This is a genomic window from Inquilinus sp. CAU 1745 (assembly GCF_039839375.1).
In the GTDB taxonomy this organism is placed as follows: domain Bacteria; phylum Pseudomonadota; class Alphaproteobacteria; order DSM-16000; family Inquilinaceae; genus JBDOQU01.
Genome location: NZ_JBDOQU010000007.1, coordinates 110,096 through 167,766, shown reverse-complemented (window position 1 = coordinate 167,766; position 57,671 = coordinate 110,096). Strand labels below are relative to the sequence as shown.

Annotated in this window: 48 protein-coding genes (1 of these 48 cut by a window edge); 34 read left to right on the top strand and 14 right to left on the bottom strand. The window is 66.1% G+C overall.

The window, feature by feature from the left end:
* The 4 genes in view from AAFN89_RS10870 to AAFN89_RS10855 are tightly spaced (at most 42 nt apart) and all read left to right on the top strand, a layout consistent with a single transcriptional unit that may run on beyond the window.
* Positions 1–1,460, top strand: the 3' portion of a protein-coding gene (locus tag AAFN89_RS10870; protein WP_347538933.1) for an NADP-dependent malic enzyme. The gene continues 877 nt to the left of window position 1, outside the view; the window shows 1,460 of its 2,337 coding nt (coding positions 878–2,337); its start codon lies beyond the left edge, outside the window; it ends in the stop codon at positions 1,458–1,460.
* Entirely contained in the window at positions 1,457–2,869 is a 1,413-nt protein-coding gene (mgtE, locus tag AAFN89_RS10865) for a magnesium transporter (RefSeq protein ID WP_347538931.1), read from the top strand. The genes AAFN89_RS10870 and mgtE overlap by 4 nt, the downstream gene beginning before the upstream one ends.
* A complete protein-coding gene (locus AAFN89_RS10860; protein ID WP_347538929.1) occupies positions 2,854–3,324 on the top strand; it encodes a PaaI family thioesterase in 471 nt (156 codons plus the stop codon). Before mgtE ends, AAFN89_RS10860 begins: the two co-directional genes overlap by 16 nt.
* 42 nt (positions 3,325–3,366) lie before the next feature.
* Complete coding sequence (locus AAFN89_RS10855) at positions 3,367–4,542, top strand: isovaleryl-CoA dehydrogenase (protein ID WP_347538927.1); 1,176 nt, start codon at positions 3,367–3,369, stop codon at positions 4,540–4,542.
* A 7-nt stretch (positions 4,543–4,549) separates the two neighbouring features.
* On the opposite strand, the gene AAFN89_RS10850 is transcribed toward AAFN89_RS10855, so the two are convergent.
* The 5 genes from AAFN89_RS10850 to AAFN89_RS10830 form a co-directional block, all read right to left on the bottom strand.
* On the bottom strand, positions 4,550–5,062 hold the full coding sequence (locus AAFN89_RS10850) for a gamma-glutamylcyclotransferase family protein (RefSeq protein ID WP_347538925.1): 513 nt from the start codon (positions 5,060–5,062) through the stop codon (positions 4,550–4,552).
* Positions 5,063–5,124: 62 nt separating this feature from the next.
* Entirely contained in the window at positions 5,125–5,904 is a 780-nt protein-coding gene (hyi, locus tag AAFN89_RS10845) for a hydroxypyruvate isomerase (RefSeq protein ID WP_347538923.1), read from the bottom strand.
* A gap of 8 nt (positions 5,905–5,912) precedes the next feature.
* The gene (locus AAFN89_RS10840; protein ID WP_347538921.1) at positions 5,913–6,080 is read right to left on the bottom strand and encodes a hypothetical protein; all 168 of its coding nucleotides are present in this window, start codon (positions 6,078–6,080) and stop codon (positions 5,913–5,915) included.
* Positions 6,081–6,139: 59 nt separating this feature from the next.
* Complete coding sequence (locus AAFN89_RS10835) at positions 6,140–6,325, bottom strand: hypothetical protein (protein WP_347538919.1); 186 nt, start codon at positions 6,323–6,325, stop codon at positions 6,140–6,142.
* Positions 6,326–6,414: 89 nt separating this feature from the next.
* Positions 6,415–6,750 (bottom strand): DUF2794 domain-containing protein, encoded by a 336-nt coding sequence (locus AAFN89_RS10830; protein WP_347538917.1) that lies wholly within the window; start codon positions 6,748–6,750, stop codon positions 6,415–6,417.
* A 247-nt stretch (positions 6,751–6,997) separates the two neighbouring features.
* On the opposite strand from AAFN89_RS10830, the gene AAFN89_RS10825 reads away from it, so the two are divergent.
* Genes AAFN89_RS10825 through der form a run of 3 tightly spaced genes read left to right on the top strand, consistent with a single transcriptional unit; the run spans position 6,998 to position 10,445 of the window.
* A complete protein-coding gene (locus tag AAFN89_RS10825; RefSeq protein ID WP_347538915.1) occupies positions 6,998–7,639 on the top strand; it encodes a tetratricopeptide repeat protein in 642 nt (213 codons plus the stop codon).
* An 8-nt stretch (positions 7,640–7,647) separates the two neighbouring features.
* Positions 7,648–8,985 (top strand): PQQ-binding-like beta-propeller repeat protein, encoded by a 1,338-nt coding sequence (locus tag AAFN89_RS10820; RefSeq protein WP_347538913.1) that lies wholly within the window; start codon positions 7,648–7,650, stop codon positions 8,983–8,985.
* A 44-nt stretch (positions 8,986–9,029) separates the two neighbouring features.
* Positions 9,030–10,445 carry a ribosome biogenesis GTPase Der gene (gene der / locus AAFN89_RS10815; RefSeq protein ID WP_347538911.1) on the top strand — a complete coding sequence of 472 codons (1,416 nt, stop codon included), beginning with the start codon at positions 9,030–9,032 and terminating at the stop codon, positions 10,443–10,445.
* A 310-nt stretch (positions 10,446–10,755) separates the two neighbouring features.
* Here der and AAFN89_RS10810 read toward each other — a convergent pair whose 3' ends face one another.
* Complete coding sequence (locus AAFN89_RS10810) at positions 10,756–11,796, bottom strand: LacI family DNA-binding transcriptional regulator (RefSeq protein ID WP_347538909.1); 1,041 nt, start codon at positions 11,794–11,796, stop codon at positions 10,756–10,758.
* Between the two features lie 332 nt (positions 11,797–12,128).
* On the opposite strand from AAFN89_RS10810, the gene AAFN89_RS10805 reads away from it, so the two are divergent.
* The 5 genes from AAFN89_RS10805 (at position 12,129) to AAFN89_RS10785 (ending at position 17,524) form a co-directional block, all read left to right on the top strand.
* A complete protein-coding gene (locus AAFN89_RS10805; protein ID WP_347538907.1) occupies positions 12,129–13,106 on the top strand; it encodes an ABC transporter substrate-binding protein in 978 nt (325 codons plus the stop codon).
* 73 nt (positions 13,107–13,179) lie between these two features.
* A complete protein-coding gene (locus AAFN89_RS10800; protein ID WP_347538905.1) occupies positions 13,180–14,733 on the top strand; it encodes a sugar ABC transporter ATP-binding protein in 1,554 nt (517 codons plus the stop codon).
* A 5-nt stretch (positions 14,734–14,738) separates the two neighbouring features.
* Complete coding sequence (locus AAFN89_RS10795; RefSeq protein WP_347539065.1) at positions 14,739–15,728, top strand: ABC transporter permease; 990 nt, start codon at positions 14,739–14,741, stop codon at positions 15,726–15,728.
* Positions 15,725–16,708, top strand: a complete 984-nt coding sequence (locus AAFN89_RS10790) for an ABC transporter permease (protein WP_347538903.1) — start codon at positions 15,725–15,727, stop codon at positions 16,706–16,708. Before AAFN89_RS10795 ends, AAFN89_RS10790 begins: the two co-directional genes overlap by 4 nt.
* 75 nt (positions 16,709–16,783) lie before the next feature.
* Positions 16,784–17,524 carry a sulfite exporter TauE/SafE family protein gene (locus tag AAFN89_RS10785; protein WP_347538901.1) on the top strand — a complete coding sequence of 247 codons (741 nt, stop codon included), beginning with the start codon at positions 16,784–16,786 and terminating at the stop codon, positions 17,522–17,524.
* Between the two features lie 84 nt (positions 17,525–17,608).
* Here AAFN89_RS10785 and AAFN89_RS10780 read toward each other — a convergent pair whose 3' ends face one another.
* Complete coding sequence (locus AAFN89_RS10780; protein WP_347538899.1) at positions 17,609–17,764, bottom strand: hypothetical protein; 156 nt, start codon at positions 17,762–17,764, stop codon at positions 17,609–17,611.
* Here AAFN89_RS10780 and coxB point away from each other — a divergent pair.
* The 8 genes from coxB to AAFN89_RS10740 all read left to right on the top strand — a co-directional run bounded on the left by coxB (position 17,763) and on the right by AAFN89_RS10740 (position 25,010).
* Complete coding sequence (gene coxB / locus AAFN89_RS10775; protein WP_347538897.1) at positions 17,763–18,620, top strand: cytochrome c oxidase subunit II; 858 nt, start codon at positions 17,763–17,765, stop codon at positions 18,618–18,620. The two genes, AAFN89_RS10780 and coxB, sit on opposite strands and share 2 nt — an antisense overlap.
* Positions 18,617–21,145: a cytochrome c oxidase subunit I gene (ctaD, locus tag AAFN89_RS10770; RefSeq protein WP_347538895.1), complete on the top strand. Its 2,529-nt coding sequence runs from the start codon at positions 18,617–18,619 to the stop codon at positions 21,143–21,145. The genes coxB and ctaD overlap by 4 nt, the downstream gene beginning before the upstream one ends.
* Before the next feature lie 11 nt (positions 21,146–21,156).
* Positions 21,157–21,537 carry a hypothetical protein gene (locus AAFN89_RS10765; protein ID WP_347538893.1) on the top strand — a complete coding sequence of 127 codons (381 nt, stop codon included), beginning with the start codon at positions 21,157–21,159 and terminating at the stop codon, positions 21,535–21,537.
* On the top strand, positions 21,534–22,184 hold the full coding sequence (locus tag AAFN89_RS10760; protein WP_347538891.1) for a cytochrome c oxidase assembly protein: 651 nt from the start codon (positions 21,534–21,536) through the stop codon (positions 22,182–22,184). Before AAFN89_RS10765 ends, AAFN89_RS10760 begins: the two co-directional genes overlap by 4 nt.
* Positions 22,175–23,272: a c-type cytochrome gene (locus AAFN89_RS10755; RefSeq protein ID WP_347538889.1), complete on the top strand. Its 1,098-nt coding sequence runs from the start codon at positions 22,175–22,177 to the stop codon at positions 23,270–23,272. Before AAFN89_RS10760 ends, AAFN89_RS10755 begins: the two co-directional genes overlap by 10 nt.
* A 65-nt stretch (positions 23,273–23,337) precedes the next feature.
* On the top strand, positions 23,338–23,700 hold the full coding sequence (locus tag AAFN89_RS10750; RefSeq protein WP_347538887.1) for a cupin domain-containing protein: 363 nt from the start codon (positions 23,338–23,340) through the stop codon (positions 23,698–23,700).
* Positions 23,701–23,789: 89 nt separating this feature from the next.
* Positions 23,790–24,074 carry a hypothetical protein gene (locus AAFN89_RS10745; RefSeq protein ID WP_347538885.1) on the top strand — a complete coding sequence of 95 codons (285 nt, stop codon included), beginning with the start codon at positions 23,790–23,792 and terminating at the stop codon, positions 24,072–24,074.
* A gap of 135 nt (positions 24,075–24,209) precedes the next feature.
* Positions 24,210–25,010, top strand: coding sequence for a M55 family metallopeptidase (locus AAFN89_RS10740; RefSeq protein WP_347538883.1), 801 nt, complete (start codon positions 24,210–24,212; stop codon positions 25,008–25,010).
* On the opposite strand, the gene AAFN89_RS10735 is transcribed toward AAFN89_RS10740, so the two are convergent.
* Positions 25,000–25,920, bottom strand: a complete 921-nt coding sequence (locus tag AAFN89_RS10735; protein WP_347538881.1) for a LysR family transcriptional regulator — start codon at positions 25,918–25,920, stop codon at positions 25,000–25,002. The two genes, AAFN89_RS10740 and AAFN89_RS10735, sit on opposite strands and share 11 nt — an antisense overlap.
* Before the next feature lie 159 nt (positions 25,921–26,079).
* Between AAFN89_RS10735 and AAFN89_RS10730 the strand changes: the two genes are divergently transcribed.
* The 9 genes from AAFN89_RS10730 (at position 26,080) to AAFN89_RS10690 (ending at position 45,395) form a co-directional block, all read left to right on the top strand.
* Positions 26,080–26,934, top strand: coding sequence for a D-amino-acid transaminase (locus tag AAFN89_RS10730; protein WP_347539063.1), 855 nt, complete (start codon positions 26,080–26,082; stop codon positions 26,932–26,934).
* Between the two features lie 54 nt (positions 26,935–26,988).
* On the top strand, positions 26,989–27,846 hold the full coding sequence (locus AAFN89_RS10725; protein WP_347538879.1) for a transporter substrate-binding domain-containing protein: 858 nt from the start codon (positions 26,989–26,991) through the stop codon (positions 27,844–27,846).
* 3 nt (positions 27,847–27,849) lie between these two features.
* A complete protein-coding gene (locus AAFN89_RS10720) occupies positions 27,850–28,959 on the top strand; it encodes an amino acid ABC transporter permease (RefSeq protein WP_347538877.1) in 1,110 nt (369 codons plus the stop codon).
* A 24-nt stretch (positions 28,960–28,983) separates the two neighbouring features.
* On the top strand, positions 28,984–29,727 hold the full coding sequence (locus tag AAFN89_RS10715) for an amino acid ABC transporter ATP-binding protein (RefSeq protein WP_347538875.1): 744 nt from the start codon (positions 28,984–28,986) through the stop codon (positions 29,725–29,727).
* A gap of 28 nt (positions 29,728–29,755) precedes the next feature.
* Entirely contained in the window at positions 29,756–30,784 is a 1,029-nt protein-coding gene (locus AAFN89_RS10710; RefSeq protein ID WP_347538873.1) for a P1 family peptidase, read from the top strand.
* 782 nt (positions 30,785–31,566) lie between these two features.
* Positions 31,567–40,347: a peroxidase family protein gene (locus tag AAFN89_RS10705; protein WP_347538871.1), complete on the top strand. Its 8,781-nt coding sequence runs from the start codon at positions 31,567–31,569 to the stop codon at positions 40,345–40,347.
* A gap of 72 nt (positions 40,348–40,419) precedes the next feature.
* Positions 40,420–42,189: a type I secretion system permease/ATPase gene (locus AAFN89_RS10700; RefSeq protein WP_347538869.1), complete on the top strand. Its 1,770-nt coding sequence runs from the start codon at positions 40,420–40,422 to the stop codon at positions 42,187–42,189.
* The gene (locus tag AAFN89_RS10695) at positions 42,186–44,042 is read left to right on the top strand and encodes a cadherin-like domain-containing protein (RefSeq protein WP_347538867.1); all 1,857 of its coding nucleotides are present in this window, start codon (positions 42,186–42,188) and stop codon (positions 44,040–44,042) included. The genes AAFN89_RS10700 and AAFN89_RS10695 overlap by 4 nt, the downstream gene beginning before the upstream one ends.
* 54 nt (positions 44,043–44,096) lie before the next feature.
* On the top strand, positions 44,097–45,395 hold the full coding sequence (locus AAFN89_RS10690; RefSeq protein ID WP_347538865.1) for an HlyD family type I secretion periplasmic adaptor subunit: 1,299 nt from the start codon (positions 44,097–44,099) through the stop codon (positions 45,393–45,395).
* Positions 45,396–45,428: 33 nt separating this feature from the next.
* Here AAFN89_RS10690 and AAFN89_RS10685 read toward each other — a convergent pair whose 3' ends face one another.
* A complete protein-coding gene (locus AAFN89_RS10685) occupies positions 45,429–46,430 on the bottom strand; it encodes a M23 family metallopeptidase (RefSeq protein ID WP_347538863.1) in 1,002 nt (333 codons plus the stop codon).
* A gap of 82 nt (positions 46,431–46,512) precedes the next feature.
* Here AAFN89_RS10685 and AAFN89_RS10680 point away from each other — a divergent pair, with 82 nt between their 5' ends.
* Positions 46,513–47,256, top strand: coding sequence for a response regulator transcription factor (locus tag AAFN89_RS10680; protein WP_347538861.1), 744 nt, complete (start codon positions 46,513–46,515; stop codon positions 47,254–47,256).
* 377 nt (positions 47,257–47,633) lie between these two features.
* Here AAFN89_RS10680 and AAFN89_RS10675 read toward each other — a convergent pair whose 3' ends face one another.
* The 3 genes from AAFN89_RS10675 to AAFN89_RS10665 all read right to left on the bottom strand — a co-directional run bounded on the left by AAFN89_RS10675 (position 47,634) and on the right by AAFN89_RS10665 (position 48,839).
* The gene (locus tag AAFN89_RS10675; RefSeq protein WP_347538859.1) at positions 47,634–47,978 is read right to left on the bottom strand and encodes a hypothetical protein; all 345 of its coding nucleotides are present in this window, start codon (positions 47,976–47,978) and stop codon (positions 47,634–47,636) included.
* 119 nt (positions 47,979–48,097) lie between these two features.
* Entirely contained in the window at positions 48,098–48,406 is a 309-nt protein-coding gene (locus AAFN89_RS10670) for a DUF6634 family protein (RefSeq protein ID WP_347538858.1), read from the bottom strand.
* Between the two features lie 115 nt (positions 48,407–48,521).
* The gene (locus AAFN89_RS10665) at positions 48,522–48,839 is read right to left on the bottom strand and encodes a hypothetical protein (RefSeq protein WP_347538857.1); all 318 of its coding nucleotides are present in this window, start codon (positions 48,837–48,839) and stop codon (positions 48,522–48,524) included.
* Between the two features lie 269 nt (positions 48,840–49,108).
* On the opposite strand from AAFN89_RS10665, the gene AAFN89_RS10660 reads away from it, so the two are divergent.
* From AAFN89_RS10660 to AAFN89_RS10645, 4 genes are all read left to right on the top strand, one after another.
* The gene (locus AAFN89_RS10660) at positions 49,109–49,330 is read left to right on the top strand and encodes a helix-turn-helix domain-containing protein (protein WP_347538856.1); all 222 of its coding nucleotides are present in this window, start codon (positions 49,109–49,111) and stop codon (positions 49,328–49,330) included.
* A 200-nt stretch (positions 49,331–49,530) separates the two neighbouring features.
* Entirely contained in the window at positions 49,531–51,657 is a 2,127-nt protein-coding gene (locus AAFN89_RS10655; RefSeq protein ID WP_347538854.1) for a tyrosine-type recombinase/integrase, read from the top strand.
* Positions 51,654–53,195, top strand: coding sequence for a hypothetical protein (locus AAFN89_RS10650; protein WP_347538852.1), 1,542 nt, complete (start codon positions 51,654–51,656; stop codon positions 53,193–53,195). The genes AAFN89_RS10655 and AAFN89_RS10650 overlap by 4 nt, the downstream gene beginning before the upstream one ends.
* Before the next feature lie 441 nt (positions 53,196–53,636).
* Positions 53,637–54,554, top strand: coding sequence for an MBL fold metallo-hydrolase (locus AAFN89_RS10645; protein ID WP_347538850.1), 918 nt, complete (start codon positions 53,637–53,639; stop codon positions 54,552–54,554).
* A gap of 296 nt (positions 54,555–54,850) precedes the next feature.
* Here AAFN89_RS10645 and AAFN89_RS10640 read toward each other — a convergent pair whose 3' ends face one another.
* Together AAFN89_RS10640 and AAFN89_RS10635 are read right to left on the bottom strand one after the other, a co-directional pair.
* Positions 54,851–56,449, bottom strand: coding sequence for a DHA2 family efflux MFS transporter permease subunit (locus AAFN89_RS10640; RefSeq protein WP_347538848.1), 1,599 nt, complete (start codon positions 56,447–56,449; stop codon positions 54,851–54,853).
* Between the two features lie 11 nt (positions 56,450–56,460).
* On the bottom strand, positions 56,461–57,570 hold the full coding sequence (locus tag AAFN89_RS10635; protein ID WP_347538846.1) for an HlyD family secretion protein: 1,110 nt from the start codon (positions 57,568–57,570) through the stop codon (positions 56,461–56,463).
* Positions 57,571–57,671: the final 101 nt, after the last annotated feature.

The following is a 57,671-nucleotide window of genomic DNA, read 5'->3' as shown; positions in this document are numbered from 1 at the left end:
TCATGCCCGACGAGGCGAAGGCCGTGCGGCCGGACGCGGTGATCGCCACCGGCCGGTCGGACTTCCCCAACCAGGTCAACAACGTCCTCTGCTTCCCCTTCATCTTCAGGGGCGCCCTGGATGTCGGCGCGACGGCGATCAACGAGGCGATGAAGATCGCCTGCGTGAAGGCGCTGGCCGACCTGGCGCTCCAGGAGGGATCGGACATCGTCGCGACGGCCTATGGCGACCAGGAGCTGTGCTTCGGCGCGGATTATCTGATCCCCAAGCCGTTCGATCCGCGCCTGATCGTGGAGATCGCGCCCGCCGTCGCCAGGGCGGCGATGGAATCCGGCGTCGCCACGCGCCCGATCGAGGATTTCCAGGCCTACCGGCAGAAGCTGGAGCAGTTCGTCTTCCGCTCCGGGCTGGTCATGCGCCCCGTCTTCTCCGGCGCGAAGGAGGACCCCAAGCGCATCGTCTATGCCGAGGGCGAGGAGGAGCGGGTGCTGCGCGCGGTCCAGATCGCGCTCGATGACGGGCTGGCCCGTCCGATCCTCATCGGGCGGCGGGAGGTTGTGCAGCGGCGGATCGAGAATCTGGGCCTGCGCCTCCGGCTCGACCGGGATGTGGAGCTTTGCGATCCGCAGAGCGACCCGCGCTACAACGACTATTGGTCGACCTATCACGATCTGATGGCGCGGCGCGGCATCAGCCCGGACCGGGCGCGGACGGTGGTCCGCACCAACACCACCGTCATTGCCGCCCTGATGGTCCACAAGAAGGAGGCCGACAGCCTGATCTGCGGTACGGTGGGCATCTATCGCGACCATCTGCGCCATGTCATGAACATCATCGGCCTGCGTCCTGGCGTGCGGACGCCGGCGGCGATGAGCGTGCTGATCCTCAACAACGGCACCTTCTGCATGGCCGACACCTACGTCGTGCCCGACCCGACGGCCGAACAGGTGGCGGACATCACGGCGCTGGCGGCGGAGGAGATGCGGCGTTTCGGCATGGAGCCGAAGGCGGCGCTGCTCAGCCACTCCAATTTCGGCACGATGCAGGATCCGTCGGCCGTGAAGATGCGCCGGGCCCTGGATCTCGTCCGGGAACGGTCGCCGGAGCTTGAGATCGACGGCGAAATGCACGCCGATTCGGCCCTGTCGGAAGAAATCCGGTCGCGCATCTTCCCCGACTCGCGCCTGAAGGGGCAGGCCAACCTGCTGGTCCTGCCGAACCTGGACGCGGCCAACATCTCCTTCAACATGGTCAAGGTGCTGGGCGGGGCGATCTCCATCGGCCCGATCCTTATGGGCGCCGCCCAGCCGGCCCATATCCTGACGCCCTCGGTCACGGTGCGCGGTATCGTCAACATGACAGCGGTGGCCACCGTCGATGCGCAGATCGCGGAAACCAGAGGCGACAACGGCGATCGTCACCATCACGGCTACATCCCCGGTGAGGAGGCCGCCATTTGACGGACAGGGCGCCGGACGACGATATCCGAGAGCGGGAACGGCTCGAGGAGACGACCGACGCCACGCCGGTGATCGACGACGCATTCATCGAGCGCATCACCCAATCGCTCGACGAAGGGGCGATCGACGAGGTGGAGAGGGAACTGGCGGTCCTCCATTCCGCCGACCTCGCCGATCTGCTGGAACATCTTCATCCGGAAGACCGGGCGACAATCGTCGGGATCATCAAGCCGACGCTGAAGCTCGACGCCGAGGTGCTGACCCATCTCGACGAGGAGATCCGCAGCCAGGTCTTCGAGCTGCTGACGCCGGGCGAGATCGCGGCCGCCCTGGCGGAGCTGGATTCCGACGATGCGCTGACCCTCATCGAGGGTCTGGAGGAGGAAGAGCGGGAGGAGATCCTGGCCGCCCTCCCGGTCCGCCGGCGGCTGCTGGTGGAGGAAGGGCTGACCTTCCCGGAATATTCCGCCGGCCGCCTGATGCAGCGCGAGTATATCGCGGTGCCGATGTTCTGGACGGTGGGCCGGACCATCGATTATCTCCGCGCCGCGGAGGATCTGCCCGACGATTTCTTCCTGATCTTCTCCGTCGATCCGATGCACCGGCCGACGGGCGCCGTGCCGCTGTCGCGCGTGCTGCGGTCCAAACGGTCGGTCAAGATCGCCGATCTGGTCCAGGACGAGGTCCGGCCGATCGCCGCGACCACGGACCAGGAGGAAGTCGCCTACATGTTCCGCCAGTACGGCCTGGTCTCCGCTCCGGTGGTCGACGATTCCGGTCGGCTGATCGGCGTCGTCACCGTCGACGACGTGGTCGACGTGATCGACGAGGAGGCGGAGGACGATCTGCTTAAGCTGGGCGGTGTCGCGGAGGATGATTTCTACAGCGCCGTGCTGGACACCTCGCGCTCCCGCTTCTCCTGGCTCGGGCTCAACCTGCTGACCGCCATCCTGGCTTCCGGCGTGATCGCGATCTTCGAAGGCACGATCGAACAGATCGTGGCGCTGGCGGTGCTGATGCCGATCGTCGCCTCGATGGGCGGCAACGCCGGAACCCAGACGCTGACCGTCGCCGTGCGCGCACTGGCGATGAAGGAGCTTTCGGCCTCCAACGCCCGGCGGGTGATCGGCAAGGAATTGCTGGTCGGGTCGATCAACGGGCTGGCCTTCGCGATCATCGCCGGCGGCATCACCGCTGTCTGGTTCGGCGACCCGACGCTGGCGCTGGTTATCGGCGCGGCGATGATCATCAATCTTGTGATCGCGGCCCTGTCGGGGACGCTGATCCCGCTGGCGCTCGACCGCTTCCGGATCGATCCGGCCGTGGCGTCCGGCGTCTTCCTCACCACCGTCACGGACGTGGTCGGCTTCTTCGCTTTCCTGGGGCTGGCCGCATGGGTGCTGATATGAACGGTTTCCAGCCGGCCGACGAGGATTTCGAGGCCCGCGTCCGCGCTTCCTACGCCCGTATGCCGGTGATGGCGCTGATCGGCGCGGACCTGACCGTCGTGCGGCCGGGGCATGTGGAGATCGAGCTTCCCTACCGTCGCGACCTCTGCCAGCAGCACGGCTTCTTCCATGCCGGGATGGTTTCCACCATCGCCGATACGGCCGGCGGCTACGCGGCCTACAGCCTGTTCGCGGCGGAATCGGCGGTGCTGGCGGTGGAGTTCAAGATCAATTTGATGAGCCCCGCCGCTGGCGACCGGCTGCGCGCCGTCGGCCGCGTGCTGAAGCCGGGACGCACGCTGACGGTCTGCGAGATCGATGTCTTCGCGTCCAGGGACGGCGCGGAGAAGCTGTGCGCCCGGATGCAGCAGACCTGCATCCAGCTTGCCGGCCGCGACGATCTGCCGGCCGGCTGAGTAAGTTCAGGCAATAACGATCCGTTCCCGGAGGATACGCCCATGACCATTCCCAACGCCCTGCCGTCGATGAATTTCGACCTCGGCGAGACGGCCGACATGCTGCGCGGCAGCGTGGCGACCTTCGCGGCGGACGAGATTGCGCCCCGCGCCGGGGAGATCGACGCCACCAACCAGTTCCCCGAGGACCTTTGGCGCAAGATGGGCGATCTGGGCGTGCTCGGCGTCACCGTCGATGAGGAATATGGCGGCGCCGGCATGGGCTATCTGGAACACATGGTCGCGATGGAGGAGATCAGCCGGGCCTCGGCCTCCGTCGGCCTCTCCTACGGCGCGCATTCGAACCTCTGCGTCAACCAGGTCCGGCTGAACGGAAACGAGGAGCAGAAGCGCCGCTACCTGCCGAAGCTGGTCTCCGGCGAACATGTCGGCGCGCTCGCCATGTCGGAGCCAGGGGCGGGGTCCGACGTTGTCTCGATGCGTACGAGGGCGGAGAAGAAGGGCGACCGCTACATCCTCAACGGCAACAAGATGTGGATCACCAACGGGCCGGACGCCGACACGCTGGTCGTCTACGCCAAGACCGATCCCGCCGCCGGCCCGAAAGGCATCACCGCCTTCCTGGTGGAGAAGGGGATGAAGGGCTTCTCCACCGCGCAGAAGCTGGACAAGCTGGGCATGCGCGGTTCGAACACCTGCGAACTGGTCTTCCAGGATTGCGAGGTGCCGGAGGAGAACGTTCTGGGCCAAATCGGCGGCGGCGTCCGTGTGCTGATGAGCGGGCTGGACTACGAACGCGCCGTGCTGGCGGCCGGTCCCCTCGGCATCATGCAGGCCTGCATGGATGTCGTCGTGCCCTACCTCCACGAACGCAAGCAGTTCGGCCAGCCGATCGGCGAATTCCAGCTCATGCAGGGTAAGCTGGCGGACATGTATGTGACGATGAACGCCTGCAAGGCGTACGTCTACGCCGTCGGCCGCGCCTGCGACCGTCATGAGGTGACGCGGAAGGACGCCGCCGGGGCAATCCTCTACGCTGCGGAGAAGGCGACCTGGATGGCGCTGGAGGCGATTCAGTGCCTGGGCGGCAACGGCTATATCAACGAATACCCGACCGGCCGGCTGCTCCGCGACGCGAAGCTCTATGAGATCGGCGCAGGCACGTCGGAAATCCGGCGGATGCTGATCGGCCGGGAGCTCTACAAGGAAACCGCCTGAAGGCGGGTCAGCCGGCCGACCGCCGGTACCGCTCGGCAAGCCGGCGGTCGGCTTCCCGCTTGAGGTCGGGCCACAGTTCGTCCATCTCGGCGGTCGTGATGATGCCGTGGAGCGCCATGACGATCTCCGTCTCCACCAGCGCGCGCTCCTTGGCCGTCGCCTGCCAGGCCTCCAGCCGCCAGGCATCGCCGACATCCTCCAGGATGCCGGTCGAGACATAGGCGTGCGCGTCGACACGGTCGCCCTTGTGGTCGACGATCGGCAGCGGGGTCAGGACATATTCCCCGCCCTCGAAATAGCCCAGCCGGTCGATCTCAGTCGCCGTCAGCCCGTCGACCAGGATGCCGTCCACCCTGCCGTCGGGATGGGGGACGAGGATCGGATAGGTCTCTCCTGCCACCTTGCGGCGATGATGGCCCAGCAGGCAGCCGGGCTGGATATCGAACGAGTCCATGGGCCGCCCCACCGCGATCGCGAAGAGGTCCCGGTCCAACAGACTGCCGAAGAAGAAGAGGCGCATCGCCGGTCTTCCTTCTGGGGGGTGAGAGCGGAGGGGGCTTTTTGCCGAACGGGCCGCCGATGTCAAGGCCGGCGGGCTTCGATCTCCAGCCAACCCAGCCCGTCTTCGGTCACGCCTGCGGGATTGTATTCGCAGCCGACCCAGCCCCGATAGCCCAACCGATCCAGTCGCTCGAACAGTTGCCGGAAATCGATCTCTCCGGTGCCGGGCTCGTGCCGGCCGGGATGATCGGCGATCTGGACATGGCCGATGCGGGGCAGATGGGCCTCCATCGTCCGGACCGGATCGTCTCCCATCGCCGTGACATGGTAGGCGTCGAACTGGATCAGGAGATTGCCTGACCCCACCGCATCGATGATCTCCGAGGCCTGGGCGATGCGGGTGAGGTGGAAGCCCGGCATGTCGCGGTCGTTGATCGGCTCGATCAGCAGCCGGATTCCTTCCCTCTCCAGCGCCGTCGCCGCGAAGGTCAGGTTGTCCACCAGCGTCTGGTGGGCCTGTTCCGCGAGGCCGCGCGTCAGCCCGACAAGGCAGTTGAGCTGTTGGCAGCCGAGCGCGCGGGCATAGCCGATCGCCTTGCCCACCCCGTCCTGGAACTCCCCCGTCCGATCCGGATGGCAGGCGATCCCGCGCTCCCCGGTGCTCCAGTCGCCCGGCGGCAGATTGTGCAGCACCGCGACCAGTCCGCTGGCGCTTAACGTCTCGGCCACCGCATCCTTGTCATGGTCGTAGGGGAACTGGAACTCCACCGCGCGGAACCCGGCCCGTGCCGCCGCCGCGAACCGCTCCAGGAAGGACCGCTCGGTGAAGAGGAGGCTGAGATTGGCGGCGAATTTCGGCATCAGCAGCCCTAGATCCAGAGATAGAACCAGACCGCGCCCGCCAGCAGGCCGACCAGCAGCGCGACGATGCTCAGGCTGCGGAAATATTGGGGCAGTTCCCCCTGTTTCCAGGCGGAACGTCCAAGCAGCAGCAGATATGCCAGGAAGGCGAGCGCGAGGCCCTGCGTGATCGTCATGGGCCTGAGAATGGAGGGCCGATCGCGCCGCCGGTCAAGATTCTTTAGCGTGGCGGCCCTTACGCCGCCTGGACGTCCATCCGGCCGGACAGGGCCTGCGCGATCTGCCGCCAGTTCCCCTGGCGGATCAGGTCACCGCGCATGCCGGCCATCTGCGCCTTCAGCATCGCGGCGGCGACGGCGGTCTCGCCCAGCCGGGCCCACAGGGCGCGGGCGATTCTGGCGACTTGGATCGGGCTCAGCATTTTCGTGGTCTCCCGTTCGTTGACGGGAAGCAGCATGGCCCGTGCGGCGCTTCCACGATGTGCGGCGCGTCACATCCCCGGATGCGGCGTCAGTCTGTCACCAGCGTCAGCTTGCGGACGAACACGTCCAGCGCTTCCGGCAGGCTGGAGGCGCGGCGCAGCTTGCGCTTGTCGTCGAAGACGGCGAAGTCCGGCCCCCGCGGGCTCATGGTCTTCACGATGGCGAACAGCGGCTTGTCGTGGGCGTGTCGGAAGACGCTGAAGACCGCGATGCCGCCGCCATGGTCGATGGCGTAGTCCCGCCATTCACCGCGGGAGACGTGGTCGCTGTAGAGGGACAGGAGTTGGGAGAGTTCGGTGCGGTTGAAATAGGTCCGCTTTGGCTTCCGTCGCCGGTAATCGGAGAGTCGGACGATATGGGTCATGCCCCGAAAGGCCTCCATCGTGCATGGCCGATGCCTGCTATCGACATTTTCCCCAAAAATCCCGACTCGTCCAGAGGCGCGCGCATGATGCGCCGCCGGCCGCGCAGTTGTCAGCGGTCCTGCGATGGTCTAGGAACAGTGCGCCAAGCTGCAGGGTCCGCGACTCCGGCGGCGGAGGGCGGGGAACAAGTCGCGAAACGAGAAGCCGTCGGCGGCCATGAGTCCGGCCGGCATGTGAAGGGTGAAGATGGCCGACCTGTTTCGGGAAGTCGATGAGGCGCTGAGGGAAGATCGCGCCAAAAGCCTTTGGTCCAATTACGGAACCGCGATCGTCGCGCTGGCCGTCGGCATCGTCCTGGCGACCGCCGCGTTCGTCGCGTGGGAACGCTACAGCGCCAGCCGGAACACCGCCCGTACGGACGATATCGCCGCCGCCATGGCGGTCGCGGAGCAAGGCCCTGCGGAGGCCGCCGCGGCGATGGCCGCCGTGGTCGACGGTTCCGGCGGCGCCCACCGGACGCTCGCCCGCTTCTACGAGGCCGGCTTCCGCGCCGAGGCCGGCGACCAGGAGGCCGCGTCGATCATCTATCGATCGATCGCGACCGATGACGGAGTCGCGCAGCCCTGGCGGGATTTGGCCCTGCTGCTCGCGGTGCAGAGCGAGATCGACGCCGGCGATCCCGCCGCCCTCTCGGCCGATCTGGAGGCCCTGGCGGCCGACGACAGCCCGTGGCGCTTCACCGCGCGGGAGCTTCAGGGGCTTCTCGCGCTCCGCCAGGACGATCGCGACGCCGCGCTGGAGATCTTCCGTCAATTGTCCGAAGCGCCCGCCGCGCCCGGCGGCGTCCGCGCGCGGGCTTCCGAATTGACACAGTTGCTCAGCCGATAGGACCGCAGATGGCCGCCAAGCATGCGCTTCTCGCCCTTTCCGCCCTCGCTTTCTCAGCCCTGACGCTCTCCGGCTGCGGCATCGGCGGCTGGTTCGGAGGAGACGACGATGCGCCGCTGCCCGGCACGCGCATCTCCGTCCTGGAATTCGAACGGGGCGTCGAGGCTGATCCGGCGATGGCCAACGTGCCGGTGGTCCTGCCGCCGGCGGAGGCCAACGCGTCATGGCCGCAGGCCGGCGCCGTGCCGACCCATGCGCCGGGCCATCTTGCCCTTTCCGGCGGCCTCGAACCCGCCTGGTCGTCCAGCATCGGCGAAGGCGGCAGCGACACGCGCCGCATCCTTACGCCGCCGATCATCGTCGACGGCCGCATCTACGCGCTCGATTCCACCGGGGCGGTGTCGGCGATGGAGCAGGCGACCGGCCGTCGCCTCTGGCGGGTCCGCGTCTCCTCGCCGGAGGAGGACAATACGCCGCTGGGCGGCGGTCTCGCCTATGGCGACGGGCTGCTCTTCGCCTCGACCGGGTTCGGCGAGGTGCTGGCGGTCGATCCGGCCAATGGCGGCCTCGTCTGGCGCACCCGCGTCAGCGGCCCCGTCCGCTCCGGCCCCGCCTTCGATTCCGGCCGCATCTTCGTCGTGACGATCGATAACGAGCTGGAGGCGCTGGACGCCGCCACGGGGCAGGTCCTATGGACCCATACCGGCATCGTGGAGGAGGCGGGGCTGCTGGGCAGCGCCACGCCGGCGGTGGGCACGGGCGTCGTCATCGCCCCCTATTCCTCGGGCGAGGTCTTCGCCCTGCGCGTCGAAAGCGGCCGGCCGGCATGGTCGGACAGCCTCGTCGCCATCCGCCGCGTCGGGCCGCTGGCGACTCTCGCCGACATTCGCGGCGCGCCCGTCATCTCCGACGATCTGGTGATCGTCACCAGCCATAGCGGCCGCACGGCGGGGATCGATCTGCGCACCGGCGTGCGGGTCTGGGAGCAGCCTGTCGGCGGCATCCAGATGCCCTGGGTCGCCGGCGATTTCATCTTCCTGATCTCCAACGATTCCGAACTGGTCGCCCTGTCGCGGGAAACCGGCCAGGTGCGCTGGGTCACCTCGCTGCCGCGCTGGAACGATCCGGAGGATCGGACGGATGCGATCGTCTGGACCGGCCCCGTGCTGGCCGGCGGCAGGCTGATCGTCGCCAGTTCCGAAGGATCGCTGATCCAGATCGATCCCGCCGACGGCACGATCCTCGCGGAAAGCGAACTGCGCGACGGCACGACGCTGCCGCCTGTCGTTGCCGGCGGGACGCTCTATATCCTCGGCCAGAACGGCGACCTGACCGCCTATAATTGAGAACCACCGGCGCCCGCCGCGGCGCCGACGAAAGACAACCTGAAATGACGTTCACCGTCGCGATCATCGGCCGGCCGAACGTCGGCAAGTCGACATTGTTCAACCGGCTGGTGGGCAAGGCCATCGCGCTGGTCGACGACACGCCGGGCGTCACCCGCGACCGGCGGGAAGGGAAGGGGCGGATCGGCCCGCTGTTCTTCCGGGTCATCGACACGGCCGGGCTGGAGGAAGCGTTCGACGACAGCCTGGAAGCGCGGATGCGCCGCCAGACGGAGCGGGCGCTGGCGGATTCCGATGTTGCGCTGTTCCTGATCGACGCGCGCTCCGGCCTCACCCCGATGGATCGTCATTTCGCGCAGTGGCTCCGCCGGGGCGAGACGCCGGTGATCCTGGTCGCCAACAAATGCGAGGGCCGCGCCGCTCAGGGCGGGCTGTACGAAGCCTTCGAGCTGGGCTTCGGCGATCCCATCCCGCTTTCCGCAGCCCATGGCGAGGGCATGGCCGATCTTGTCCAGGCCCTGCTGCCGTTCGAGCCGTCGGAGGATTCCGGCGAAGATGGCGATGCCTCCGCCGAAGGCGATGACGGCGCCTTCAGGCCCGACGAGGATGATGACGAGGACGCGCTGGCCAAGGCCGAGGCGGAAGCCGCGGCGCGGCCGATCCAGCTCGCCATCGTCGGGCGGCCCAATGTCGGCAAGTCGACGCTGGTCAACGCGCTGATCGGGGAGGACCGGGTGCTGACCGGGCCGGAGCCGGGCGTGACCCGCGACGCCATCTCCGTCGAATGGTCCTGGAAGGGGCAGGCGATCCGTCTGGTCGACACGGCGGGTCTGCGCCGCCGCGCGCGCGTGTCGGAGAAGCTGGAGAAGCTGTCCGTCGCCGACACGCTGAACACCATCCGTCTGGCGAACGTCGTCGTGCTGGTGCTGGATGTCGACGCCATCCTGGACAAGCAGGATCTGACGATCGCCCGCCGCGTGATCGAGGAAGGCCGCGCGCTGGTCATCGCCGTCAACAAATGGGACCAGGTGGAGAACCAGGCGGCGGCGCTGGGCCGCCTCTCGGACCGGCTACAGACCTCGCTGCCCCAGGCGCGCGGCATTCCGACGGTCGCCATCTCGGCCCTGAAGAACCGCAAGCTGCCGAAGCTGATGGACGCGGTCCTGGAAAACCACCGGCTGTGGAATCGCCGCATCTCGACCTCCCGGCTCAACCGCTGGCTGGCCCAGGTGCTGGACCTGCACCCGCCGCCGATGGTTCAGGGGCGGCGGATCAGGATTCGCTACATGACCCAGGTCAAGAGCCGCCCGCCGACCTTCGTGCTGTGGGCGTCCCAGCCGGAGGAACTGCCGGAAGCCTATGTGCGCTATCTCGTGAACGGCATCCGCGAGGCGTTCGAGCTGCCCGGCGTGCCGATCCGCGTGCTGCTGCGCAAGGGCAAGAACCCCTACGCAAAATAGGGAAAGGCGCGAAATCGCCACTTGCCATCCGAAAGGAGCAAGAATGGTCGCAGTCGCCCTGCGTTTCCTGCAAGCGTGGCCTGCATTCCGGCATCTGGTGGTTTGCCCTTCTTCATCCTATCTTCTGTTTATGTTCGATCGCTTGCGAAGTCTGGCGATCACGTTCGCTCCGCTTCGTCGCCCGGCCGCCTCCCCAAATCGCCGGCCGACGGCTCCCCCCAGAGCAGCGGAGACGAACGCCTAAGGCCGCGCCCGGAGTCCTCCCCTCCGGGCGCGGTTTTTCTTTATCGCCTCTCGGAAAACCTGGGGCCTACTCGCCGGCCTCGCGGATGTCGGCTTCGCCGGCGGGTGGCTGGACGGATTCCCGTTCGACCAGCGGGCAATCGATCTTCATCTGCAGCGGCCGCGAGACCTTGTTGTGCAGTGCGTCGGAGATCAGCCGCTCCACCGCCCAGCGACCCATCTCATAGTTCGGCAGCAGGACGGTGGTCAGCGGCGGCCTCGTATGCTGCGCGACCTCCTGGTCGTCATAGCCCATGATCGCCACATCGTCCGGAACCGACAGCCCCAACTCCTTCAGCGCCTCCAGCGCGCCGACCGCCATCAGGTCGTTCGCGCAGAAGATCGCCGTCGGCGGGCGCGGCTCGCGCATCAGCGACAGGGTGTGCTCGTAACCTCCGGTCGGCATCCAGTCGCCGCCCCGGACCAGCGCACGGTCGAACGGCAGGTCGGCGGTCGCCAGCGCGTTCCGATAACCGTGGAACCTGTCCCGCGCGGCATCCATCCAGGTCTCGCCGTTGATGAAGCCGATGCGCTTGTGGCCCGCCCGGATCAGCCGTTCGGTCGCCATATGGCCGCCCGCCATCTCCCCCGGCACCACAGAGGGCAGGGCGCGGTCGGCGGCGTAGCAGTTCAGCAGCACGGTGGGCACGCCGGACAGCAGGGGCGGGATGCTGACGCGGCGGGTGAAGATGCAGGAATAGACGACGCCCACCAGCCCCGGATGGGCCAGCAGGCTGCGCAGCGTGGCTTCCTCCAGCTCCGCGTTGGAGCGGGTCGCAAAGACCGACAGCACGCAGCCATGCTCCCACGCCGCCTCCCGCGCGCCGTCGACGGAGACGACGGGATGCGGGCTGGTCGATATCTCGTCCACCAGATAGCCGATCAGGTTCCGTCCGGGCGTGGCGGCACCGCGCGCCTGGCCTCTCGGTTCAAGCTGATAGCCGATCTGCCGCGCCGCCTCCCGGACCCGCTTGCGGGTCGCTTCGGAAATGCGGGCGCCGCTCATCCCGTTCAGCACCAGGGAAACGCTGGATTGCGAGACGCCGGCCAGGGTCGCCACGTCGGTCATGGTCGGCCGTCTTCCGCCCGGCGTTTGGGCCGCCACCGGTTCTCCGTCGGCAGGCTCCGCCGCCTTCGTGAAAGGACCGCATCGGAAGTTAATGCCGGCCATTACGCTCCCGCCTCAGGATGGATGGACAGTCCATATGACTGATTATTAGCACGGCTATACATCTACGAATAAAGGGATTTCCTGTCACGTCTTTCTTTAAATTTCGGAAATTTACGTTCTTGTTGACTTGAGCTTATTAGCCGTGACAGCATCCTCCGGTGGCGTTCCCTAACGGCCCACCAAGAACCGCGGAAAAACCGCTCCCTCATCCATAGGGAGGATACCGAACCATGCCCCGAAATATCCGTGGCCTGACTCTGGGCCTGACGCTTCTGACCTCCGCGCTGCCGGCGATCGCTTTTGCCCAGGGACTGCCGCCGCTTGAGCAGAAGGACAGCTACCGCGTCGGCTTCGCCCAGACGGAGAGCAACAACCCCTGGCGTATCGCCGAGACGCAGAGCATGCGGGACGTCGCCGACGAATGCGGCTGGGAACTCGTCTACACCGACGCCGCGGGATCGGCCGCCAAGCAGGTCGCCGACGTCAATTCCATGATCGCCCAGGGCGTCGACGCCATCTTCCTTGCGCCGCGCGAGGAGACGCCGCTGATCCCCGCCGTGATGAACGCCAAGGAGGCGGGCATCCCGGTCTTCCTGATCGACCGCAATGTCAACCAGTCCGTCGCCCAGGCGGGAGAGGACTACGTCACCTTCATCGGGTCGGACTTCATCGACCAGGGACGCCGCGCCGCCGAATGGCTGGTGGCGGAGACGGGCGGCGAGGCGACGATCATCGAGCTTGAGGGCACCACCGGCTCGTCCCCCGCGAACGACCGGAAGAAGGGCTTCGACGATGTCATCGCCGAGCATCCGGGGATGGAGATCGTCGCGTCGCAGAGCGGCGACTTCTCCCGCGACCAGGGGCGCGAGGTGATGGCAACGCTCCTTCAGGCCCATCCCGACGTGACGGCGGTCTACGCCCATAATGATGAAATGGCGATCGGCGCCATCGCGGCGCTGGAAGCGGCCGGCCGGACGCCGGGCGAGGACGTGACGATCGTCTCCATCGACGGGACCCGCGACGCCCTCCAGGCCATCATCGACGGCAAGCTGGGCGCGACGGTGCAGAGCAGCCCCTTCTTCGGCCCCATCTCCTGTGAGACGATGCAGCGGTACGCGGCCGGCGAGGAGATCGAGCCCTGGGTCAAGATCGAGGACATGTTCTTCGACGCCAGCAACGCCGCCGAGCATATCGACGAGGCGTACTAAGGCTCCGGGCCATGTGGCCGCCGCCGTCAGGGGCGGCGGCCGTCGTTCCGTGTGCGGAGGTTGAGGCGATGCCATGATCCCCTCGAACGATCCGGCGCCCCTGCTCCTGATGGAGGGGGTGTCGAAAAGCTTCTCCGGCGTTCCCGCCTTGCGCGGGGCCTCGCTGAAGGTCGCTGCCGGGGAGGTCCATGCCCTGATCGGCCAGAACGGCGCCGGCAAGTCGACCATGATCAAGATCCTCACCGGCGCCTACCGCCGGAACGAGGGGACGATCCGGTGGCAGGGGCGGGACGTGGCCTTTTCCTCGCCCCGTCGGGCCCAGGATGACGGCATCAGCACGATCTATCAGGAGATCAACCTGGTGCCCTACCGGTCGGTGGCGGAGAACATCTTCCTTGGGTGGGAGCGTCGCCGCTGGGGGCTGATCGACTGGCCGGCGACCAATGCCGCCGCGCGGGAAGTGCTTCGCCGCTTCGGCATCGGCATCGATGTCCGGCTGCCGCTCATGGCCTACAATGTCGCCATCCAGCAGATGGTCGCGATCGCCAGGGCCGTGTCGCGCGACAGCCGGCTGGTGATCATGGACGAGCCGACCTCCTCCCTCGACGACAATGAGGTGGAGACGCTGTTCAACGTGATCCGCCAGTTGAAGGAGGGCGGCGTCTCCGTGATCTTCGTCAGCCACCGGCTGGACGAGCTTTACGCCGTCTGCGACCGGGTGACGATCATGCGCGACGGCCAGACCGTCACCGAAGGCGCGCCGCTAGCCGATATCTCGCGGCTTGAACTGGTGGGCCGGATGCTGGGTCGCGATCCGGCGGAAACGGCCAGGGAGGCTGCGGCCGGACAGGAAGGGGAAGAGGCGGCGGGACGGCCGGGTCTGCTTGCCGCCAGGGGGCTTCGGCGCGGCCGCCGGCTGGACCATGTCGATCTCGACATCCATGCGGGTGAGATCGTTGGCTTTGCCGGGCTCCTGGGATCGGGCCGGACGGAAGCGGCGCGCGTGATCTTCGCGGCCGACGCGGCGGAGGACGGGACGATGGAGTTCGCCGGCGCGCCCGCATCCTTCCACGAACCGGCCGACGCCATCCGCGCCGGCATCGGCTTCTGCACCGAGGACCGTAAGACCGAAGGCATCATTCCCGACATGTCGGTGCGGGAGAACCTGACCCTGGCGCTGCTGCCGTCCCTCAGCCGGCGTGGGATCGTCTCCGTCGAACGGCAGCGGGAGATCGTCGACCGGTTCATCCGGCAGTTGGGCATCAAGACATCGGGGCCGGAGCAGAAGATCCGGGAACTCTCGGGCGGCAACCAGCAGAAGGTGCTGCTCGCCCGCTGGCTCTGCCTCGGGCCGCGCCTGCTGCTGCTGGATGAGCCGACGCGCGGCATCGATGTCGGGGCGAAGGCCGAGATCCTGTCCCTGATCAAGGATCTGGCGCGGGACGGGCTGGGCGTCCTGATGATCTCCTCGGAAATCGAGGAGCTTGTCGAGGATTGCGACCGCATCGTCGTCCTGCGCGACGGGCGCAGCGTCGCGACCTTGACCGGCGATGCGATCGGGGAGGATTCGATCATGGCCGCGATGGCGACCGGCGATGCCCCGGAAGGCGAAGAGGGCAGGGCGTGACCGGCATGACCGAAGCCTCGCCGCGCCGGCGGATGGCCATCATCCCGAAGCTGAAGGGCGCGCAGACCTATGGGGCGCTGGCGGCGCTCATCGCGCTGCTGCTCTTCAACGCGCTGTTCACGCCGAACTTCCTGACTCTCCAGACCCTCAACGTCAATCTGATCCAGGTGACGACCATCGTCATCGTCGCGGTCGGTATGACGATGGTGATCGCGACCGGCGGCATCGACCTCTCCGTCGGCTCGCTGATGGCGATCGGGGGCGCGCTGGCGCCGCTGATCTTCCTCAGCGACCTGCCGCTCCTGTCCTCGCCCGCGATCGGCGTGCCGCTGGCGATCGTGCTGCCGATCCTCACGGCCGGCCTGTTCGGCCTCTTCAATGGCTGGCTGATCACGCGCTTCTCCATCCAGCCGATCATCGCGACGCTGGTCCTGTTCATCGCCGGGCGGGGCATCGCGCAGGTGATGACGAACGGCAATTTGCAGACCTTCAGCAACGACAGCTTCCAGTTCCTCGGCCTCGGCCGGGTGCTGGGCATCCCCTTCCAGGTCCTTATCATGATCGCGATCGTCATCGCGGCCTCCTGGATTATGCGGCGGACGGTGTTCGGCCGGCAGGTGCTGGCGATCGGCGGCAATGAGGCCGCGGCGCGTCTGTCGGGCATCCCGATCAACCGGGTGAAATGGGCGGTCTACGCCATTGTCGGGCTGCTGAGCGGCCTCGCCGGCCTCATCGTCATCGCGATCAACTCTTCCTCCGACGCCAACCAGATCGGCCTCGGCATGGAACTTGACGCCATCGCCGCCGTCGTGGTCGGCGGCACGGCGCTGACCGGCGGCAAGGCGACGATCGTCGGCACGCTGATCGGCGCGCTGATCATCCAGTTCGTCGGCTACACGCTGCTGGCCCACGGCATACCCGACGCCGCGGCGCTGGTGGTCAAGGCGGGGATCATCCTGCTGGCCGTCTATGTGCAAAGGCGGGACGCGCCATGACCAGCATTCCCGTCGCCGACGGCGCGGCCCGCCGGGCGAAGTATGGCAGCCTGCTGCAACGCCAGGCGGTGCTGATCGCACTGGCGCTGCTGATCCTGTTCGGGGCGCTGCGGTACGAGAATTTCCTCAGCGAATACAATGTGCTCAGCGTCCTGCGCTACAATTCGATGTTCGGGCTGATCGCGCTGGGCATGGCCTTCGTCATCATGACCGGCGGCATCGATCTGTCGGTGGGCGCGGTGGCGGCGCTGTCCAGTGTCGTGGCGGCCCTGGTCAGTCCGCAGGGCATGCTTCCGGCGGTCCTGGCAGGCGTCGCCGCCGGGGCGGCGGTCGGCCTCTTCAACGGCGTCGTCATCGCGAAGCTGAAGATCCTGCCCTTCGTCGCGACGCTGGCGATGCTGCTGGGCGCGCGGGGGATGGCGCTGCTCCTGGCCGGCAACAAATCGGTGCCGGTATCCTGGGATTCGGGCTTCACGCATTTCGGCATGGGTGACCTTCTCGGCCTGCCGATCCCGGCGCTGGTCATGGGCGCGGCCTTCATCCTCGGCTCCCTCGCGCTCAACTTTACCGGCTTTGGCCGCTACACCCTGGCGATCGGCGGCAATGAGGAGGCGGCCCGCCTGATGGGCCTGCCGGTCGACCGGATCACGATCGGCGTCTACACCCTGTCGGGAACGCTCGCGGGGCTGGCGGGTGTCATCCTTGCCTCCCAGTTCGGCGCGGGACAGCCGACCGAAGGCGCGGGCTGGGAACTCTTCGCCATTGCCGCCGTGGTCGTGGGCGGCACATTGCTCACCGGCGGCGTCGGCTATATCGGCGCCACCCTATCGGGCGTGCTGTTGCTGGGCCTTATCTTCAACATCCTGAACTTTGAGAACGGCAAGGGCCTCATCAGCCTCAGCGCCTATTGGCAATCCGTGGTCCGCGGGGCGTTCCTGCTGGTCGTGGTGATCCTGCAAAGCCGGCTGACTCGCCGCTGACATCGGCTGCCCCGAATGAACGGAATCCGTTCCCAAGGGTTGTTCTGGGAGCGCCAATCGTCGGGGATGGGTTTCATGGGGCTGGAGTTTGCGCTTTTCGTCGCCATCGGCTTCTTCGCCCAGATCGTCGATGGCGCGCTCGGGATGGCCTTCGGGGTGGTCGCGACATCCAGCCTGATCGCATCCGGATCGCCGCCCGTGGTCGCCAGCGCGGCCGTCCATGCCGCTGAGATATTCACCACCGGAATCTCCGGCGGATCGCATATCTGGCACCGCAATGTCGACTGGTCGCTGTTCCGCCGCCTGATCATCCCCGGCGTCATCGGCGGCTGCGTCGGCGCTTATGTGCTGACCGGACTGCCGGAGGAGATCGTGATGCCCATCGTCACGGTCTATCTGGCGCTCATGGCCGTGCTGATCTTCCTGCGCGTGCTCGCCAAGACGTACAGGAAATGGCCGGTCCCCATCCCGGCGCTGGGGTTTGGCGGCGCATTCCTGGACGCCATCGGCGGCGGCGGGTGGGGGCCGATCATATCCTCCACGCTACTGGCGTCGGGCGACGAACCGCGCCGGACGATCGGGACAGTGAACACGGCGGAGTTCATCGTCACGCTCTCGATCTCCCTGACCTTCCTCAGCCAGCTCGACATGTCGCGATATGCGGCCGTGGTGCTGGGGCTCATCGTCGGCGGGGCGATGGCCGCGCCGCTGGCGGGTTATCTGGTGAAGATCCTGCCTTCCCGGATCATGCTCATCCTCGTCGGCACGGTGATCAGTTCGCTCACCGTCCTGAACGTCGTTCAGCTGCTCGTTTGACGGGCATAGCCGGCGGGAACATCGTGTCGGGATTCAGTGTTTGAAAGCACGGGGCCGCCTATAAATCCCAGGGGAGGGAGCCGTCTACATCGCCGCAACGACTCCTTCCGGGCTCCGCTTCCGGTCGAAATCGATCATCGTCGCGGCCGGTCTGCTGACCGGCGGGTGCGACGGCCCGCAATCCGCGCTCGATCCGGCGGCGGCGGGCGCGGCGGAACTGGCGTCGCTGTTCTGGTTCATGCTGGCGGCCGCCGGCGTGATCTGGTTCATCATCATTGGCGTCGCGGTCTATGCGGTTCGTACCCAGCCGAAGCCGGACGAAGGGCGAATCGGCGGCCGTCTCATCCTCTATCTGGGCGTCATCTTTCCCGTCGTCTCGCTGGGCGCACTGCTGACCTACGGCCTGACGCTGATGCCCGACCTTCGTTCCCCCGGCGACGGGCTGGCCATCGCCGTGACGGGGGAGCAATGGTGGTGGCGGGTCGAATACCGTTCGCCGGAGCTTGACGCGCCGGTGGTCAGCGCCAACGAAATCCGGTTGCCGGCGGGAAGGCGGACGGAATTCATCCTGGACAGCGCCGACGTCATTCACTCCTTCTGGATTCCGCCGCTGGGCGGCAAGATGGACATGATCCCCGGCCATGTGACGCGGCTGGTGCTGGAGCCGACGAAGACCGGCTCCTATCGCGGCGTCTGCGCGGAATTCTGCGGCACGTCCCACGCCCTGATGGCCTTCTCCGTCGTCGTGATGGAGGAGGAGGCGTTCGCCGACTGGCTGGCGGGGGAGGCGGCTCCGGCCGATCCTCCCGCGACGCCGGTTGCGGAGCGCGGCGCGGCGCTGTTCGGCCAGGTCGGATGCGGCGCCTGCCATACGGTGCGCGGCACGCCGGCCGAGGGTGTCATCGGCCCGGACCTCACCCACCTCGCTTCCCGCGCCACGCTGGGGGCGGGCATCCTGCCGAACGATCCGGAGACGCTGGCGAAGTGGATCCGCGATACCGAAGCGCTGAAGCCCGGATCGCTGATGCCGTCCTTCGGGATGCTCCCCGAAGAGGATTTGAACGCCATCGTGGCCTATCTGGAGGGGCTGGAATGACGACCGACCGCTCCCTTTCGGAGAAGGAGGACCGCGAGCGCCGGAAAGGTCAGGAGGAGCGGCTGCGCAAGGCGTGGGAGACGCCGGGCGGCTTCCGCTACTGGTCGGCCGTCAACAATTCGGAGGTCGGCATCTGGTACATCGCCACCTCTTTCTTCTTCATGCTGTTCGCGGGCGTTCTGGGACTGATGATCCGCGCCCAGCTCGCCGTGCCGGAGAACGACCTGCTGTCGGCCGATCTCTACAATCAGGTCTTCACCATGCACGGCACGGTTATGATGTTCCTGTTCGCCGTCCCGATCCTGGAGGCGGTGGCGATCCTGATCCTGCCCCAGATACTGGCGGCCCGCGACCTGCCGTTCCCGCGGCTGTCCTCCTTCGGCTATTGGAGTTTCCTGATCGGCGGCGTGTTCGTCTGCGGCTCGATCTTCTTCGGGGCCGCGCCTGACGGCGGCTGGTTCATGTATCCGCCGCTGACGACCGACCATGACCTGTCCGGCATCGGCGCGGACATCTGGCTTCTGGGCCTCAGCTTCATCGAGGTCGCCTCGATCGCGGCGGCGGTTGAACTGATCGTCGGCATCCTTAAATGCCGGCCGCCGGGCATGCGGATCAACCTGATGCCGCTCTACGGCTGGTACACGCTGGTCGTCGGCGTGATGATCCTCTTCGCGTTCCCGCCGCTGATCGCCGGCGACATATTGTTTGAGATGGAGCGCGCCTTCGACTGGCCGTTCTTCGATCCGGCCAGGGGCGGCGATCCGCTGCTGTGGCAGCACCTGTTCTGGATCTTCGGTCATCCGGAGGTCTACATCATCTTCCTGCCGGCGGTGGCGCTGATCGCCATGATCGTGCCGACCTTCGCGCAGAGGCCGATCTTCGGCTATTCCTGGGTGGTGCTGGCGGCGGTCGGAACCGGGTTCCTGAGCTTCGGCCTCTGGGCTCATCACATGTACACAACCGGTATGCCGGGGGTTTCGCTCGGCTTCTTCTCCGCCGCGTCGGAGGCGGTGGCGATCCCGACGGGCGTGCAAATCTTCGCCTTCCTGGCGACCCTGCTGGCCGGGCGGGTCATCATGTCGACGCCTCTGCTCTACGCCGCAGGGGCGCTCGCGATCTTCGTCTTCGGCGGCCTGACCGGGGTGATGGTCGCGCTGGCGCCGTTCGACTGGCAGGCCCACGACAGCTATTTCATCGTCGCCCACCTGCACTACACGCTGATCGGCGGCATGCTGTTTCCGACGCTTGCCGGCATCTATTATTTCTTCCCGTTGCTCAACGGCAAGGCGCTGTCCGACCGGCTGGGACGGTGGGGCTTCTGGCTTTCCTTCACGGGCTTCAACATTACCTTCCTGCCGATGCACCTGACGGGGCTCCGAGGCATGCCCCGGCGGGTCTTCACCTATCCCGCAGATTTCGGCTGGGACTGGCTGAACCTCCTGTCCTCCGCCGGCGCGGTCATCCTCGCCTCCGGCATTGCCGTGATCGCCTGGGACGTGCTGCGGCCCAAGGGCCGACAGATGGCGAAGCGGAACCCGTGGAACGCCGGGACGCTGGAATGGCTGACGGAGATGCCGGGCGAAGCCTGGGGCGTCCGGTCCGTGCCTGTCGTCACCAGCCGCTATCCGCTCTGGGACCAGAAGGATTTGATCAAGGACGTGGACGAAGGTCGCTTCTACCTGCCCGACGCCGAGGAAGGGCTGCGGGAGACGCTGGTGACCTCCACGCTCGACGCCGTTCCCCAGCAATGCCTGCGCGTTCCCGGCAATTCCTTCATCGGCATGATCGCGGCGATCTTCCTGGGCGGCGTCTTCATCCTGGCGACGTATTCCTGGTACCTCGCCGCCGGGATCAGCGGTGTGCTGGCGCTGGCCGCCATCCTTTACTGGCTGTGGACGGGCACCGCTCGCATCCCTGAGAAGCCGACCAAGGATGTCGGGCTGGGGCTCACCCTTCCGCTCTACGCCTCCGGATCGAAGTCGGTCGGCTGGTGGGCCATGTTCATCACCATGATCGGCGACATGACCGCCTTCGCCAGCCTGGTGTTCGGCTATTTCTTCTATTGGACGGTCCATGAGGATTTCCCGCCGTCGGGGGATTCCGGGCCGGACACGCTCTTCACCATGATCGCGCTGGTCGCGCTGCTGGCCTCCTGGCTGCTCACGGTCCGGGCGCGGAAATGGGTATCCGAAAGCCGCTCCGGCCTCTTCCGCGGCGGGCTTGCCGTCGCGGCCCTGCTTGCGGTCGCAGGCGGGCTGTCTCTGCTGTGGGCTTGCGAAGCGGCGGGCATGAATCCGACGACCCACGTCTATCCGGCCACGGTCTGGATCCTGGCGATCTGGGTCGCCCTCCATGCCGGGGCGGGTGTGGTCATGCAGCTCTACTGCATCGCCGGCAGCGTCGCCGGCCGGCTTTCCGCCGCCCATGACGCCGACATCTGGAATGTCGGCCTCTACTGGCACTTCATGGCGATCACCGCGGCCCTGACCATCGCGGTCATCGCCGGCTTTCCCCTGGTCGCGTGAGGGAGGCTGAGATGGAACAGGACATTCCCCGACGCCATGATCTCTGGGGCCTTATCGGCGGCCCTACAATCTGGGCGATCCATTTCCTCGGCAGCTATGTCGGCGCAGCGATCTTCTGCGCGAAAGCCCCGGCCCCCGACGTAAGCCTCGCGGGGTTGAGGGTGTTCGTCGGCATCCTGACCGTCCTGGCCCTCGCCGGCGTCGCCTTCGCCGGCCGTCGCGCCTTCCGGCGGGGCGAACTGGCGGAGGCCGGGGAGCCGCCCTTTGACGAAAATACGTTCGAGGGCCGGCAGCGCTTCCTTGGCTTCTCCACCCTTCTGCTGTGCGGACTCAGCGGCGTCGCCATCCTCTATGGCGCGCTGCCCGCCTTCCTGATGCCGGACTGCCGATGAGGCGGCGAATCGCTATAGCCGCCGGCGGCCTGGGCGTGCTGGCGCTGGCCTGGACGGGGCCGCTGGCGTCGGCGGCCCATGGCAGCTTCGCGGCGCACATGCTGATGCACATGGCCGTCGTCGCCATCGCAGCCCCCCTCCTGGCGCTGGCGCTGTCCGGCACGCGCTTCGACCCGACCGACAAGGGCGGCGTGCTGTTCGCGCCGATCCCGGCCTCCGTGCTGGAGCTGGTGGCGGTATGGGCGTGGCACGCCCCCGCGCTCCACGCCGCCGCGCGTGAGGCGACTTCCTTCCGGATCGCGGAGCAGGGATCGTTCCTGCTGACCGGGCTGATCCTCTGGCTGGCGGCGTTCGGCGGCCGGAAGGACGGGACCGCCAGGCGGGCGGCGGGTGTCGCCGGGCTGCTGCTGACCTCCATGCACATGACGCTGCTGGGCGTGCTGCTCGCCGTCACGCCGCGCGCGCTCTACGCCGGCAGCCATCATGGACATGGGCCGTTCGGGCCGCTCCAGGACCAGCATCTGGGCGGCGTCATCATGCTCCTGGTCGGCGGGGTCGCCTATCTCGCCGGCGGGCTCTACCTGCTGGCCGGCCTGCTGCGAAGGGATGACCAGACCGTCGCCGAGGAGGCGGAGCGATGCGGTTGACCCCCTTGAGAGCCCTGATCGCCATCGTGGCGCTCGGTGTAGGCGGCTTCCTCTTCGCCTGGTCGGGGCTCTTCAACATCGCCGCCAGCACCGGCCACTGGCCCATCACCGACTGGTTCCTGCACTTCACCATGCGCAGTTCCGTCCGCACGCATGCGCTGGGAATCGAGACGCCGCCGCTGGACGATCCGGCGCTGGTGCAGCGGGGGGCGGGGCATTACGCCACCGGCTGCGCGCCCTGCCATGGTGGCGCGACCAGCCACGACTCGCCGGTCGCGGAATCGATGACGCCGCCGCCGCCCTTCCTGGTCCAGCGCATCGACGAGTGGGAGCCCCACCAGCTTTTCTGGATCGTGAAGCACGGCGTCAAATATACCGGCATGCCGTCCTGGCCCGCCCATGGCCGCGACGACGAGGTCTGGGCGGTGGTCGCCTTCCTGAAGGCCCTGCCGGATTTGGAGGCGGAGGAATATCGCCGGCTGGCCTGGGGCGTGGAGGACGCATCCGCCGGGGGAGGGCTGGACGATCTCCAGGCCGGGCCGCGTGACGCGCTCCAGGGATGCGCCCGCTGCCACGGGCTCGACGGCGCCGGCGGCGCTCCCGGCGCCTTCCCGCTGATCGCCGGCCAGACGGAACGCTATCTCCTCAACACGCTTCACGCCTTCGCCGACGGGACCCGCAACAGCGGGATCATGGAATCGGCTGTCGCCGGCCTGTCGGACGAGAGCCTGCGGGCGCTGGCCGGCCACTACGCCGCCGCGCCCCTGTCGGAAGCGCCGTCATCATCGCCCGCGGCCGATCCGGAAAGCGTCGCGCGCGGGCAGGAGATCGCGACGGAGGGCATCCCGTCCGAAGGCGTCCCCGCCTGCCTGAGCTGCCATGCCGGCGATCCGGCGGAACGGCATCCTGCTTATCCGAACCTGTTCGGCCAGGATGCCGGCTACCTTGCCCGGCAGCTCACCCTCTGGCAGGAGGATTCCAGGGGCGGCGGCCCCTACGCCCATATCATGGAGACGATCGCCAAACGGCTATCGCCGGAGGATATCGAGGACGCCGCCGCCTACTTCTCAACCACCGCCCCGCCCTGACGCCTCAGGACTGCGAAGGCACCGGCGACGGCGCGTGCTCACCGATCGGAAAGCGAGGATAGACCATGCCGGATCGAGAAAATGGTCCTACACTGACGAAGCCGGAAGATTGGCTGGACAACCTCCCGCGCTTCCATGGGGAATGGCAGGGCGCATCCCATGGCGCGGGCATATCGGTGATCGCCAACCGGATCGAGGGCGAGGGAGGCGGTCCTCGCCTCCACCGGCATCCTTATCCGGAAACCTTCATCGTCCGGGCCGGGCGCGGCCTGTTCACCGTCGGCGAGTCGGAGATAGAAGCCTCCACCGGCCACATCCTCGTCGTGCCCGCTGGTATGCCCCACAAATTCAGCAATCTGGGCCCAGGCCCGCTGGAAACCGTCGACATCCACGAAGCCCCGGCCTTCGTGACGGAATGGCTTGAATAAATCGCCCCTCTCCTGCCAGTGGAAGAGGGGACTGGGATGAAAATGTTGTCGCGGTCGACCGTCGCCCGCGCCCGGGAAGGAACAGAAGCGTGCTCGGAACTCTCATCGCGCGGTTGGATGAGCCGGAATTCGCAAGAAGCGTGCTGGACACGCTGACGCCCGAACTGGCCGTTGCCATAGAGATGCGCGCCACGGCGGCGTCCATGACGACCCCGGCATTCGTCGCGGGGGCGGTTCGCGCATTCTTCGATAGTGCCGATGACGATCTGTGGTTCCAGTTGCTCACGATCGTCCGCCAGGCGGATGAACCCGGACTGACGGCCGTGCAGACAATCCTGGAGTGGGTTGCAACCGAGAGACGGAGCGCGTCGTGACCGCCATCGATGGCGGCGACAATCCCGCCCGTTCAGCGTGACCGGCTGACCTGAAACAGGCGTTCATTTCCGCCCGGAAAAGCGGTATTGGCGAAGTCGGCCCATACGAGGTCCGACCAGGCGAAGGAACAGCGAGTGAGAATCTTCATCAGCGCCGACATCGAAGGCACGGCAGCCATCGCGGATTGGAGCGAGGCCCTGAAGGATGGTCCGGGCTACCCGGAATTTCGTGAGCAGATGACCGCGGAGGTGGTCGCCGCTTGCGAAGCGGCCAGGGCGGCGGGCGCCGACGAGGTGCTGGTGAAGGACGCCCACCAGACCGGGCGCAACCTGATTGTCTCAAGGCTCCCCGGCTATGTGCGCGTCCTGCGCGGCTGGAGCGGCCATCCCTTCGCCATGATGTTCGGCCTGGACCGGGGCTTCGACGCCGCGCTGTTCATCGGGTATCACGCCAAGGCCGGCGCCGAGTCCAATCCGCTCGCCCACACCATGAACGACCGGATCTCGCGTCTCGTCATCAATGGCGAGGTCGCCTCGGAATTCACGGTCAACGCCTACACCGCGGCGCTGGAGGGCGTGCCGCCGGCGTTCCTGTCGGGCGATCGCGGCATCTGCGAGGATGCGCAGCGCCTGGTCCCGGGGATCGGCACGGTGGCCGTCAGCGAAGGGTTCGGGCGTGCGGCCCTGTCGATGGCGCCCTCCCGCGCCGTCGCCGACATCCGCGCCGGCGTGGAACACGCGCTGTCGCAGGATCTATCGGCCTGCCGTCTTGCTCTGCCCGAGCGGTTCGAGCTCCTGATCGAGTTCAACAACCCGACCGACGCCTATCGCGCCAGCTGGTACCCGGGGGCGGAGCATCCGGCGGCGCGCACCCTGCGCTACGTCTCCGACGAGTATTTCGAAGTGCTGCGCGCGATCCGGTTTCTCACGGCCTGACGCCGCCGGCCCAGCCTCGGGCGGCCTTCCAGAAGCGGTCGGCGATGGGGCGTGCGCCGCCGGCGTGACGATAGAGACGAGTCTCCGTCGTCAAGGTCCAGCCAGGATCTTCAGACGCCGGCGCCAGCGCCCCGCTGGCCAGCTCGTCCGCGATCAGGCTTTCGGGCAGCCAGGAAACCCCCCAGCCCGCCAGCGCCATCGCCTTGTGGCCGATGCAGATGGTGTTCTCATGGGTGGTGTCGCGGGCGAAGGCCGGGCGGTTCGCAAACAGCTTGTTCAGCGCCATTCCGAAAAACGAGAAATCGCCGTAATCGAGATAGGGCAGCGGCGTGCGCGTCTCGATGGCGCGGTCCAGCAGCGGCCCGTCCGGATGCGGGGCCGCGACCGGGATCACCTTCTCGGCGCCGAGCACGAGGAAAGAGAATCGGTTGCTGTCGAGCAGGAAAGGCACCCAGGGATGGGTGTAAGTGAGAAAGAAGTCGCACTGCCCGTCCAGCAGCGTCTCTATGTTCTCCTCGATCCCGCCCTTGTCCGGGCTGACATGAGAGCTGAAGCGGGGCAGGTGCGCGCGCATGTCGTCGAGCCACCGGGGCAGGAAGGTGACGGTCAGCGTGTGCAGGGCCGAGAACGTCACCCGGTATTCCGCCGCCTCGTCGGGGCGCCTGAGAGCGTCGCGGTTGCGATGAAAGCTGCGGATCGCGTCCTCGGCCATGGGCAGGAAGCGGGTCCCTTCCTCCGTCAGGGCGACCGGGAACGTCGCCCGATTGATGAGGGTGGCGCCCATCCACGCCTCCAGCTGCTTGATCCTGCGGCTGAAGGCCGGCTGGGTCACGCCGCGCAGCGAGGCGGCCCTGGAGAAGCTCAGGCATTCGGCGAGGCAGCAGAAATCCTCGAGCCATTTCAGTTCCACGACGTCAGGCCTTTTCCATCCGATCGCATTCGGCGGCGGCCTTTATGCACGCCTGATGCAAAAAATGCATCACATGGAAAAAACACGGCATTGGCCGTCGTCCGGAGATGTCATTAGCGTCCGTGCGGCAAATCAGCTTCAGGAGCGGCCGTGGCGCGGATGGTCTATGTCGGAGACAGGTTCGTAGCGGAAGATGAGGCTACCCTCTCGATCTTCGACAGGGGGCTGCTCTTCGGCGACAGCATCTATGAGGTGACGGCGGTCATCGGCGGTCGGATGATCGACAATGATCTCCACCTCGCCAGGCTGGCGCAGTCGCTCGGCGAGCTGGGCATTCGGATGCCGCTGCCGCGGGAGGCGATCGTCGGCGTCCAGATGGAACTGATCGCCCGCAACCGGCTCGACGAAGGGGTGGTCTATCTTCAGGTCACCCGTGGCGTCGCCGACCGTAACTTCGCCTACGCCGACGATCTGGAGCCGACCTTCTTCGCCTTCAGCCAGGCCAAGAATCTCCTCAACGCCGCATCGGTGCGCGATGGTGTCCGCATCGCCGTGGTCGACGACCAGCGCTGGGCCAGGCGCGACATCAAGACCACCATGCTTCTGGCCCAGGTCCAGGCCAAGCGCATCGCTGCCGAGCGTGGCTGCCAGGAGGCCTGGATGGTCGAGGACGGGCTGGTGACCGAAGGTGCGTCGTCCACCGCCTATATCGTCACCGCCGACGGCCGGATCGTCACCCGCCCCAACTCGCGCGCCATTCTGCCCGGCTGCACCCGCCGCGCGGTTTTGGCGGTGGCGAAGCGGCTGGACCTCGTGATCGAAGAATCCCCGTTCACGGTCGAGGAGGCGGTGAATGCGCAGGAGGCTTTCCTGACCAGCGCGTCAAGCCTCGTGACGCCGGTGATCGAGATCTCAGGACGCGCCATCGGTGACGGCAAACCCGGATCCGTCACGCGGCTTCTGCAGAGAACCTATCTGGACCTGGCGTTGAGCAATCAGGCGGCGGCCCAGTAGGAAGAAGGCCGAGTATCGGCAAACAACAGGAAATAACACAAGGGGAGGTAGAGATTGGCCCACGCAATGATGAAATCCTTCAAATATGTCCTCGCGGCTTCGGCAATGGTGCTGGCCGTCGGCTCGGCGTCGGCGGAGACCCAGGGTTATGGCGACTGTCCGCTGACGGGTGAGCGCGGGACGCATCAGATTACGCCGGCCGTACCCGGCCAGTTTACGGTCCTGGTCAATCTTCCGGCCGTCGGGCAGTTCAACGGCAATACGCCGGACACGATCACGGACGGCTATGAGTTCTGCATGGCGGTGAACATCGCGCATCGGCTTGGCCTCGACACGGTGAAGCTGGTCAACGCCTCGTTCGATTCGATCGTCGCCGGCCAGAACAACGAGTACGACATCGCCCTGGCGCTGATCTCGGTGACGGAGCCGCGCGACGAGGTCGTCGATTTCTCCGAGCCCTATGCCGAATCCAACTACGGCGTGGCCGCGCAGACGGGCAACGCGCTGACCGAAGACTCCATCAAGGACGCCCGGATCGGCGTCCAGGCGGGTACGACGCTGGTGCCGTTCGCCCAGAACGAACTTGGCGCTCCCACCGTCAACGTGTTCGACGACACCGCCGCGATGTTCACGGCGGGGGTCGCAGGCACGGTGGATGCGGTGATGACCGATCTCGGCGTCGTGCTCGGCCAGGTCGCCAACTCGCGCGGCAAGCTGGAGGTCATCGGACGGTACGCCACAGGCGGCCTCACCGCCGGAGTCTACCCCGAGGGGTCGGACGACGCCGAGGTCATCGACGAGATCATCCAGGAACTGAAGGCCGACGGCATCCTGAAGGAACTGGAATCCGCCTATCTGCTGCCGTCATGGGGCGGCGTCTCTCCAGACGACGTGCCGGTCTGGAACTATTGAGGCATGGCGGTAGAGGCAGTTGAATCCACGAGCGAGCGCGCCAGCCAATGGCGCGCTCGCAACAAGATCCGCACCCACGTCGGCAGGGCGTGGGGCGCGCTTTGCTTTGCGCTCGTCACGGTTCTCGCCGTCGGCTATTCGTGCTGGCACATCGGCGCCTATGTGATCGCGGAAGGCTGGGCTGGGCTTCCGGTCAAGGCGGCGGCGGCGCTGGTCTGTATCCCGCCGCTTGCCGTGGCCGCCATCGCGGTGCGGGCCGTCAGGCTGTCGTCCCGTTCCGCCTCGGCGGCCGACGTGCATGTCGGGCGGGAACTGGGGGCGAGATCGTCGGATGTCTCCTGGAACGCCCTGGCCTATTCCGCTTCGCTCCTGATCATCTGCGCCTTCGCCTGGTTCATGGTGGTCAACGACGCGGCGGTCAGCAGGACGTTCTTCGATCTGGCGCTGATATGGGAATCGGCCGGGATCGTCCTCCGGGCATTCGGCACCAACATCTTCATCTTCTTCTGTTCCGCCATCCTGATCCTGGTCTGGGCGCTCGTCGTCGCCATCGCGCGCACCCTGCCCGGCAAGGCCGGGCGGCCGCTCCGCACGCTGGCCATCATCTATTGCGACCTGTTTCGCGGCCTGCCGGCGATCATCACCATCTACCTCATCGGCTTCGGCCTGCCGCTGACCGGGCTGCCGGTCCTGAAGGATCTTTCGTCCAGCGCCTATGCGATCATCGCCCTGACCCTGACCTATGGCGCCTACACCTCAGAGGTCTACCGCGCCGGGATCGAGAGCGTGCATCCAAGCCAGATCGCGGCGGCGCGCTCTCTGGGGCTCTCCTATTTCAAGACGATGCGCTACGTGATCGTGCCCCAGGCGGTGCGCGACATCGTGCCTTCGCTCATGAACAACTGCATCAGCCTGCAGAAGGACACGGCCCTGGTCGCCATCATCGGCACCATCGATGGCTTCAACCAGTCGAAGATCGTCGCCAGCAACTACTTCAACCTGTCCGCCGTGACGACGGTGGCCTTACTCTTCATTCTGATAACCATTCCGCAGGCGCGCTTTGTCGACCGGCTGATCGAGAAGGATCGCCGGAAGATGCGCGCGGGCGCATAGCTCGTCGGGCGAGGGGGCGGACGCATGGCATTGGTCGAGATCGACAGGGCCTACAAGCGATATGGGGCGGTGGAGGTGCTGAACGGCATCTCCCTGGACATCGAGGAACATCAGGTGGTCTGCCTGATCGGTCCTTCGGGTTGCGGCAAGTCCACGCTGCTGCGCTGCATCAACTGCCTGGAGCCCATCCAGGGCGGTGAGATCAGGCTGCATGGCGACCGTGTGACCGGCCCGGGCGTGGATCTCGATCTGCTTCGCCGGGAAATCGGCATCGTCTTTCAGGGCTACAACCTGTTCCCGCATATGAGCGTCATCGAGAACGTCACGCTCGGGCCGCTCAAGGTGCTGGGCGTGCCGCGGCGGGTGGCGACCGACAAAGGCATGGCGCTGCTGGACCGGATCGGCCTTGCCGCGAAGGCGGACGAATATCCCGACCGACTTTCCGGCGGCCAACAGCAGCGCGTGGCGATCGTCCGCGCGCTCATGATGGACCCCGCCCTCCTGCTGCTCGATGAGATCACCTCCGCCCTCGACCCCGAACTCGTCTCGGAGGTTCTGGACATCGTGCGGGACCTGGCGACAAACGGCATGACCATGGTGCTGGCGACCCATGAGATGGGGTTCGCCCGTGAAGTCGCCGACAAGATCTGCTTCCTGCAGGAAGGGCTGGTCTATGAGGAAGGCCCGCCGTCGCAGATCTTCGGCGACCCGCAGGGTGAGCGGACGCGCACCTTCCTGAAGAGGATCATCGATGCCGGTCGTCTTTGACGGCGGAAGGAAAGGGGAGCGCGAGCGGATGGCGATCACCGCAGGCGATGCCGGCCTGACTTGCGGCATCCTGCCGGCCGGCGCGCGGAACGCGATCACCGACGTGCCGGGCGTCTTGGTCGGCCATTGCACGCTCAGCGAAGGTGAGGTCAATACCGGCGTCACCGCGATCCTGCCCCATGGCGGCGATCTCTTCCGCCGGAAGGTGATGGCGGCGGCGGAAATCATCAACGGCTTCGGCAAGACGGTCGGGCTCGTGCAGGTGCAGGAACTGGGCACGATCGAAACGCCCATCCTCCTCACCAACACACTCTCCGTCGGGACCTGCGCGACGGCGCTGATTCGGGAGGCGATCCGCCGGAATCCCGATATCGGTCGCCGCACCGGCACCGTCAATCCGGTCGTCGGCGAATGCAATGACGGGCCGCTGAACGACATCCAGGCGCTGGCGGTCACCGAGGATCATGCCCTGGCGGCGCTGGCCGACGCCGGGGACGGGGCGGTCGCGCAGGGCAGCGTCGGCGCCGGGACGGGAATGACCTGCTTCGGCTTCAAGGGCGGCATCGGCTCGGCGTCCCGCAGGCTTTCGCTCGGCGGCGCCGACCATCATCTCGGCGCCCTGGTGCTTGCCAATTTCGGCCGGGCGGGCGATCTCGTGCTGCCGGACGGCCGGCGGCCCGATCCGCGGCGGGAGGCGGAGGCCGAAAGCGGGTCGGTCATCATCGTCCTGGCGACGGACGTGCCTCTGGAGCACCGCCAACTCGCCCGGGTCGCCCGCCGCGCCGGCGCCGGCATTGCCCGACTCGGCGCCTTCTGGGGCCATGGTAGCGGCGACATCACGATCGCCTTCGACACCGCCAACGCCGTGGACCATGAGGAGAAGGCGGCGTTCACGACGCTGCGCGTCCTGAACGAAACGCACATCGATCTCCTGTTCCGGGCGGCCGCGGAAGCGACTCAGGAAGCCGTGCTGAACGCCATGCTCGCGGCCCCGCCTTTTACCGGCCGTGCCGGCCAGCACCGCCCCTCCCTGGCCGACTGGCTGAAGAGCGGATAGCGATCACCGACATATGAGTCGCCCAGGCCCCTGAGGGCCCGAGCAACGTATGGCCCGCACTGGCGTGACGTCAGCGGTCAGGATGCGGATTCATTTCCTGAGAATCTCTTCCGATTCAATCGCTCTCACATCGACTCCGGCGGATGACCCGAACCGATTGAAATCATTGAAAAAGCGGGAGACTTGGCTGGGGGACCTGGATTCTCATCCGAGTCGCTAGGCTCCAGGAAACGCCGCAGTTCGCCTGACCGGTTCGGCAGGGAATATCTGTTGATGGCACACCGCGACGTCACAGGCAAGGTCAGACCCGTCGGCGTCACGGCGAGGAAGTTGGGGGTTGCATCTGGCGGCTTTTCCGGCGGTCGCCCCCGAACGAGCGCCGGATTCTGGTCCTGGCCCCATATGCGGCTCTACCCCAACCACAGGGCGCTGCGCCTCGCGAAGGGCGATGTCGGCGCTCAACATCAGACCAAAGTCGTTTATCCGGCCTGACCAAAGCCGGATATCAATAGGCCTAGAAGTCGGGCTGTTGAGCGGGACTGAGGTCCGAATCCTCATAAGACCTTCCGATCTACCGGCATTCTTCTCCCTACATCATGCTGTGGGTCAAGGCTATCCCAAGATTTCGACCTTGGCCTCCAAGTCTTCGACCAGGTCACGAAGTCATCGGACGTTCAGACCAAACAACGATGCATCTGCTGAACGCAGAGCGCCAACAATGCCATCGAGCCGTGCTGTCCTCAGCGCCGCTTGCTTGTGCATCAGGGGAGGGAGAGAAAGTCATGGCCGTCAAGCTGAACCAGCACGACCTCCAGTTCATCCTCGACCAGATCAAGATCGCGGAAGCGCACGTTGCGGGAACGCCGCTCGATCAACTGATCGCGCAGCCACACCTGCCCTACGGGCTTCGCACCGTGGACGGCACCTACAACAACCTGATCGAGGGACGTGAAACCTGGGGCTCCGCTGATCAGGTCATGCCGCGTTTCCTGGACCCGAACTACGTGAACGAAGGCGACGACAGCTTTCACGGCGTGATCAACAACAACGATTACGGGGTCGTCGGAGCAGAAACCGGCGATCCTGCCCAGAACGGGGGACACACCGGCAACGTCGTCGACGCCGATCCCCGGATTATCTCCAACCTGATTTCGGACCAGACGCTCAAGAATCCGGCGGCGATCACCGCGGCGCTGCAACATGCCGAGTATGAGGGGGACATTTCCCTGGCCGTCGGCGCGGTGCGGGACGAGTACGAGGCCTATCTGACGACGATCGTGACCGGAAACCTGACGGCGGACGGCAACGAGGCGGCGCTGGCCCAGGCCAAGGCGGGCCTGGATCAGGTCCTGCTCGACGACTATGGCATCGTGATGGACGGAAACAGCATCATGCTGCCGAACGTCGCGCCCGACGAAGGACTCTCCGCGCCGTTCAATGGCTGGATGACCTTCTTCGGCCAGTTCTTCGATCACGGGCTGGACCTGATCCACAAGGGCGACAACGGCACGATCTATATGCCGCTGATGCCGGATGATCCGCTCGTAACCCACGGGCCGGACGGCATTCCGGACAGCGGCGACGAGGTCAACGTCAACATGCCGCTGGTCCTGACGCGTCTCACGCCGACGGTCGGGCCGGGCGCCGATGGGGAATTCGGCACCGAGGACGATACGGTGGACGCCACGAACAAGACGACGCCGTTCGTCGACCAGAACCAGACCTATACCTCCCATCCGTCGCACCAGGTCTTCCTGCGCGAATATGCGATGGTCGAGGGCAAACCGATGGCGACGGGCCTTCTGCTCAACGGCGCCACCGGCGGTCTGCCGACCTGGAAGGACGTCAAGGATCAGGCGCGGGATAAGCTCGGCATCGAACTGGATGACCGAGATGTTTTCGGCGTTCCGCTGCTGCTGACCGATCCTTATGGCGAATTCATCCGGGACGAGAACGGCTTCCCTCAGGTCGTGATCAATATCGGCCCCGACCTGATCCCGAACACCGAGGATGATGTCACCGTCAGCGGCACGTCGGCCGCTCCGATCTTGCTCGCCGAGCTGAATGGCGGCCGTGGGCCGGTGCGCACCTCTCACGCGTTCCTCGACGACATTGCGCACAACGCCGTTCCCATACTGATACCGGGACAAGAGGGGCAGCCGGCCATCCTGATGCCGGACCCGAACTCCGGCACCGATCCGATCGGCGATCCGGTCGAGCCGGACCCGGATACCGGAGCAGCCCTCTACGACAACGAACTGCTGGACCGTCATTTCATCACCGGCGACGGCCGGGGCAACGAGAATATCGGCCTGACGGCCGTCCACCATGTCTTCCATTCCGAACACAACCGGCAGATCGAGGTGAACAAGAAGTTCATCCTCGAGATCGCGAGCAGCGGCAAGCAGGAAGACATCGACTTCCTGAACGAATGGCTGCTCGATCCCGTGGCTGCAGGCTTCGATCCGGCCACCCTCAAGTGGGATGGCGAGCGACTGTTCCAGACCGCGCGCTTCGCCACCGAGATGCAGTACCAGCACCTTGTGTTCGAGGAATTCGGGCGCAAGGTTCAGCCTCTGATCGACGTCTTCATCTTCAATACGGTGACGGACATCGATCCCGCGATCTTCGCCGAGTTCGCTCATACCGTTTACCGGTTCGGGCACTCGATGCTGACGGACCATCTCAAGCTTCTCCCGCTGAACGAAGCGGGCGAGCCGGTGGCGTATGATGCGGAGGGGAACGAGATCCCCGTCGGCACCGCGGATTGGGGCATCGATGTCGGCCTCATCGAAGCCTTCCTGAACCCCATCCTCTTCGACCGGGACCAGAGCATTTCGGCGGAGCAGGCCGCCGGCGCGATCTTCCGCGGAATGACCTATGTCCACGGCAACGAGATCGACGAATTCGTGGTCGACTCGCTGCGGAACAACCTTCTCGGCCTGCCGCTGGACCTGCCGGCGATCAACATCGTCCGCGGCCGTGACGCCGGTGTGCCGTCCCTGAACGACGCTCGCGAGCAGCTTTATGCCGCGAGCAACTCGACCTGGCTCAAGCCCTATGAGAGCTGGGCCGATTTCGGCGCCAACCTGAAGACCCCGGCGTCGATCATCAACTTCATCGCGGCCTACGGCATGCATCCGCTGATCGCCGCGGAGGAGACCATTGAGGGCAAACGCGCCGCCGCGATGGCCATTGTGTTCGGCGGGTCGGAGATCGTCTACGGCGATCCGGACACAGCCTCCGACAACCGCCTGATCAACGCTCCTGCGGACCGCCTCGACTTCCTCAACAGCAAGGGTGCGTGGACCGCCGAGAGCAGCGGGCTCAACGCGGTCGATCTCTGGATCGGCGGGCTTGCCGAGAAGATCATGCCCTTCGGCGGCATGCTGGGCTCGACCTTCAACGCGGTTTTCGAGCTGCAACTGGAGAATCTGCAGGAAGGCGACCGCTTCTACTACCTGTCGCGGACGCAGGGCCTCAATCTGCTCAATGAGTTGGAGAACAACGCCTTCTCGAAGTTGATCATCGCCAACACGGACATGACGCACCCTGGCGCTGACGGGATCCTTGGCACCGAGGATGACGAGGTCAACTTCCATGTCGGCGTCGACTCGTTCGCCAAGCACGATGTCGTGCTCGAAGTGGACGAATCCAAGCAGATCGCAGCGGACCCCGAAGGCGACGACCCGTTCCTGAACGCCATCCGTGAAAAGGTCCAGCGGGACGATCCCACCACGCCGGAGGCGGACGAAAACTACCTTCGGTTCACCGGCGGCGAACATGCCGTGATGGGCGGGACCGAGAACGACGACACGATCATCGGCGGCGACGGCGATGACGCGATCTGGGGCGATGGCGGCGACGACGTGATCGAAGGCGGCCACGGCGTCGACCTGATCATCGGCGGCGCCGGCGATGACCGGATCACCGATACCGGCGACACCGGCGACTTCATCAAGGGCGGGGACGGCGATGACGTCATCGCCAACTCGAACGGCCTCGACGTGGTCATGGGCGGCGACGGAGCCGACGTAGTCTTCATCGGCGTCGATGCAACGGAAGTGTTCGCCGGCGAAGGCGACGACTTCATCCTTGGCGGCGCCGACCACGACTTCATCCTCGGCAACGAGGGCAGTGACTGGATGGAGGGCGGCGACGGTTTCGACGTCCTGAACGGGGACAATTCGGAGCTGTTCTTCAACTCCACCATCCTCGGCCACGACGTGATGTTCGCCGGCGCCAACGAGAACGATTTCGACGCCGAATCCGGCGACGACATCATGGTTCAGGGCGAAAGCGTCATGCGGAACGAGGGCATGTTCGGCTTCGACTGGGCGATCCACAAGGGAAGCCCCGTCGCGGCGGATTCTGACATGCGCATCCCGATCTTCACGACGGTCTTCGACGACATCCTCCGCGATCGGTTCGACCAGACCGAGGCGCTGTCGGGCTGGATCCACAACGACATCCTTCGCGGCGACGATCGGGGCAGCACGGAGGAGATCGAGGTCGAATTCAGCCTCGAGAATCACGGGCTGACCCAGGCGGGCGTCAACCGGATCGACGGTCTGCGTGAGCTTCTCGGGCTCAGCATCGAGGATGCGCCGACCGACCCCGATATCGACCTCGAAAGCATCGTCGCCTGGGCCGAGGGAAACATCCTGATTGGCGGCGACGGCAACGACACGTTCGAGGGTCGCGGCGCGGACGACTTCATCCATGGCGACGCCTGGCTGAATGTCCGTCTCAGCATCCGCGAACTGGACGGCGACGGCAATGTGACCGAGACGGAGAGCTTCACCGTCGACAGCCTGAAGGAACTGGTCACCGTCGGCGGCCAGACGAAGGCGCTTTCCGCCTTCCTGCAGTCAGGCGAGATCAAGCCGAAGCAGCTGAAGATCGTGCGCGAGATCAAGTATGACGAGGATCCCAGCGGCGATACCGACACGGCGATCTTCCGGGGCAACCGGGACTGGTACGAGATCACCCATGTCGGCGACCGAACCTACATCGCGCGGCGGGAGAGCGAGGACATCGACCCGCAGATCGACGAGGGCGTCGATACGCTGATCGGGATCGAGCGGATCCAGTTCGCGGACGGGCTCTATACCATCCGCGAAACAGGGAACGTCGATCCGACCGGCCGACTGGTGATCGAGGGCTTGCCGGCTCGGGAAGACCAGCCGCTGACCGTCAACGCGGACAGCATCCGCGATATGAACAACCCTGACGGCAGGGTCGGCCCGACCGACATCACCTTCCGCTGGCAGATCGAGCGGAACGACGGGACCGGCGACTACATCGACATCCCCAACGTTTCCGGCGACACCTTCACGCCGGGCGACGAACACGACGGGCTGCGGGTCAGGGTGCTCGGCACCTATATAGACGCCGGCGGCGTGACGGAGATCGTCTCCTCGCACCCGACCGATCCGGTTCTCGGAGTGAACGACAACCCGACCGGCCCGCTTCTGATCAGCGACATGTCCCCGACGGAGGGGCAGGAACTGACCGCGACGGTCGCCTTCAGCGATCCGGACGGGATGACAGATGCGTTCGAGGAGTTCCTGCTCACCTATCAATGGCAGTTCTCGCCGAACGGCGTGAACAACTGGCAGAACGTTCCGGCGGAAGCGGGCGGCAACGACCGCAGTTTCACGCCTGGACCGGATCTTGTCGGGTATCGTCTGCGGATGGTCGTGGTCTACGAGGACGATCTACTGAACACGCACGAGGTTATCTCGGAAGTGACGCAGGTCGTCGGCAACTACATCGAAACCGATGATCCCGTCGTCAACAACACCACCGGCGGCGATGCCGAGGGCGGCACCAACCAGGGCGACGACATCGTAATTGGCGGCGATGGCGATAACTTCATCAATGCCCAGGGCGGCAACGACACCATCAACGGCGGAGACGGCAACGACACCCTGTTTGGCGCGAATGGCGACGACACGCTCGATGGCGGCCTAGGCGACGACACCGTCACAGGTCATGCCGGCAACGACACGATCATCCACGGCAACGGCCATGGCAGCGACACGATCAACGCCGGTCCGGGCGAAGACAGGCTGCGGATCGTCGAAGGCAGCTTCGGCGCCGATGACGAGGTGGAGGTCAGGCTGAACGGCGGGTCGGTCGATCGGGTGAACAGCACGACTACCGTGGTGAACGTGGAGGCGACCGATCTCGATCTCGGCGCCGGCAACGACACGCTGACCTACGACACGGCCGAAAATGTTTCGGTGAACCTGCTCAGCGGCGCGGCGACGGGCTTCTCCGTCACCCGAGGCGTGGACAACGTCACCGGCGGCGCCGGGGACGACACGCTGTCGGGCAACAGCGCCGGGAACCGGTTCGAGGGCCAGGAAGGCGACGATGCGCTGAGCGGAGGCTTCGGCGACGACCAACTCGCGGGCGGCGAGGGTAACGACGACCTCCGGGGCGAGGCCGGCGACGACCATCTCGAAGGCGGCGGCGGCGACGACCGGATCGATGGCGGGGCAGGGCGGGACACCGCCTCCTACGCCGCCGCGGCCGCGGCCGTCACGGTTTCCCTTTCAGACACGCCGACACGGGCGAGCTTCGAGGAGCAGGATACGATCGGCGCGGGCATCGACCGGCTGATCGAGATCGAGAATCTGGTCGGCAGCGCCTTCGCCGACACGTTGACCGGCGATGAAGAAGACAATGTCATCGACGGCGGCGCCGGCGCGGACGTGATGACGGGCGGCCTCGGCGACGACACCTACGTCATCGAAGATGTCGCCGATCAACCCGTCGAAGCCCTCGGCGGTGGCGAGGACACCATCCGTTCGTCTCTCGTCGCCTATCAGCTTGGCGACAACCTTGAGAACCTTGTGCTCGACGGGACCGATAACATCGACGGCGAGGGCAACGGGCTCGACAACCGGGTCACCGGCAATATCGGCGACAACAACCTCGAGGGAGGTTCAGGCACGGACACCCTGGTGCTGAAGGGAGGAATCACCGACCACACATTCTTCATGGACGCCGGCGCCTTCAAGGTCTCGAGCAACACGGGCGGGACCGACACGCTCAACGGCATAGAGCGCGTCGAGTTCGACGGCGCCAGCTACGCCTTCGCCCGCGGCACAAACGGCGCGGACACCGTGGGCGGCACCGCCGACAACGATCTCGTTCTCGGGTTCGATGGCGACGACACCCTGAACGATGATGCCGGCGACGACATCCTCGTCGGCGGCAACGGCGATGATCTGATGAGCGGCGGCGCCGGAAACGACACCTACCTCATCACCGAGGCAGGGGACCGCGTCAACGAGACGGGAGGCGACGGCGTCGACACCATCATCGCCACGATCACCGTCGATCTGCACCAGACCCGTGGCGATCATGTCGATGGCATCGTCGAGAATCTGACGCTGATCGGCGACGCCGACATCGACGGCACGGGACATAATCTGGCGAACGTGCTGATCGGCAACTCCGGCAACAACAGGCTGGGAGGCGGCAACGGCGATGACACGCTGATCGGCAATGCCGGCAACGATCGGCTGCTCGGCCATACCGGCGACGACTCGGTCGATGGCGGCCAGGGCAACGACGTGCTGAATGGCGGCGCCGGCATCGACACCGCTGTCTTCGCGGGCTCCGCGAGCGACTATGTCTTCGGCTTCGGCGCCTCGGCCCTGGCGACCGTCACGCACCTTGAAAGCGGTGAGGTCGACAGTCTCTCAAACATCGAGAAGCTGAGGTTCGGCGACGGTCCGGAGCTGGCCATCGTGAGCGGAGACGGGGACATCGGTTCCACGGATCCCGGGATCATCTTCGGCGGCGACGGCAACGATACGATCGTCGGCAGCACCGGCGACGACGTCATCATCGGCGGTCCCGGCGACGACACGCTGAACGGCTACGACCTCGGCGACGGCGATGACGATGCGGTCGCGCTCCAGGAGGACGATGATACGTTCATCTGGAGACCCGGCGACGGCGCCGACACCGTCAACGGCGGTGGTGAAGGCGTGGAGGGAGACCTTTTCCAGATTGTCGGAAACGGACAGGCCGAAACCTACCGGATCTACACCTACGACGAGGCGGTCGCCCGGATCGCCTTCGCCGGAAGCGACGAGAGCGAGATCGTCGTCACCCGGCAGGTCGCGGGAGAGCCCGAGACCATCATCGCGGAGCTGACGGAGATCGAGGAGATCATCGTGAACGGCGGCGGGGTCAGCGAAAGCGGCCAGTTCGGCGGCGACACCGTGGAGATGTACGGCAGCTTCAACATCGCCACCAGCCTGCGGCCCGACACGATCACCATCGTGGGATCGAGCGGGGACGACACGGTCGATATCTCTTCGCTCCTGTCCGATCATCGGATCGTCTTCAAGACGAAGGGCGGCAACGACGTCATCGTCGGCGCCCTGCGGCCCCAGGATGTCGTGGAACTCGCGGCCGGCAAGACGATCGAAGACTACGTCAGGACAACCAACCCGAACGGCTCGACGACGATCACCAGCGATACCCATTCCGTCACCTTCTTCAGCGCGGGCGATGTGCCCCCGCAGTTCGTTGCCGCAGACGACGAAACCGGCGCGACCGATGGAACCGCGGACACCGGCAATCCCGACGGTACGGGGGATGCCGATCAAACCGGCGGCGCCGATGAAACCGGGGGTGACGGCGAGGGGAATGCCGTCGACGAAGATCAGAACGGTTCCCAGGATGAAGGCGAGCCTTCCCCCGTTCCCACCGGGTCTACCGGCGTCGTCGGCACATCCGATGCCGACGCCCTTGCCGGCGGCTCGGAAGGCGAGACGCTGATGGCGCTGGGCGGACGGGATGTTGTGTTCGGCGGCGATGGCGACGACAACGTCATGGGCGGCGGCGAAGCCGACATGCTCTATGGCGACGGCGGGGCCGACCGTGTCCTTGGCGGCGCCGGCGACGACTACATCGATGCCGGTTCGGGCGACGACGCGGTCTTCGGCGGCGACGGCGACGATTTGATCGTGGCGGCGGACGGTGACGGCGACGACACCTACTACGGCGACGACATGGTGGGCGGAACCGGCAACGACACGCTCGACATGTCGGCGATCACGGCCAACATCGCCGCCGACCTGGGCAGCACCGGCTTCATGGGCCGCGGCAGCGTCTCGAGCGACCAGTCTGGCCGCGATACGCTGTGGGGCGTGGAGAACATCGTCGCGGGTTCGGGCGACGACGCCATCACGGCGAGCGATGCGGTCAACGTCATGGACGGCGGCGGAGGCGCGGATACCTTCCGCTTCCTCTCCGCCGCGAACGCCGACGGCGACACGATCATGGGTTTCCAGGCCGGCGATCGGATCGACCTCAGCGGCATGGACGCCGACGGCTCCGCCTCGGGTAACGGGAGCTTCACCCTGATATCCGGCGCGTTCACGGGCAAGGGCCAGTTGATGGTCTCCCACGAAACCCGCGACGACGAGGACTACACCGTCGTCCAGGGCAACACGACAGGCGGCGACGAAGCTGACTTCAAGATCAGCATCAAGGGGTCGCACGACCTGGCCGACAGCGACTTCGCCCTCTAGCCGCAATCCCTGCGGACCGGGCCCCCGGTCCGCAGGGAACGCGAATGAGGCGTGTCGCAGCGGGGGAACGTCATGGCGTCCAAGAATTCCAAATCCGGGTCGAAGCGCAAGAGCGCCGAGCGGCTCACCAAGGGGTTCAGGAGGATCATCGTCTTCCTGTTCGGGATGTCGGGGATCATCAACATCCTCGCGCTCACCGGCGCGTTCTACATGCTCCAGATCTACGACCGGGCCCTGACCAGCGGCAGCGTTCCGACGCTGGTGGCGATCTCCGTGCTGGCGATCGGCCTCTACTTCTTCCAGGGCCTGTTCGACATCATCCGCTCGCAGATCCTCGTGCGCATCGGCGCGCGGCTCGACCGGAAGATCGCGCCGATGGCCCATCAGGTCGCGATCGACATGCCGCGCTTCGGCTTTTCGACGGCTGAATCCCTCGAACGGGGCCGCGACGTGGACACGGTGCGCGGCTTTCTGGGCAGTCAGGGACCGGTGGCCTTGTTCGACCTTCCCTGGATGCCGCTCTTCCTCGCATTCGTCTACATGCTGCATCCCTGGCTGGGCGCGTTGACCTTCTGCGGCGCGTTCATCCTCACGGTGCTGACGATCGTCACCGAGCTGATGACCCGCCGCCTGAGCAACGCGACCCATCAGGCGGTCGTCACGCGCAACGCCGTCGCCGACTCCAACGCCCGCAACGCCGATATCCTCAAGGCCATGGGTTTCGGGGGGAGGGCCGTCGCCCGCTTCAACCGCGCGAACGAGGAGCATCTGGAGCTTCAGACGCGCACCAACGACATCAGCGGCACCTTCGGCGCGATCTCGCGGGTGCTGCGCATGATCCTCCAGTCGGCGGTCCTCGGCCTCGGGGCGCTGCTGACGATCCAGGGCGAACTTTCCGCCGGCGCGATCATCGCCGCCTCCGTCGCCTCCGCCCGGGCGCTCGCCCCGATCGACCTGGCGATCGGCAACTGGAAGAACGTGGTCTCCGCGCGCACCGCCTTCCAGCGCCTCAAGGAAACGGTCGTGGCGCTGTCGGAGGCCGAGGAGCCGATGGACCTGCCCGCGCCGCGCTCATCGCTGAAGGTGGAGAACATCACCGTCGCCGCGCCGGGGTCCGGCCGGGTCCTGCTGAGCGAGGTGAGCTTCGAGCTCAAGGCCGGCCAGGCGGTCGGCATCATCGGCCCGAGCGGCGGCGGCAAGACCACACTGGTCCGGGCCCTGACCGGCATCTGGCCGACGCTGAGGGGCGGCGTGCGTCTCGACGATGCCGAGTTGACGCAGTGGGACGACGAGACCCTTGGACGGTTCATCGGCTATCTGCCCCAGGACGTCGCGCTGCTGGACGCCACGATCGAGGAGAACATCTCGCGGCTTCAGGGCGAGCCGGACGCCCGGGCCATCGTGGAGGCGTCGACGGCCGCGGGCGTTCACGAGATGATCGTGCGCATGCCGGACGGCTACCATACCGAGCTGGGACCCCAGGGCATGGCGCTTTCGGGCGGGCAGCGGCAGCGCGTCGGGCTTGCGCGGGCGCTTTACGGCGACCCGTTCGTCGTCGTGCTGGACGAGCCGAACTCGAACCTCGATGGCGAAGGCGAGGCCGCGCTGACCGCCGCGATCCAGGGCGTCAGGCAACGCGGCGGCATCGCGGTCGTGATCGCTCACCGTCCCAGCGCGCTGGTCGCCGTCGATCTCGTGGCGGTGATCCAGAACGGCCGGATGACGGCATTCGGGCCCAAGGACGAGATCATCGGCAAATCCACCCGCCGCGAAGCGCCAGCAGCTGAGACGGCTCCCATGAAGGAGGCGCGCGCCGACCTGTCCGCGCGAGCATTGGCATGATCGAGGTCAAAGGCGCGAAGACGGAAACGCCGGAAGCCGACGCTTCCCAGCGCTACGTCCTGAAGGGCATGGATGCGAAGTCGAAGACGCCGCTCGCCATAGGCCTCCTTCTGACGGGACTCGCGCTTTACCTGAAGTCGTTCTTTCCGGGATGGGCGACGCCGCCCGAGAAGGTTCAATCCGAACCCGATGGCGACGTCGGTGACGAGGCCGGGGTCGCCGAACCCGGAATGTCCGCGCCCGAACCGGCGAAGGTCTCGCAGGACGATGACCATAAGGGTGGGGCCGTCGCGCCGGAAGGCGACGACATGACCCCCGGAGGAAGCGCTCTGGCGAACGTCCTGTCGCTGCGACCCACGCCGTTCGCTCTGGTCGAGTCGCCCGCCTTCGACTTCATCGAGCCCAAGGGTTCGCCGGGTATCGGAGGTGTTAGGCCAGTGCCATTGCTGGCGCGCCCCGCCAACGATAATGGGCTTGTCGCGGGGACCGCCGGTTCGGCCGGGGGTGGCGGCGACAGTCCGGCCCCTGATGGAAGCAAGGACCCGGAAGACGAGACGGGTGACGATCCGGAGGACGAGGACCATCCTCCCTCCGACAATCGCGCGCCCCGCGTGACGGGACCGGTCTATCTGCTGGACGTGGTCGGCTGCGCGACGCTGGCTGTCGGCCTGTCGGATCTCCTGCGGAATGCGCATGACCCGGACGGCGACACGCTTTCGGTGAAGAATCTGGCGGTTTCCTCGGGAACGCTGACCCGGACGGATGATGGCTGGATGTTCGACGGCGGTCCGGATCATCTCGGACCCGTCACCATCGCCTATCAGATCACCGACGGCGAAGCCACGATCGACCAGGTCGCGTACTTCTCCGTGGTCAGGCCGCCGCCCATCGAAGGAACCGCCGCCGCCGACATGCTTCTCGGCGGCATGTGCGCGGACGAGATTGCCGGCTTCGATGGCGACGACAACATCGACGGCCGGACCGGCGACGACTTCATAGCCGGGGGAAATGGAGACGACCATATCGTCGCGGGTGGCGACGACGACGTCGTCTTCGGCGGCGACGGCGACGACGTCGTCTTCGGCGGGGCGGGGAACGACCACATCTCAGGTGGAAACGGCGATGACACCCTGTTCGGCAATGACGGCGACGACACGATCTTCGGCGACGGAGGCAGCGACCTCCTGAACGGAGGAGCGGGACGGGACCTCCTGTTCGGCGGCGATGGCGGCGACGTGCTTTCGGACGGCGAAGGCGCGGATGTCGTTCACGGGGGCGACGGCGACGATCGCGTGGTTGCCGCGCTCGACGGCGACCGGGACGCCTATGATGGCGGGGAGGGGCACGACACGCTGGATTATTCCGGCGCGTCGGAAGACCTCGCGATCGATCTCGTCGATGGCGCCGCCGGCGGGGTGGAGATCGGCGACGATCATGTCGTCGGGTTCGAGACCGTGCTGAGCGGCGAAGGGGACGACCATTTCGTCATCGGCGACAAAGCCGTCATCCTGGCAGGCGGCGGCGGCGAGGATATCTTCGAGTTCAGCGACCCCGGCCAGCCGGCCGAAGGGCCTGCGGCTTTCCATGAAATCCTGGACTTCACGGCCGGGGATCGGGTGCGGATGTCCAGGTACGACATCTTCGAGAAGGTCATGGACGAGTTGGAGGACCGCTTCGAGGACATCTATGGCGACGACGTCGATGACGACGATCTGGCGATACGCTACCGGCACGATCGGACCGACGAGATGGACCGGACCTTCATCGAGGTTGATTTCAACAGTGACGACGTATGGGAGACGACGGTCGCCTTGCAGGGGCATTACGCCCTGGTGGCGATCGAGAACGTCTAGCTAGATTCCGGTGATCCGGGCGGACAAGACGCAAACGGGCGGGGAGCAAGGGGCATGGGCGACACCACAGGCAAGGCATTTCGGATCGGCCCGCGCGTGCTCGCGGGCGCCGCTCTCGGGGTTCTCCTCGTCGCCGGCGCCGGCGGCTGGGCGGCGACCGCGGAACTGACCGGCGCCGTGATCGCGCAAGGGTCGGTGAAGGTCGACCAGAACCTGAAATCTATCCAGCACCGCGACGGCGGAATCGTCAGTGAAATCGCCGTCAGGGAAGGCGACTTCGTCCAGGCGGGACAGATGGTGCTGCAGCTCGAAGATGCGCAGACGAATGCGGAGCTTTCGATCGTGCGTTCGCAGCTGGTCGAGCTGACCGTCAAGAAATCGCGGCTGCTGGCGGAGCGTGACGGGCTCGAGGCGATAGAGTTCCTGCCCCACCTGGACATCGAAGACCCCGCCATCGCATCGATCGTCAGCGGCGAGATCCGGCTCTTCGATGGCAACCGCGTGCATCGTGAAAGCCAGAAACGGCAGCTCGAACTCGGCATCGAGCAGATCGGCGAGGAGATCGAGGGGCTGGAGGCGCAGCGGGCGTCGAAGGTCGACGAGTTCGCGCTCGTCGAGGCCGAGTACCAGAAGCTGAGGGACCTTGCCGAGAGAAGGCTGGTGGAAGGGTCGCGCGTCTACACCGCAGGCCGCGACATGGCGCGCCTGTTGGGAGAGCGCGGGGAGATCGACGCGGCGATCGCCAGGGCCAGGACGCGCATAAGCGAGGTCCGGCTCCAGATCATCGCCATCGACCAGACCGCCCGCACGGAGGCGCAGCGGGAGCTGAGCGATGTCGACACGAGGATATCGGAGCTTCGCGACCGCCGGACCGCGATCGAGGACCGGCTGTCCCGCACCAACATCCGCGCCCCGATCTCCGGAACGATTAACGAGCTCAACATCCACACCATAGGGGGCGTGATCACGCCTGCCGAGGTGCTGGTCACCATCGTTCCGGAGGACGCCAGGCTCAAGATCGAGGTCAAGCTGACTCCCGTGAGCATCGACCAGGTTTCGATCGGTCAGTCGGCCAGGCTTCGCTTCACCGCGTTCAACCAGAGGACGACGCCGGAGCTGAGCGGCGAGGTTTCCTATGTGTCGCCGGCGACGACCCGGGATCCGGTCACCGGGGAGATCTATTACCTAGGGGACATCGAGGTGTCGGAGGAAGAACTCGCGAAGCTGGGCGACGTGGAGTTGCTGCCCGGAATGCCCGTCGAGGTCTTCGTGTCCACCGAGGAGCGGACCGCCATGTCCTATCTGGTGAGGCCTCTTACCGACCAGTTCAGCCGGGCCTTCAGGGAACAGTAGGAAGAGCGGCCCGGAGATTCCCGGAACGGAGAGTCACTCGATCCTGTAGGCTTCGGTCCTGACGGAGACCGGCTCTCCGTTGCGGATCAGCTTGACCGTCACGCGATAGGCGCCCTGCAAGGGCGCGCCGCGCCTGCCCGCATAAGCCGTGTATGTGGCCTTGGGCCGGTCGAGGGCTTCCGTCGTTCGGGATACGAATGCGCCGCCGGACGGGTCGGCGATTTCGATGAGGACCTGGTCGCCTTCGTGGAGATTCCGAAGCCACGCCCATCCTACCAGCGCGGGCGATGCGCTGCTCGGACGTGGCGGCGGACCGGACAGCACGAGCTGGGAATGATCCACGACGGAACCCGCAAGTCCGAACGCGAGGAAATGGCCTCTACCCTGTTCCAGGGCCTCCAGGGCGGGATCGGAGAAGAGCGGCTCCGACGGCGCGCCCGGTTCACCGCAGTCCTCCCCGATCATTCGTCCGGTCAAGGGATCGATCGGCCGCCCTTCCTTGCGGATGGTGACGTGAAGGTGGGGGAACTGGGCCAGCCCGGAGGCGCTGATTTCCCCGATCTTGTCGCCTTCCCGGACGATATCGCCGCTTCGGACGGCAAGGCTGCCCTGCCTCAGATGACAATACTGGATTTCGATCCCTTCGCCATGGTCGATGACCGCGCCGTTTCCGCATTCCCGGTTGCCGACTTCCGCCCTGTCGTCCGCAGTCAGCACCGGGCGATCGGGTTCCTCGTCTCGCCACCGCAACACCCGGCCATCCGCCATGGCGAGAACAGGAACGCCTCTGGCGACGTCCGTCATGGAGAGGAGGCGGAGGTCGACTCCGTCGTGCCCATCATATGTGGCCGTTCCGCAGAACGGATCGACGGCTTCGGGGCCGGGAGCCATGTCCGGATACTGCTGGACGAAGCAATCCTGGCCGGGGGCGCAGTCGGCGGGAAAGGCAAGTTCCTGGGCGACCGAGGGGAGGGAGCCCAGCGTGACCGCTATCCCCGCGGCAAGGCGAAAGTGACGAAAAAGGTGTAATCTCAAAAATTTTGATCCAAAATTGTTACAGTTATGATATCTTAATTACCTAAATTTTGATAAAAACACAATGTGTGAAGGGGCCAGGATGACTCCGATTTCACTTGCGGTGATTGATCATCAACCGTTCATGCTGGAAGGCGTTGTCGCGCATTTCTCGAAGGACCGTCGGTTCGATGTCGTAGCGCAGGGCGTTTCGGGCGATGAAGCGACAGGCATTGCCGAACGCCACCATCCTCGCCTGTTGATCATGGATCTGCCCGCTCCTGATGCGTTGCGAGCTATCGTCAAAATCCGGTCCATGGCAAGAGATACAAGGGTAGTCATCTTTACCGCTGAAAGCGACGATGATCATGCCATCAATGCCCTTGATGCCGGCGTCGCGGGGTACATTCTGAAAACCAGCACAGCCGGCGAGCTGACGCGCGCGATCGAAGCGGTGGCGCGCGGTGAAACCTTTATTGCCGACGGAATCTCGGGAAGGATCATCAGCGCCCTTCAGAACAGGGCGTTGCGCAAAATGGAAGCCCAGTCGAAAAAGTTGAGCGCCCGCGAGGAGCAGATCGTTCGCCATTTGCTGTGTGGCCGAACCAACAAGGAAATCGCATCCAGCCTGTCGATCAGCGAGAAGACGGTGAAGCACTACATGACCGTCCTCATGCAGAAGATGAACGCACGGAACAGGCTTCAGGTCGTTCTGACGGCCCAGCAACTTGCCGGCGCAACGACATCGCGGATCGCACGTACTGGCAGTTCGTATGTAGGACGGCTTAATTGTTTGATATCGTTGCCGTTCGTATCGGAACTGTCCTCAATGGCGGCGCTCGTCTAAATGACGCCCATCCAGCCGATGAAATCTACCGTGAGCCGGGCCAGGAAGGTGTGGCCGCATGACCGGAGCGGGAGGCTCCATGCCGCCGCTGTTCAACGGGCTGACGGCATGGAAACCGGAGACTACCGGCGGCAGCGCTGGCAGAGCAGCCGGACCGATTCGCTGTCGGTATGCCAGCGGATCTTGACGCCGACCTGGAGCAGGTCGGTGAACCAAAGCGGCGGATCGGCGGTGGCTTCGAGTTTCGCGCCGGCTGGCTCGCCACGTCATCGACCGGTCGTCGGCCGGTTTCGCGTCCGGGCCTGACGGCAGGGGACGAGACGGCCGGAAAAGCCCGCACCGCCGACCGCTGGGGCCGGCGGCACGGGAGTTGGCGACTACCGCCGGGCCCGTTGGCAGAGCAGGCGAACCGAGCGGTCGTCCGTGTGCCAGCGCATCTTGACTCCATGCTTGAGCAGGTCGCTGAGCCGGGCGGCGATTTCCCGGCCCTGAAGGCGCCGGGCGCGGGCGGTGTCGGCGGTTCCGGGGGCTGTGCTGGAGAGCGCTTGGTAGACGTGAAGGTCGTCGACCAGAGCCTCGAGCTTCCGAGCCTGGCGCGGCGCGAGCCACGGGGCGGGCTCTGTCTCGATATCGCCGCCGCGGCCGACGACGGTCAACAAATCGTCGCGCCATGGCGCCCAGGCGACTTGACGGGTCCGCGCGCTGTTTGTGGATGTGCGCATATCTGATTGCTCCTCAGTAGCGACCACGGGAGTGTGATCAAGAGCAGCCGCGGAACGTCTCTGGATGGGGAGAATGGCCCGGCCCCAAAGGAGAGGCCGGGCGATCCTTGATCGGCGGGCTATTGGTCCGAGGCCGTGCCGAGCGGCCGGCCGAGGCGGTAATATCTCGACACGGTGCGAGCGACGCCGCGCTGCTCGTCGATCCAGACCAACTGGGACGTAGTGATCCATCCTCCGTCCTGAAGACGCGGATGGCCGGTGACGACGCCGATCAGTCCATCCGGCGGCTCGACGCTGTAGGTCCAGTGATCTAGCAGGGGGGCGGCGTCGAGATTGACGCCGGGCGGGATCTCGCCACGCTGGAGATAGGGGAGTTCGTGCTGAAGCTGCGCGAAGAGCAATTTTGCTTCTTCTCGAGTTCGATACATGAGTGATGTCCTGAACATGCTCGCGACGGCCGGACGGCATGGGCCGTCCAGCCGTCGCATCGGGAGGGTGCTCGGCGGGTTCAGCGCCAACACAACAGTTGGAGGCCGGTTCCGGTCATGCCCCCGGACGCCAGAACATCGTGACGCCGGCCGCGGCGAGTTCGACGAGGCGGGCGTCGATCTCTCGGGCCTGGCTCTTCAGCGCGCGATCGCCGCCGGGAATCCGGGATCCGAGCCGGTTGACGCTCTGATAAGTCAGCAGGTCGTCGAGGAGATCGTGCAGCCGCCGCGCTTGGTGCGGTGTGAGCCACGGCGCCGGCTCTACGCCGACGGGGCCGCCGCGGGCGCCGGCGACGAGTGCGTCGCCGGTCCACGGCTGCCAAACCGGATTGTTTGCTTGGTGGTGATTCCACGCGCTGGGTGACGTGCGCATAGCTGTGTGCTCCTTACTGCGATCACGAAATTGCGATCAAGAGAGCGCGTGGAATTAAACGAGATGCGAGGTCGGCCGCCGTTGCCGGCGTCATGACCCTCGCACATTCTTTTATTGGTGATTTTTCGATCTCCCGTCCTTTCCGCCAGTGAGAAGGACGGGAGATCGAGTTACATTTGATTTTGGCTCAATAAAAAATCTCTTGTCCTAATTTCCGCTTTCTCTGAAACGGAATCATATCTCTCCAACTGAATGTCTGGAGAGAACATATGGCCAATAATTCTTCTTCTTTACTGAATTCCCGACAAGGCCTGCCCGAGTTCGCCACCTTGCGCGAGGCGGCGGCGCTGCTGCGCATGTCCGAACGGACCCTGCGGCGGCGGATCCGCGACGGTCTCGTCACGGTCTCCCAGCGGCGCAATGGACCGATCCTGATCCACCGCGACGTGCTTTACGCCGCGCTCGAAATGCGCCGGCGGGGCGAGATCTGAGGTGGCCGTCGATGTCCGGCCATGTCCAGCAATGTCAATCACTTACGGCGCGCCGGGACGAGCGTGTCGCGATGAGCCCGGAGGCAGACATCGCGACACGGTCGTCCCGGCGGCCCGCCCTGTCCACCCCTGTCCAGTCTTGACCGCCGACGCCGCCGGCAGGGCCGTCCCGGACTTAACGAACCAGGAGAACCATACCGATGAAACCGCCTTCTTCGTACCCGACCGAAGCCGCCCGCCTTATCGCTGATTGGTGCGAGGCCGAGGGCGTCAACCATTCCGAACTCAGCCGGCGCGTCGGCCGATCGCGCGTGTGGGTGCACACCGTGATCAGTGGGGCGGCTCGCTATCCCGGTCTGACGGCGATCGCCAAGGTCGCCGAGGTCACCGGAATACCGTTCGATGATCTGATCGCCGACCGGCCGGCGCCCAAACCTCCGGCGCCCAAGCCGCAGTCGCCGGCGCCGGCCCGCGACCTGACGATGGCCGATGTGCGCCAGGCGATCGCCGACGGCGCCAATCGGCCGGACGCGGACCCGCTGAGCGATGCCTGGCGCCAGGAGATCCTGCGTCACATCGACCGGCTGCCGTTGTGGTTCGATCGCCCGCTCGATCGGATTCCGGCCGACGCCCGCCGCATCGGCGAGGCGCTCGACAAGCTGCACCCCGTCGCGCTCGGCGTCACCAGGCGCGTCTGGCAGAAGGCCCGCAGCGCCATTCGGACCTCGCTCGCAATCGCCGGCGCCACGGGTGGCCGGCGGCCGGCGGACTATCTCGCCGACCCGCGCTGGCGCGGGCTGATGGAGGGCCTGCGCGACCACCATGCAGAGCGCGGGCTGATCCGCTCGTTCCACGAACAGCAACTCGGGCCGTTCTTCGCCTACTGCCATGCCCACGGAGTCGAGCCCGACGACGTCTCCGATGCCGCGTTCGAGGCCTACGCGGAGGAGCGTAATCGCTGCTATCTCGGCGCCAAGACCGGCGCGCGTCGGTTGCGGTCGGCGCGCAACGCCTGGAACTACGGCGCCGGGCATGTGGCAGGCTGGCCGCGGATTGTCCTGTCGGTTCCGGAACGCGACACTTTGCGCCTGCCGCTGGAAATCTTCCCGAAATCCTTTCAGGACGATGTCGCGGCCTATGTGGCAGCGGCCGGCGTGCGCGACGCCGCCCTCTACGACCCCGCGATCGTCGGCTACACAGCGGCCATGGACGCCCGGTACGCGTCGGCGGAGCGGATGCGGCGTGACCGGCCGGACGCGAACGGCCGGCGCCACGGTATGGATCCGAGCAAGCCGCTGGCGGCGGTCACGGCCAGGCGTCATGCTGACACGCTGCGTCTGACGGCGTCGGTGCTGGTGCGCGCCGGCCGCGATCCGGCCGAGATCCGTTCGATCGCCGATATCGCGACACCGGAGGCCGCGGTCGAGCTTCTGAAGGATCTCGACCGGCGGGGCCTCGAAAAAAATAAGGCCACCCGTGGGACCCTGGTCAAAATGCTCGCGAGCATCGCGGCGCGCTGGCTGCCGGACCACGACAGACTCCAAGCGAAGCAGTTCTGGACGCTGTCGGACATGGTCGGCCATAAGCGCACGGAAATGAGCGACGACGACCGCCGGACGGTGGAGGCATTCCTGTCCGACAGCGAACTGATTGCTCGGATCGTCATGCTGCCGCTCGACACCATCGCGGCGGCCGAGGACGAACGTCGGCGCACCGGGCGCGTCACCGAGGCGATGGCGCTCAAGGTCGAGGCTGCGGCGATGCTGACGATCCTGCTCAGCCTGCCGGTGCGCCGGACGACGCTCAGCCGGACGTTGCGGGACAACATCACTTGGCCGGTGCACGCCGGGGCGATCGGGATGGTCTACTGGCCGGCCTGCGACACAAAGGGCCGGAAGAAGCCGCTCCGGGCCGAGCTGTCGGCCTGGAAAGTGCAGATCCTCAAGACGCATCGAGAGCATTATTGGCCGGCACTGGCGCTCGATCCGGAAAATGACTTTCTCTTCCCCGGTCGCAAGCTCCGCACCCGCAAAACCCACCGCACCCCGGCCCAACTCGCGAGCAATCTCAAGGCGCTGATCCGCGACGCCATCGGCCACCAGGTCCGGGCGCATCAGTGGCGCAAGATCCTGGGCACGGCGCTCTTCAGGGCGACGCTGGATCCCGACATGGTGCGGGCCCTGCTCGGCCATTGCGGCAACTCGGACTCGACCGGCATCTATGTCGACAGTCTCGCGACGCTGGGCGCCTCGGCGACGCTCGACCGAATAATGGCCGACCGCTTGGCCGAGGCCGGCCTGGCGCTGCCGATGGCGAGGGCGGCATGAGCGCCCGGAAGCGGTGGCGGGCGGTACCCGCCGAGGGCTGGCCGGAATCCGATCGGCGGACCTGGGCGCGGGCGACCCGCGGCTGGCCGGCCCACCGACTCAAGCAGGCGCGGACCGCGTATGGCCAACTGCTCGCGTACGGTGAGCCCGACGGTGTCGACCAGGCGACGATCGCCGCCTTCGCCGAAGCCGTTGCCTGGCACCGTCCGCCGCAGTCGGCGCGGACGACACTGCGCGGTCTGGCCGATGCGCTGGTCGTGCTCCGCCCGGAAGAGCCCTGGGGCTGGCTGCACGAGGCGGCGCGCGACGCCATCCGCGCCGGACGGCCGCAGGCAGCGCCGAAGAAACGTCCAGGTCCGACCCCGACCCGGCGTGTCGCCATGGCGGACTGGCCGGACGATCATCGGGCACGCTGGATAACCGGCTTCGCGTCTCCGGCCGAGCCTGTCGTCGACGACCCGTACGCCGCGGCTCTAGCGGCGGTCACGGCAGCCTGGCCGGACGGCGGTACGAGTGATGAAGTTCCCGGAACAGCGATGGGCAAGCCGGCGCGGCATCCGTCGTCCTGGAGACCCGCCACCTGCACGGCGGCGGAGCGGGGCTGGGGCCGCTGGCTGGCGTGGGCGGGCGAAGAGGGCGGGGCTGCGGCGCCGGAGGCGGTGACCCGGGATCGGGTCGCCCGGTATGTCGACGGCCTTGCCGCGCGCGGCTGCGCACCGAAATCAATCACGGCCTATGTTCAGGGCCTGCGGTTCGCCCTGCGGGTGCTCGCCCCGGACGGCGACTGGACGTGGCTGTCGCGCCAGGCGACGATTCTGCAGAGCCACGCTGTGCCGCTGAGGGACAAGGCAATCGGGCTGCGGCCGATCGAGGAATTGGCGGCACTCGGGACCAGGCTCATGGCCGAAGCCGTTGGCCAGCCACTGACGCTCAGTGCCGCGACGCTGTATCGCGACGGGCTCTATATCGCTCTGCTCGCCTGGCGACCCAAGCGGATCAGCAACATCGGCGAGATGAGGATCGGCCGGGAATTGGTACTCGACCAGACCGGCGAGCCGGTCTCACTCCTGTTCGACCGGACGAAGAACAATGATCCCAGCGAAAGCACCGTTCCGGTCGTCCTGCGGCCGTGCGTTCGCGCCTATTTGGACAGGTTCCGGCCGCTGCTCGACGGGCAGGCCGGCGACGCGCTTTGGGTGTCCAACCGCGGCGCCGCGATGGCCGTAGGAAGCCTGGCGGCGGTACTGCGTGACCATACGAAAGCAGCATGGGGCAAGGGCATTGGCCCGCACTATGTCCGCACGATGTATGCAACGAGCATGGGCGCGACCGACCCCAGGGCGCTGGCGCAGGTCAGCATCATGCTCGACCACCGCAATAGCCAGACGGTGGAAATCTATCGGGCGCTCGCCACCAGCACCAACGCCTCCCACGCACTCGACCGGATGACCACCGGAATTGTCGAGGCGACGTTGGCTCGGAGGAAGAAGGAAAGACAACGAACCGGGCGGAAGAGGCCCCCTGCAAGGGGTGGGTGAGGCCGTCATTCTCCCGCAATCCGACTTCCGGCGGCTGGACCATCGCGCACTTGATCCAGTCGCCGATCGAGGGGATTGCGAACGATCATCGCCGTTCGGCGCTATCCGCTCTCGGAGCTTGTTAGTTCATTGAAATCTATGGGTTTTCCACTCTTGCTATGCTCAGACGGCCAGATAGTGGAAAACCATGTGATATCAACGAGGTAGGCTGCTGGAGGGCAGGCGCTTTCGGATTGATGCTCGTCGGTCAGGGCCGTTCCTCTACGCCGTGGTGCAATGGCGTGGGAATTCCGCAGTGCTTCGCCTTTCATGCGGCTCGGGCGCATCGGTCCCTGATATCCGTTGGATGTACGCGACCTAGACCACGGGGTGATTCTATCTCCATCGCAAACGGGGATAGTGAAACACATTCAGAAAAGGGACGATCAACAGGAGACAAACATGAGCCCAGACAACATCTCACACCTCGGTGGACCGGGGTACGATGAGCTGGTTCCGTCGCGCTACGCGCTGCGGGTCGGCGAGATTGACGTGCTGGTGGTCAGCGACGGGGTTCTGCCGCTGCCAACCGCGATGTTGGCGCACAACGCCGACCCGACGGTCCGGGAGGCCTGGCTGGATAACATGTTTCTGCCGCGGGACGCGTTCGATTGGGCGCTGAACGTGGTCGTGGTGCGTAGCGGCGGCCGGACCATACTCATCGATGCTGGGCTGGGGTTCGACCCGGACTTGCACTTGCCGCGGGCCGGGCAGTTGGCAAAGCGATTGGCGGCCGCGGGCATCGATCTTGCGTCCGTGACCGATGTGGTGCTTACCCACATGCACATGGACCACATTGGCGGGCTGATCGTCGACGGGGTGAAGGACCGGCTGCGGCCGGACCTGCGGATCCACGTGGCGGCGGCCGAGGTCAAATTCTGGGAGTCGCCTGATTTCTCCCACACCGCCATGCCGCCGGGGTTCCCGGACGCGCTTCGGTCGACCGCCAAGCGGTTCATGAAAGAGTACCGCAACCAGGTGCGGACGTTCGATGAGGAGCACGAGGTGGCGCCGGGGGTGGTCGTCCGTCGGACCGGCGGACACACCCCTGGGCACAGCGTCGTCCGTCTAGCGTCCGGCGGCGACGGGCTGACGTTCGCCGGCGACGCCGTGTTCGCGGTCGGGTTCGACCAGCCCGACTGGCACAACGGCTTCGAACATGACCCCGAGGAGGCGGCTCGCGTTCGGGTTCGTCTTTTGCGGGATCTGGCTGAGACCGGCGAGATGTTGGTGGCCACTCACCTTCCGTTCCCGTCCGTGGGGCGGGTGGCGGTCGACGGCGACGCCTTTCGTTGGGTGCCGGTCTTCTGGGACTACTGACCGCTTGTTGGGTTAGGACTGCTCTGCTCGAGACTGCAACCACCGATAATCGACTCCCGGTCGCGCCAGCGGCCGGGAGTTTTCTATTGCTTGCAGCATAATCGCAGAACGCCAGAATGGCCGCGAGACTGCCGTGCAGCGCCGCATCGAGCCCGACGCTATCGGCGCGCAGCGTCGGCACGACCCAGTCGACCTGGCCATGGATGATCTCGGCGGACGGGGCCTTCGCTGCGCCGCTGTTAAGTGCCGCCAGCAGACTGGATCAATCACGCCACGGATTGCTGAGCCTGAGGAGGTTACTCCGTCGCTCTCTCGTCCACTGCCTTACGTCCGGCCGTCATTGCGAGGATGATCTTGACTGCGATCAGCATTGGAGCGGCAGAGACGAACAGCAGCGCCAACACCAAAAAGCCTTCGTTGAACGACAGGGTCATGATCTGCGTCTGGAGCGACCGCTGGATCATTGCAGTGACCGCGGCCGCCATTTCGCTAGAATAGCCTTGGGTGGCGAGCAGATCGGTGATGGCGTTTTGGCGCGCCTCCAGCGCTGGGCTGCCGGGCGTGAAATGGGTGGCCAGAACGCTGCGATTGAGCGCCGCCTGATGCGCGAGATAGGTCTGGAGAAACGCCACGCCGATCAAGCCGCCGAACTGTCGGCCGAAGTTGAAAAGCGCGACGCCGTGCGCCAAGCGCGGCCCGCCGAGCCCGAGAAAGGTGATGAGAGTCAGCGCCACGAACAGCGGACCGAGGCCGAAGCCGCGCAGCAGCAGGGCCGTGGTCATGTCCGGGATGCCGCTCTCGCTCGTCGAGCCGGACAGCAGCCACATCGCGGACATGAAGAGGACGATGCCCACCGGCACGAGCTTGATCGGCGAAAGACGGCGGACCTGGATGAGTGCGGCCGCCGCAAACAGCCCTAACCCGGTGAGCGCACCACTCGGCAGGAGCAGCAGCCCGGCATAGGTTTCCGAGAAGCCGAGCACCGAGAGCGCGAAGAGCGGGATAAGGAAGGCGCTGCCGAACAGGGCGCAACCAGCAACGAAGCTGACGATGAAGCCGAAGGCGAAGTTGGGATCGTGAAAGGTTGCGAGATCTATCAATGGATCGCGACCTTGTGAACGGATCTCCCACGCTGCAAAGGCAAGGACCGCAATCATCCCCACGATCGACAGGTTCACGATCCGCGACTCTGCGAACCAGTTCCAGCGATTGCCCTGCTGGAGCACATAGACGAGGCAGACCATGGCGACGGCGAAGAGCATGAGGCCGACCCAGTCGAGGCGGATGGTCGCCCGTTGGACGACGGGGATCGCACCGAGCCCGGCGAGGATCATCGCCAGTCCGATCAGACCGCCTGGCAAATTAAGGAGGAATATCCAGGACCAGGAGAGTGTCTCGGTCAGCCAGCCCTGAGCCGCTGGTGCGATGGCGGTCGGCATCGCAACGACAGCCAGTGCGAAAGCCGCCTGGACCAGCGGCTGCCTGCCTCGGGGAAGGAACTCGAAGAGCACAGTCTGGCCCACGACCAGCAGCACGGCGCCAGAGACGCCCTGAAGCGCTCGCCAGATCACGAGTTGATAGAACTCCGTGGTCAGGCCGCCCGCCAAAGAACTCAGGATAATGACAACCGTCGATCCGACCAGGCACTGCCCGCGGTCGATACGAAGGCCGAGCCAGGCTCCGATGGGAAAGGCGGTGAGCTTGGCCATGAGATAAGCCATGTTGAGCCAAGCAGCTTCGTCGGGGGTCGTATGTATGCTCCCCATGATGTCCGCCCGGGCGATCGCCAGCGCGGTGCCGTTAATCGCATCCAGACACGCGACGGCGGTGACGCCCAGCAACAGCCAGATGGCCGCCCCCGATACCCGGTCATCGTCGCCAGTGACGCGGATCATGGTTGGGTTTCCTACCGGTAGATTTGAACTGCAACCTGCGGGGCATTGCCCTCGGCGATCGGACCAGGCCCGACGCTGGCCGGCAGGTCGATCGCGACCTCAGCCGACAGGCCCGGGACGAGGCGCCCGACCAGCGGGTGATCGGCATTGAGCCGGATCTTCACCGGCACACGCTGGACAATCCGGATGAAGTTGCCGGTGGCGTTGTCCGGCGGCAGCAGGCTGAACGCGGCGCCGCTCGCCGGCGCCAGGCTGTCGATTGCGCCGCGGATCTCCACGCCGGGGAAGCCGTCGACCGTGATATGAGCTGTCTGCCCGACTCTCATGTGCGCGATCTGCGTCTCCTTGAAATTGGCCACCACCCAGACATCCCGGAGCGGCACGATCGACAGCAGGGAGGCACCGGGGCGTACGTACTCGCCCGGCTGAACATGGCGATTGCCGACGACACCCGCGACGGGGCTGTGGATGACGGTATCGGCCAGCGCGATCTCGGCGAGGCGCAGGGCGGCCTCGGCCTCGCTTCGCCTAGCCGCAATCTGCGCCGCCTCGGATTCGATGACGGCCAACTGCTCGCGCGCCGCGGCCCCGGCGGCTTCGGCGCGGGTGAGGGTCGCGGCCGCGCGTTGGGCGGCGGCGCTTGCGGCGTCGTGATTGCTCTGCGGCGTCCACCCTTGCGCGAGGAGCTGTCGGGAGCGGGCAAGGTTGCTCTGAGCCAGATCGACGTCGGCGCGCGCGGCCTCGACCGCCGCGTCGGCTTCCCGAATAACGGCGAGTTGAAACTGCGTGCGACGATCGAGATTGTCCGCGGCCGCCGCCACGGCCGCCACTGCCGCACGAGCCCGGTCGGCCTGGGCGCGGAAGTCGGCATCGTCGATCCGAACCAGTATGGCCCCGGCCTCGACGATCTGGTTGTCGTCGACCAGAACCGCGACGACACGGCCTTCGACCTCGGGGGCGATCGCGGTGACGTCGCCGCGGACATAGGCATTGTCGGTCCTGACCTCGAAACGGGCGTCCATCCACCAGGTCCAGGCGAACCCGCCGGCAGAGGCGAGCGCGGCGAGGATAACGAGGCCGATGGCTCCGCGGCGGGCCTTCTCCTTCAGGGGTGGTTTCACGAGACGCCTCATCAAAAATGGTAATGAACATTACCCTTGTACGGTACGATAGATTACCTCATTATGGAAGTATGATTTTGGCCTGGTTTCGGGTCCTGATA

What these genes read in the sequence shown, in the direction of transcription:
- AAFN89_RS10715 (WP_347538875.1), top strand. Translation starts at nt 28,984, where the DNA reads ATGGCATTGGTCGAGATCGACAGGGCCTACAAGCGATATGGGGCGGTG.
- AAFN89_RS10705 (WP_347538871.1), top strand. Translation starts at nt 31,567, where the DNA reads ATGGCCGTCAAGCTGAACCAGCACGACCTCCAGTTCATCCTCGACCAG.
- hyi (WP_347538923.1), bottom strand. Translation starts at nt 5,904, where the DNA reads ATGCCGAAATTCGCCGCCAATCTCAGCCTCCTCTTCACCGAGCGGTCC.
- AAFN89_RS10825 (WP_347538915.1), top strand. Translation starts at nt 6,998, where the DNA reads ATGGCCGACCTGTTTCGGGAAGTCGATGAGGCGCTGAGGGAAGATCGC.
- AAFN89_RS10730 (WP_347539063.1), top strand. Translation starts at nt 26,080, where the DNA reads ATGGTCTATGTCGGAGACAGGTTCGTAGCGGAAGATGAGGCTACCCTC.
- AAFN89_RS10810 (WP_347538909.1), bottom strand. Translation starts at nt 11,796, where the DNA reads ATGACCGACGTGGCGACCCTGGCCGGCGTCTCGCAATCCAGCGTTTCC.
- AAFN89_RS10785 (WP_347538901.1), top strand. Translation starts at nt 16,784, where the DNA reads ATGGGGCTGGAGTTTGCGCTTTTCGTCGCCATCGGCTTCTTCGCCCAG.
- AAFN89_RS10760 (WP_347538891.1), top strand. Translation starts at nt 21,534, where the DNA reads ATGAGGCGGCGAATCGCTATAGCCGCCGGCGGCCTGGGCGTGCTGGCG.
- AAFN89_RS10695 (WP_347538867.1), top strand. Translation starts at nt 42,186, where the DNA reads ATGATCGAGGTCAAAGGCGCGAAGACGGAAACGCCGGAAGCCGACGCT.
- AAFN89_RS10755 (WP_347538889.1), top strand. Translation starts at nt 22,175, where the DNA reads ATGCGGTTGACCCCCTTGAGAGCCCTGATCGCCATCGTGGCGCTCGGT.
- AAFN89_RS10860 (WP_347538929.1), top strand. Translation starts at nt 2,854, where the DNA reads ATGGGTGCTGATATGAACGGTTTCCAGCCGGCCGACGAGGATTTCGAG.
- AAFN89_RS10750 (WP_347538887.1), top strand. Translation starts at nt 23,338, where the DNA reads ATGCCGGATCGAGAAAATGGTCCTACACTGACGAAGCCGGAAGATTGG.
- AAFN89_RS10765 (WP_347538893.1), top strand. Translation starts at nt 21,157, where the DNA reads ATGGAACAGGACATTCCCCGACGCCATGATCTCTGGGGCCTTATCGGC.
- AAFN89_RS10830 (WP_347538917.1), bottom strand. Translation starts at nt 6,750, where the DNA reads ATGACCCATATCGTCCGACTCTCCGATTACCGGCGACGGAAGCCAAAG.
- AAFN89_RS10660 (WP_347538856.1), top strand. Translation starts at nt 49,109, where the DNA reads ATGGCCAATAATTCTTCTTCTTTACTGAATTCCCGACAAGGCCTGCCC.
- AAFN89_RS10675 (WP_347538859.1), bottom strand. Translation starts at nt 47,978, where the DNA reads ATGCGCACATCCACAAACAGCGCGCGGACCCGTCAAGTCGCCTGGGCG.
- AAFN89_RS10855 (WP_347538927.1), top strand. Translation starts at nt 3,367, where the DNA reads ATGACCATTCCCAACGCCCTGCCGTCGATGAATTTCGACCTCGGCGAG.
- AAFN89_RS10670 (WP_347538858.1), bottom strand. Translation starts at nt 48,406, where the DNA reads ATGTATCGAACTCGAGAAGAAGCAAAATTGCTCTTCGCGCAGCTTCAG.
- AAFN89_RS10700 (WP_347538869.1), top strand. Translation starts at nt 40,420, where the DNA reads ATGGCGTCCAAGAATTCCAAATCCGGGTCGAAGCGCAAGAGCGCCGAG.
- AAFN89_RS10850 (WP_347538925.1), bottom strand. Translation starts at nt 5,062, where the DNA reads ATGCGCCTCTTCTTCTTCGGCAGTCTGTTGGACCGGGACCTCTTCGCG.
- AAFN89_RS10655 (WP_347538854.1), top strand. Translation starts at nt 49,531, where the DNA reads ATGAAACCGCCTTCTTCGTACCCGACCGAAGCCGCCCGCCTTATCGCT.
- AAFN89_RS10650 (WP_347538852.1), top strand. Translation starts at nt 51,654, where the DNA reads ATGAGCGCCCGGAAGCGGTGGCGGGCGGTACCCGCCGAGGGCTGGCCG.
- AAFN89_RS10840 (WP_347538921.1), bottom strand. Translation starts at nt 6,080, where the DNA reads ATGACGATCACGCAGGGCCTCGCGCTCGCCTTCCTGGCATATCTGCTG.
- AAFN89_RS10640 (WP_347538848.1), bottom strand. Translation starts at nt 56,449, where the DNA reads ATGATCCGCGTCACTGGCGACGATGACCGGGTATCGGGGGCGGCCATC.
- AAFN89_RS10645 (WP_347538850.1), top strand. Translation starts at nt 53,637, where the DNA reads ATGAGCCCAGACAACATCTCACACCTCGGTGGACCGGGGTACGATGAG.
- AAFN89_RS10820 (WP_347538913.1), top strand. Translation starts at nt 7,648, where the DNA reads ATGGCCGCCAAGCATGCGCTTCTCGCCCTTTCCGCCCTCGCTTTCTCA.
- AAFN89_RS10680 (WP_347538861.1), top strand. Translation starts at nt 46,513, where the DNA reads ATGACTCCGATTTCACTTGCGGTGATTGATCATCAACCGTTCATGCTG.
- AAFN89_RS10795 (WP_347539065.1), top strand. Translation starts at nt 14,739, where the DNA reads ATGACCGAAGCCTCGCCGCGCCGGCGGATGGCCATCATCCCGAAGCTG.
- AAFN89_RS10835 (WP_347538919.1), bottom strand. Translation starts at nt 6,325, where the DNA reads ATGCTGAGCCCGATCCAAGTCGCCAGAATCGCCCGCGCCCTGTGGGCC.
- AAFN89_RS10690 (WP_347538865.1), top strand. Translation starts at nt 44,097, where the DNA reads ATGGGCGACACCACAGGCAAGGCATTTCGGATCGGCCCGCGCGTGCTC.
- AAFN89_RS10780 (WP_347538899.1), bottom strand. Translation starts at nt 17,764, where the DNA reads ATGAACCAGAACAGCGACGCCAGTTCCGCCGCGCCCGCCGCCGCCGGA.
- coxB (WP_347538897.1), top strand. Translation starts at nt 17,763, where the DNA reads ATGCTGGCGGCCGCCGGCGTGATCTGGTTCATCATCATTGGCGTCGCG.
- AAFN89_RS10710 (WP_347538873.1), top strand. Translation starts at nt 29,756, where the DNA reads ATGGCGATCACCGCAGGCGATGCCGGCCTGACTTGCGGCATCCTGCCG.
- AAFN89_RS10720 (WP_347538877.1), top strand. Translation starts at nt 27,850, where the DNA reads ATGGCGGTAGAGGCAGTTGAATCCACGAGCGAGCGCGCCAGCCAATGG.
- AAFN89_RS10790 (WP_347538903.1), top strand. Translation starts at nt 15,725, where the DNA reads ATGACCAGCATTCCCGTCGCCGACGGCGCGGCCCGCCGGGCGAAGTAT.
- ctaD (WP_347538895.1), top strand. Translation starts at nt 18,617, where the DNA reads ATGACGACCGACCGCTCCCTTTCGGAGAAGGAGGACCGCGAGCGCCGG.
- AAFN89_RS10665 (WP_347538857.1), bottom strand. Translation starts at nt 48,839, where the DNA reads ATGCGCACGTCACCCAGCGCGTGGAATCACCACCAAGCAAACAATCCG.
- AAFN89_RS10805 (WP_347538907.1), top strand. Translation starts at nt 12,129, where the DNA reads ATGCCCCGAAATATCCGTGGCCTGACTCTGGGCCTGACGCTTCTGACC.
- der (WP_347538911.1), top strand. Translation starts at nt 9,030, where the DNA reads ATGACGTTCACCGTCGCGATCATCGGCCGGCCGAACGTCGGCAAGTCG.
- AAFN89_RS10800 (WP_347538905.1), top strand. Translation starts at nt 13,180, where the DNA reads ATGATCCCCTCGAACGATCCGGCGCCCCTGCTCCTGATGGAGGGGGTG.